Genomic DNA, 57,671 nt, shown 5'->3' on the forward strand with positions numbered 1-57,671 from the left:
GCCATGGCTTGCCCTGATGAAGCCTGCGGCCGCTTCGCGGCCTTGTCTTCATCAGGGCCATAGCGGCTCCCGTTCCAGCGCTTCCCAATGTGCTACGGCACCGAGCTGACCAGTCTGGCGATCCTGAGATGGACGCAGGAACGACCCGTCGAGTGGCACTACATCGCGCCCGGCAAGCCGCAGCAGAACGGCTACGTCGAGAGCTTCAACGGCCGTCTGCGCGACGAGTGCCTTAACGAGACGCTGTTCGTGTCGCTCAGTCATGCCCGCTCGGTGCTGCGGCTCTGGCGCGACGACTACAACCATGTGCGCCCGCATAGCGGTGTTGGCGGGCTCACGCCCGCCGATGCTGCCAGGCGGGTTGTGCAACACCGCCCCGAGGGGCACCATACCAACCCCGGACTCCAGTTATGACTGGTAGAGCTTTGGGGAGCACGTCAAAGGCCGGGGACCATCGCCCGTGGGGTGGGGCTTCTGCACACCATTATCGAGGTAGCGCGACGGGATTGGGGCGTCTCGATGCCGAACAATGTCATCGCCCAGGTCAGGCGCTTACCGGTGCGCAACCCCAGGGACAGACGCTTAAAGCCGGGTGCGTTTCAGCGGCTTGAATCGGCCTCGAAGGCGACGCGGAACGCAAGCGTTAGGCCGGCTTTCTGTTCGCCCTACAGACGGGCTCAAGCCGTGGTAAAGTGCTAGACCTAACATGGCCCCATATCGATCTTAACAGCGCTTAGCGCACATCCCGCGAACCGAGACGGGTCACCCACGAACGGCCCCCGTGACAGATGATGCTGTATCGTTTTAGAGGGCTCACCAGTGACGGACGGTCGTGTGTTTCCTCTAACCGCCATGACTTTACGATTGGCCTGGAACAGAGCCCGATAACGCGCTGGTATGCCCGACCTGCACTTTCATGACTTGAAGCATCAAGTCATCAGCAGATTAGCGAAGATGGGCCTACCCTCTGCCGAACTTGCAATCATCAACGGTCACCGTGATCCGCATATGCCGATGCGCTTCACGCACTCAAAGCCCGCCAATCTAACGAAAAAGCCATCAGGCAGATGCTGGGAGCAAGAGGTCGGCGGCGATGCCTCGTCCTCTGACCCAGACCCTCCGCGATCTCGCAGGGTAGGAGCCGCATCGTCGATACGGCCTGTACAACCATAATCCGCAGTTCTGTCGACCATATCCGGCCGGTCATGACGGGTCGCATTCTGCGGCCTCAGCCCGTGGCTCGTCGTCGGCGAGATCGACGACGCGGATGTTCCCGCGACCGGCATCGATCGCCCCCGCCTTGCTCATGAGCGCCAGTTCCCGATCGAGCATAGCATGTGTCTTGCCGTGCAAACCATCGACATCGCTGCCGATCGTGCTCGGGACCGGAGGTGAGGCCTTGGCATCGACCAAGGCGGCCTGAAACGCCGCCCGTTCGATGACGCGACCCGGCTTGCCGCCATTGCAGGCCGCAAGAAGGGCGACGACGGCTCGGCGGAGGTCGGGCGTGCATGCGCTCGCTCTGCCGCGGGGGGCGGGCGGCGATGGGCGGGACGCGGGGGTGCCGGGGGCACCCATGGAGCGGAAAGAGCCGGCCCGCTTCGCTAAGCGAGCGCCATGATCGCTCAGCCGATAAGGGCTGCCATCCGCGTGGCGTCTCCGGTCGATCCCGGCCATGATGGAGGGCGGATCATCCGCCTCGACGCGGGCCTGGCCGGTCCGCCGGCTGGCCGATCTTGATCACGCGGTCGCTTGGTGGTTTCTACGGACGATGACCCGGCCCTCGCCATCGCCTTCGCATTCCCGGTGGCATCCCCGCCTCGTCGATGCCGCGCTGGCGCTGCACGACAACCGGCTGGGGGAGGCGGAGCCGCTGCTGCGCCAGCATCTGAAGGCAGATCCGTTCGACGCCCGCGCGATCCGCATGCTGGCCGAACTCGCCGGAAGGATCGGGCGCTACAAGGATGCCGAGACGCTGCTGCGGCGCGCGCTTGAATTGTCACCGGCCTTCCACGCGGCCCGCGCCAACCTCGCCATCGTCCTGTACCGCCTCAATCGGCCGATGGAGGCGATCGCCGAGCTCGATCGGCTGCTCGAAGAGGAACCCGACCATGTCGGCCACGCCAATCTGAAGGCGGCGGCTCTCGGGCGGATCGGCGGGTTCGAGGAGGCGATCGTGCTGTACGAGACCGTGCTGCGCGATGCGCCGGAGCAGCCCCGCGTCTGGATGAGCTATGGTCATATGCTCAAGACGGTCGGACGGCAGGCGGAGGGCATCGCGGCCTATCGCCGCGCCGTGGCGATCACGCCATGGCTGGGCGAAGCCTGGTGGAGCCTCGCCAACCTTAAGACCGTCGCGTTCGACGACGCCGACATCGCCGCGATGACCGATGCGCAGGCGCGCGACGATGTCAGCGTGGAGGATCGCTTCCACCTCGATTTCGCGCTTGGCAAGGCGTTCGAGGATCGCCGTCGGGCGGCGGACGCCTTCGCGCATTATGCCGCCGGCAATCGGCTGCGGCGGACGCGCATCGTCTACGACGCCGACGAAACCCGCCGCTTCGTCGACGACAGCATCGCGACCCTGGATACGGACCTGATCGCCGTGCGCGCCGGTCAGGGGTCGCTCGCGCCCGATCCGATCTTCATCCTGGGCATGCCGAGGGCGGGATCGACCCTGATCGAGCAGATCCTGTCCAGCCACCCCTTGGTGGAGGGCACGTCCGAATTGCCCGACGTGCCCGCCCTCGCCCGGAGCGTTGCCGACTATCCGCGCGGGCTCGTCGCACTGGACGGGCCCCGGCTGCGCGCGATGGGCGACGACTATCTTCGGCGTGCTGCGGTGCAGCGCCGGACGGACCGTCCCTTCTTCATCGACAAGCTGCCCAACAACTGGGCGCACCTGCCGCTCATCCTGCTGATGCTGCCCAACGCGCGCGTGATCGATGCGCGTCGCCACCCGCTTGGCTGCTGCTTCTCCAACTACAAACAGCATTTCGCCCGCGGCCAGACCTTCAGCTACGATCTTGCCGACATGGGCCGCTACTATCGTGATTATGTACGGCTGATGGCTCATATCGACCGGGTCGCGCCGGGGCGGGTGCATCGCGTCTTCTACGAGCGGATGGTGGACGACACCGAGGTCGAGGTGCGCCGCCTGCTCGCCGCCTGCGGGCTGGACTGGGACCCGGCATGCCTCGCCTTTCACGAGACGCGGCGAGCGGTGCGGACCGCCAGTTCCGAACAGGTCCGGCGGCCCATCTACCGGGACGGCACGGAGGCCTGGAAACCGTTCGACCCGTGGCTCGGCCCGCTCCGCGCCAGCCTGGGCGACGTGCTGAGCGCCTATCCGATGGTACCCGCGTTCGACTGATCGCACTGGAAAGGCGTGGTAAAACTATCACGCTGCACCTGCGAAACGACCGGCCTCATGGGCGTCATATTGACGGTCCGGAGCGCATAGTTACCCTTTCGCAACATCGTGCTGGTCTGGGGGGATTTCATGCTGCCGAACCGTCATCGCCCACTGCTTACGGCATTGTGTGTCTCGTCGGCGCTGACCGCCGTTCCGGCGATCGCACAGACGACGCCGGATCCAGCCGGCGACGCCACCGCCGCCGCTCCGGCCGAGCCCATGCAGGACGATATCATCGTCACCGCACAGAAGCGCGACGAGAATATCCAGAGCGTGCCGATCAGCATCCAAGCCATCGGCACGCGCCGGCTCGATCAGCTCAATGTCACCAGCTTCGCCGATTACTCGCAATTGCTGCCCTCTGTCGCGTTCCAGAGTTCGCAGCCGGGCGTGACCACCGTCTATATGCGGGGCGTCGCAAGTGGCGGCGACGGCAACCATTCGGGCTCGCTTCCCTCCGTCGGCGTGTATCTCGACGAACAGCCGGTCACGACGATCGGCGGCACCCCCGACATCCATATCTATGACGTCGCCCGCATCGAAAGCCTCGCCGGCCCACAAGGGACGCTGTACGGCGCGTCGTCCGAAGCCGGTACGATCCGCATCATCACCAACAAACCGGACACGAAGGAATTCTACGGCCGGATCGACGGCGAGGCGAATACGGTGAAATCGGGGGGCCAGGGTGGCCGGCTGGAAGGGATGCTCAACATCCCCCTGTCGTCGATGGCAGCCCTGCGCGTCGTCGGTTTCTACCAGCACGACGCCGGCTATATCGACAACGTCCCCGGCACCCGGACCTTCACCGGCGGCATCACCGTCGACAATGCGCCGTTCGTCGAGAAGAACTATAACGACGCCGACATCTGGGGCGGTCGCGCCGCCTTGAAGATCGACCTGGACGACAGCTGGACCGTCACACCGACCGTACTCTACCAGGAACAGCGCAACCACGGCAGCTTCGGTTACGACCCGAGGGTCGGCGACCTCGAGGTCCAGCATTTCTTCCCCGAATATCGGCGCGACCGTTTCGTGCAGGCGGCGCTGACGATCGAGGGCAAGCTCGGCAATTGGGACGTAACCTATGCCGGCGCCTATTTCGACCGGCGCGATACGCAGTCATCCGACTATACCGACTATGCCGAAGCCTATGACTCGCTTTACGCCTCGGTGGGCGGCATCGCCGGTTATTTCTATTTCCAGAACAATGCCGGCCAGCAGATCGACTCGCGCCAGCGCATCATCGGCACCGACCATTTCAAGAAGATGAGCCAGGAACTGCGCGTCGCGTCGCCGCAGGACGAGCGCTTCCGCCTGGTCGCCGGCGCCTTCTACCAGCGGCAGAGCAACCGGATCGGCCAGGACTATCAGGTCGCGGGCCTCGCCGACTCCCTGTCCGTCAACGGCCGCCCCGGCACCCTTTGGCTGACCGAACAATATCGTGTCGACAAGGACTATGCGGTGTTCGGCGAGGCCAGCTACGATCTGCTGCCGACGCTCACCGCGACCGTCGGCGGCCGCGCCTATATCTTCGACAATTCGCTGATCGGCTTTTTCGGCTTCGGCCGCGATCCGAACGGACCACCCTATAATGCGGCGGGCAGTTCCCGCACCGGCGTCGCCGGCTGTTACACGACGACGGGCGCGCTCCTGCGCGACAATCCCGGCGGCACCCTGTTGCCGGCCGCGGTTGGCGGCAGCCCGTGCACCAACCTGGCCCAATATGCCAGCGGCACCTTGTCGCCGCGCAGCGTCGACGGTCAGGGCGCGACCTATCGCTTCAACCTGACCTGGAAACCGACCGACCGCCTGCTGTTCTACGGCACCTGGTCGAAGGGGTTCCGCCCCGGTGGCATCAACCGCCGTGCGACCGTCGCGCCCTATGCGCCCGATTTTCTCGTCAACTACGAAGCGGGCTGGAAAACGACGCTGTTCGACGGCCGGCTGCGCTGGAACGGCGCGCTCTACCAGCAGAATTGGGACGCCTTCCAATTCTCGTTCCTGGGGGCGAACAGCTTCACCGAGATCCACAATGGTCCCGACGCCCGGATCCGCGGCGTGGAAAGCGACATCAGCCTCACTCTCGGCGCGCTCGCCCTAACGGCGGCGGGGTCGTACACCGATGCCAAGATCCGGCGGAACCTCTGCGCGATCGACGATCCCAGCTTCACCTGCAACGGCGCCGGCAATTTCGTCGCCGCGCCGGTGGGCACCCGCCTGCCGATCACGCCGCGGTTCAAGGTCAGCGGCAATGCGCGGTATTCGGTGCCGGTCGGCACCGCGAAGGCCTATCTCCAGGCGCTGGTGACGCATCAGAGTTCGGCCTCGTCCGACCTTCGCACCGCCGTGGTCGAGACGGGCACGGGCGATATCGTCAGTCCGGCCGCGCTGCAGGGACGGCTGGCCGCCTTCACGACCGCCAATTTCGCGATCGGCGCCGACTTCAGCCGGTACACGTTCGAACTCTATCTCCAGAATGCGTTCGACGAACGGGCGCAATTGTCGCGCTTCCAGGAATGCGGCAGCTGTTACCAACGCCCCTATATCGTGACGAACACGCCGCGAACGATCGGCGTCCGCGCCGGCGCCCGCTTCTGACCTCTTCCGAAAGACCGTTCATGCGTATGCTGTCCTCCCTGTCGCTGGCGATCGCCCTGGTGGCCGCACCGGCAGAAGCGAAAACCGTCGTCGTCACCGCGGCGCACATGATCGACGTGCTGTCGGGCAAGCGGGTCGACGATCCGCAGGTGACGATCGTCGACGGGCGCATCACTGCGGTCGGCCGTCGCGGCGATGCCGTGCCGGCGGGGGCGGAACGGATCGATCTGGGCAACCGCACGGTGCTGCCCGGCCTCATCGACATGCACGTCCATCTGACCAGCGACCCGACGATCAGTGGCTACCGGACGCTGGAGTTCACCGACAGCTACTGGACGGTCGTCGGCGTCGCCAACGCGCGCAGGACGCTGAATGCGGGCTTCACCACCGTGCGCAACGTCGGATCGACCGACTATGCCGATGTCGGACTGAAGCAAGGGATCGAGCGCGGCGAGATAGCCGGGCCGCGGATCGTGCCGGCGACCTATGCGCTGGGCGTCACCGGCGGCCATTGCGACGCGACCGAATTCCCGCCCTCGGTCACCGTGCCGCACCCGCAGATCGCGAACTCCCCCGATGGCTTCCGCGCCGCGGTGCGCACCGTCCGCAAATATGGGGCGGAGGTGATCAAGGTGTGCATGACCGGCGGCGTGCTGTCGAAGACCGACTCGGTCGGGGCACAGCAGCTCAGCTATGACGAGATCAAGGCGATCGTGGACGAGGCGCACATGCTCGGCATGCGCGTCGCCATCCATGCGCACGGCGCGGACGGCATCAACACCGGCCTGCGCGCCGGCGTCGATACGATCGAGCATGCCAGCCTCGCCGACGAGACCTCGTTCAAGCTCGCGAAGGAGCATGGCGCCTGGTTCGACATGGACATCTACAATGACGACTACATCCTCGCCGAAGGGGCCAGGAACGGCGTCTTCGCCGAGAGCCTGGAAAAAGAACGCCAGATCGGCCGCAAGCAGCGCGAGACCTTCCGCGCCGCACACGCGGCGGGCGTGAAGATGCTGTTCGGCACCGATGGCGGCGTCTATCCCAATGGCAACAACGCATTGCAGTTCGCCAAGATGGTCGAATGGGGCATGACCCCGATCGAAGCCATCCAGTCCGCCACCAGCAGTGCGGCGCAAGCCCTGGACCGCACCCGCGACGTCGGCGCGATCGCCGTGGGCCGCTATGGCGATCTGATCGCGGTCGATGGCGACCCCCTTGCCGACGTGCGCGTTCTCGAGCACGTCCCCTTCGTCATGAAGGGTGGCGAAGTCGTCGTGCAGCCGACGGACGGCGCGAGGTAGCCGGCAAGCCGAGTAGCCACACCTCGCATCGTACCGCAGAATACCGCGACCACGTCGTCCCATCGCCATTCCACCGCGGCACCTTGCTGCTTGCACCGCATCGGCTTGATCACCCCGATGGGTCGAAGGCGGTCGCTCATTCCCCTGCCCCGCTCGGCTGCGGCGCACCGGATGAACGGCCGGCCTGCAACAGCGGGGCGGCGGCCCGGTCCTTTCACGACCAGCGTGTCCACACCAGCATGTCGCGAAGGTCGAAACAGCGACTGGTGCCTCGCCCCCCTCCCCGCCAGGCTTGGAGGGCGCGGCGCCGCCCGCTCAGCGCGGGGCGCATCCCGATGCCTGGTCGTCGCGCGCGGGATGCGATCCGGACCATGGCAGGGTCATGCGGAACCGCGTCGGCCGGCCCGGCTCCAAGGTCAGCGCGCCGCCATGCGCCAGCGCGATCTGCCGCGCGAGGCTGAGGCCGATGCCCGTCCCCTCCGGCTTGCTGGTGTGGAAGGGGCGGAAGATGCGCGCGGCGGCGCTTGGGGGGACGCCCGGCCCATGGTCCTGCACCTCGATGGCGAGGTCCATTGCGCCGGCCTGCATCCGGATCACCACCCGCGCCGCGCCGGCCGCCGCCTCCGCCGCGTTCTGGAGGAGCGCCCAGAGCGCCTGGCCGATCTGGTCGCGGTCGAGCGGCCAGTCCAGCGCCGGCGCCACCGCGACCGTCAGCGACGCATCCGGCCAGCGGCCGGCGAACAGCCGCGCCAGATCGTCCGCCAGCGCGCGCAGGCGAACCATCCGCCGCGCGGGTTCGGGCAGCCGCGCCAGGGCGCGATAGGCTTCGGTAAAACGCTGCAGCCCTTCGGCGCGGCGCGCCAGCGTGCCGAGGATCTCGTGCAGCAAGGCGGCATCGATTCCGCCCGCCCCCGCGACCACGGCCGCCCCACTTTCCGCCAGCGAGACGATCGGGGCGAGGCCGTTGAGCAGTTCATGGCCGAGCACCTGGATCATGTCCGCGCTCGCGCGCGCCTCGGCGGCGCGTTCCTCCTGTTCGATGTCGATCAACGCCGCGACGCTCCGCCCCTCGGCCACCGCCACCCGGTCGACCCGCCAGCCGCGTCCCTCGTGACGCAGCCGCGTGGCGGCCGGATCGGTCAGGGCGGCGGGCGGCGGCAGGATGCGATCATCGGTCGCGAACAGGCGGCGGGCGGCGCGGTTGAGCGTGCGCGCCGCCTTCCCCTCGATCCCGACCAGCGGCGTCGGCGCGGCGTCGAGCAGCAGCCGCAGCGCCAGCGCATCGGCCTCCGCGCGCGCCGTGGCGGCCGGTGCCGGCGCGGCACGGGGCCGGATCGCCGTCCAGAGGTCGAGCGCCGTGAGCCACAGCGCGGTGATCGCCGCGCCGGTCAGCAGGCCCCACATGCCGCCCTGCCAGGCCAGCGCCCCCGCTACGCCGCACGCCACCAGCCCCAGGCTCGCCGCCACGCGGGGTGACCCGCGCCTAAAGCCCATAGCGTGCCATGCGGCGATAGAGCGCGCCCCGGCTCAGCCCCAGCGCGGTGGCGGCATGGGTGACATTGTGACGATGCTCGCGCAGCGCCGCCTCGATCATCGCGCGTTCGGCGTCGCTCAGGTCGAAGCCGGTTTCGGTGGCGGTGGCGGTCGGCGCGAGCGCGACGCTCGGCGGGGCGAGCGCGGCGGCATCGATCCGGCCATCGGTCGACAGCAGCACCGCCCGTTCGATCGCCAGCGCCAGTCCGCGCACTTCGTCGGGCCACACCGTGGTGGCGAGCAGCGCCTCCGCCGCCATGCTCAAGCGCACCTCCTGTCGGCCGAACCGCGCCGCCGCATCGCGCGCGAAATGGCGGGCGAGCAGCAGCGCATCGTCGCCGCGCCCGTCGAGCGGCGGCACCGCCACCTCCACCGTGGCCAGCCGCCGCCGCAGCGCGGGCGACAGCGCGGCGCTCCCATCGGCGATCGCGATGCAGCGCGCCGTCGCGGGGATGCGGTCGAGCAGCCGCGCCTGCGCGACCGCATCGAGCCGGTCGGGATGGCGAAGGATCAGCGTGCCCCGGGCCTGGTCCAGCCGGTCCCAGGCCGCCGGGTCGCGCAGGTCGACCCGAGTCGGTTCGCCCTGCGCGTGCGGCGAGGCGGCATGGATCGCCTGGGCGGTCAGCATCCGGCCGCTGCCCGGCCGGCCGGTGACGGTGACGCCCGCCGCGGTCGGCCCCACCCGCCGGACCAGGTCGCGCAGCGCCTGCATCGCGGCGCTGTCGCCGAGCAGCCGCACCGGCGGCGCCGCGATCGCGGCCGGCGCGCGGGGAACCGGCCCGGCCGGCATCGACGCGGCGGCCGCGCCGCGGGCGATCGCGGCCTCGACCTTGGCGATCAGTTCGGCGTTGCGCCAGGGCTTCATCACGAAGTCGCACGCGCCCGCCTGCATCGCCGCGACCGCGATGCGGATGCCGCTATGGGCGGTGATGACGAGGACGCGGGCCCCGGCATCCTCGGCGACGATCCGGCGGAGGCAGGCCAGTCCCTCCTCGCCGCTCGCCTCGCCGGCGGTGAAGTTCATGTCGAGCAGGATCGCATCATAGCGACGCAACGCCAGCCGCGAAAACGCCTCCTCCGGCCCCGCCGCCGTATCGAGCGCGTGACCGGCCATGCGGAAGGCGATCGCCAGCGCCTGGGTGACGCTGGGATTGTCGTCGATCAGCAGGATGGCGCGATCACTTGACGCGGCCTGCGGACGTCCATTTGCGGACACTGCGTCCACCGCCGGACGGTCGCTCGCTCGCGCTCCGCTGGTAAATGGCTGTTTCATGGTGACTTAGGCTTTTCGGCTGTTCCGGGCGACACTGTCCGCATGATGACCGAACACCCCGTACACGCAACCACTTCTCCCGGTGCCGCGATGGACCGCCGGATCGAGCGGCCACGGACGCCCTGGTGGCGCCACCGCGCGGTGGTGCTGGCGGTGGCAGCGGCGGCGGCGCTGCTGCTGGTCTGGCGGCTGCTGCCGGCCGCCGGTTCGACCGACATCGCCGCCGCCGATCTCGAGACCGGACAGGTCGAGCGGGCGCCGTTCGCCGATTACCTGCCGGTCCGCGCCACCGTCGCGCCGCGCGTCACCACCCTGGTCGGCGTGCTGTCGGGCGGGCAGGTCGAAAAATTGCTGGTCCAGGACGGCGCGATGGTGCGGGAGGGCCAGCCGCTCGCCACCCTCGCCAATCCCAGCCTCAAGCTCGACGTGCTGACCCGGGAGGCGCAGATCGCCAGCCAGCTCGGCAGCGTCGCGGGCGAGGACCTGGGCATCGAGCGCAACCGCCTCGACCGCGCCGGCCAGATCGCCCAGGCCAATTACGACCTGATCAAGGCGCGGCGCGAACTCGGCATCCGCCAGCAGCTCCACGACAAGGGCTTCGTCTCCGACGCCGGGATCAAGAGCTTCGCCGAGGAGGCCGCCTATCAGGAGAAGCGGCTTGCCCAGCTCCAGGCCGGCGGCGCGGCGGAGGCGCGGATCACCGCGACCCAAGGCGCCCGGCTCGACGACACGCGCGGCCGGCTGGAGAACAATCTGGCGGCGGTGCGCGCGGGGCTGGACGCGCTGGTCATCCGCGCGCCGTCCGGCGGCCGGCTGACCAACTTCACCATCCAACCCGGCCAGACTCTGAAGCCCGGCGACCCGGCCGGCCAGGTCGACAGCGAGGGATCGTGGAAGCTGACCGCCGATGTCGATGAATATTATCTCGGCCGGGTCGCGGTCGGACAGAGCGCGCGCACCGGCGACGGCGCGGCGCTGACCGTGTCCAAGGTGCTGCCGGCGGTGAAGGACGGCCGGTTCCGCGTCGAGCTGACCTTCGACCGCGCCGCCCCCGCCGGGCTCAACCGCGGCCAGACGCTCGACATCCGCATCACGCTGGGCAGCACCGCGCCCGCGCTGGTCGCCCCGGTCGGCGGCTGGCTGGAGGCGGGCGGCGGCGCCGCCGTCTTCGTGCTCGACGGCGACGGCCGCCATGCCCGCCGCCGCCCGGTGAAGACCGGCCGGCGCAACCCCGAGCAGGTCGAGATCCTGGCCGGCCTGAAGCCCGGCGACCGCATCGTCACCTCCAACACCGCGTCCGTGAAGGGCGACATCCTCAACCTCCGATAGACAGGGGCTCCCTATGATCCGTCTGCAAGGCATCCAGCGCCGCTATGTTTCCGACGCGGTGGAGACGACCGCGCTCCACGATATCGACCTGCATGTCGCGGCGGGCGAGTTCGTCGCCATCATGGGGCCGTCGGGCTGCGGCAAGTCGACGCTGCTCAACACGCTGGGCACGGTCGATCGGCCGACCGCCGGCCGCTACCTGTTCGGCGACCGCGACCTGGCGGCGCTGGACGAGACGGAACTGGCCAAGTTCCGGGGGGCGACGCTCGGCTTCGTGTTCCAGAGCTTCAACCTGATCGACGAGCTGACGATCGAGGAGAATGTCGCGCTCGGCCTCGCCTATCGCAAGGAGGCCGGCGGCCAGAACGGGGGGCGTCGGGCGCGGGTCGCGGCGGCGATGGACAAGGTGGGCATCGCCCACCGCGCGCGGCACTATCCCCACCAATTGTCGGGCGGGCAGCAGCAGCGCGCCGCCATCGCCCGCGCCATCGTCGGCGATCCCAAGCTGATCCTGGCCGACGAGCCGACCGGCAATCTCGACACCGCCAATGGCGAGCAGGTGATGAACATCCTGACCGGCCTGAACGACGAGGGCGCGACCATCGTGATGGTCACCCACTCGCCCAGCCATGCCGACCTGGCCAAGCGCCGCATCGACATGCTCGACGGCCGCATCGTCGCCAACGCCATGCGCGCGATCTGAGGATTCCGCATGACTGACCGCTACGCCCTCCTCTCGCTTTACCGCTCGCTGACCCGGCACAAGCTCTACGCCGTACTCAACATCGGCGGGCTGGCGGTGGGCGTGGCGGTGTTCCTGGTGCTCGGCCTGTATGTCCGGTTCGAGACCAGCTTTGAGCGCTGGCTGCCGCATCACGACCAAATCTACCTGATCCAGACCGAACTGCACCTGCCCGGCAGCCCGTTCAACGGCGCCTATCCCGGCAGCATGGCCGGGATGCTGGAGCAGTTGCGCCAGGACTTTCCCAGGCTGACCGGTACGCGCATCCGGGGCGGTGCCGGGGCAGGCAGCGTGATGCGCGATGGCGTCGCGCAGCGCGAGAATGTCGCACAGGTCGATCCCTCCTTGTTCGACGTCTTCGACCTGCCAATGGTGAAGGGCGACGGGCGGCGCGCGCTGGCCGATCCGTCGGCGGCGCTGGTCAGCCGGTCGGCGGCCCGGAAATATTTCGGCAGCGCCGACCCGATCGGCCAGACCATGACGATCGGCTTCGACGGGCCGCAGCTGTTCCGCGTCGCTGGCGTGTTCGAGGACCTGCCCGCCAATAGCGACCTACGCGCGGCGATCCTGACGCCAATCCCGCGCACGCCGCCGCCGATGCGCTGGGACTGGTATCGATGGGGTGCGATCGGAGTGACGACCTTCGTCCGCTTTCCGAGCCGGGCCGCAGCCGATGGCTTCGCCGCGCGACTGCCGGCCTTTCTCAAACGTCATGCCACGCAGGGCCTGGGTCCCGACCCCAACGCCATCTTGTCCCTGCCGCTGCTACCGCTGACCGACCTGCACCTCCAACCGCCCGGCGCGGAGAGCGCCAGCCGCGTCGCGACCCTGGTGACGCTGGCGATCGTGGGCGTGCTCACGCTGCTGATCGCGATCGTCAATTATGTGAACCTGGCCACCGCCCGCGCCGGGCTGCGCGCCCGCGAGGTCGCAATGCGCAAGGTGGTCGGCGCCAGCCGCGCCGCGCTGGTCGCGCACTTCCTGGGCGAAGCGCTGCTGGCCAGTACGCTGGCGACGCTGGGCGGCCTGATCCTCGCCGAACTGGCCCTGCCCTTCGTCAACGCCAATGCCGGCCTGTCGCTCACCATGCCCTATGCGGTTCTGGTGCCGGCGCTGGTCGCGCTGGCGATCGGCATCGGTCTGGTCGCCGGCTTCTATCCCGCGATGCTACTGTCGCGCTTTCCGGCGGCGGCGGTACTGGCCAGCGCGCGGTCACCCGGCGGCGGCCAAGCCGGCGGCCGGCTGCGCGAGATGCTGGTGGTGGTGCAGTTCGGGCTCGCCATCGCGCTCCTCACTGGCACGATCGTGCTGCTCGAACAGACCCGGCATCTGCGTCAGGTCGATCTCGGCTTCCGTCGCGACGGGCTGATCGCGGTGCCATCCTTCGCCGCCGACGATCTCGCCCCGCAACAGCGCCAGGCCTTGCTCGCCGCCGTCCGGGCGCTGCCCGGCGTGGTCGCCGTCGCCACCGCAGATGCCGCGGCGGGCGGCGGCAATCCAGGCAATGGCGACGATGCCGGCGGCGGCGAAGGCGGCGCGGGTATCGACATCGTCGCCATGCCCGGCCACCCGGGTCCGGGCCTGACGATGCTGCGGTTCAATGTCGGGCCGGACTTCTTCCGCGTTTATGGCCCCCGCCTTCTCGCCGGGCGCTTGCTGGACGATGCCCATCGCCGCGACGACGCGACCGACTGGACGAAGGGCAAGGACGGTTTCAACGTCGTGATCGACCGGGCCGCCGCCACGGCGCTCGGCTTCCGCTCGGCGCAGGCGGCGGTGGGCCGGACGATCGGCGGCAACCAACCGCGTACGATCGTGGGCGTGATCGACCCAATGCGCTTCTTCTCGCCGCGCAGCCCGCGCCAGCCGAGCGTTTATTATTACTTTCCGGCCATTCCGCCGCGTGCGACCGCGACGATCCGCTTCCAGGGCGATCCCCGAACCGTGCTGGCGGCGGTCGGCGACGCCTGGCGCCGGATCGCGCCACAGGTGCCGGTGATTGCCGATCCCGTCACAAGGCGGCTGGCCAATTTCTATGCGGCCGACGATCGCACCGCGCGGCTGCTGGGGGTGGCCGCGCTGCTGGCGGTAGCGATCGCCTGTATCGGGCTATGGGGTTTAGCCGCCTTCAACGCGGCGCGCCGAATGCACGAGATCGGCATCCGAAAGGTGCTGGGCGCATCCTCCACCGACATCGCGCGGCTGCTGGTCGGGCAGTTCCTGCGGCCGGTCCTGGTCGCCAACCTGATCGCCTGGCCGCTGGCCTTCACGGGCCTGCGGCTCTGGCTGGCTGGTTTCTCGGACCGGATCGCCCTGTCGCCGCTGCACTTCCTCGCCGCCAGCGCGCTCGCGCTGCTGATCGCGATCGCCACCATCCTGGTCCAGGCGCTGCGCGCCAGCCGCGCGGCGCCCGGTTGGGCGCTTCGCCATGACTGACCGGGCCCTTTCCTTTCCTCTGACGGACGTGATCGCATGAACCGCTTCGCCCTGCTGTCGCTCTATCGCTCGCTCTCCCGCCATAAACTCTATGCCGCGCTCAATATCGGCGGGCTGGCGGTCGGGATCGCCGTGTTCCTGGTGCTCGGCCTCTATGTCCGGTTCGAGACCAGCTTCGAGCGGTGGCTGCCCGATCATGACAAGGTCTATGTCGTGCAGACCGTCTGGAACCTGCCGGGCAGCCCGTTCAACGGGCGCGAACCGCAGACGATGGGTGGCTTGCTGGAACAATTGCGGGAGGATTTCCCCGGCACGGTCGGCACGCGCATCTGGGGCGGGGAGGGCGCCGGCAGCGTCCTGCGGCGCGGCGTCGCCACCAAGGAGGATGTGGCCGAGGTCGATCCGTCGTTCTTCGACGTGTTCGACTTGCCGATGGTCAGCGGCGACGGGCGACGGGCGCTGGCCGATCCGTCCGGCGCGATCATCAGCGAGAGCTTGGCGCGCAAATATTTCGGGACCAGCGATCCCATCGGCCAGACGATCACCGCCTCTTACGAGGAACCTCGAAACTACCGCATCCGCGGCGTATTCCGCGATATTCCCGACAACAGCGACATCAAGGTGTCGTTGCTGCTACCGCTCCGCAAAAACGTTGAGCGGGATAGTTGGTACCATTGGGGCAGCACGCATCTGAGCACCTATCTGCGTTTCGAAAGCCCCTTCACGGCGCGCACCTATGGACAGAAGCTGTCGGCGTTCGTCGATCGTCGTGCACTGAAGGATTCGGGGCCGAACGCGTCGAAGACCGAGACGATTGCGCTACTACCCCTGGCCGAGCAGCATTTCGCTTCGCCCAAGGGGGGCCTATCGAGCAGAAAGCTGACGGTGTTGACGTTGGGGCTGGTCGGCATGCTGACGCTGCTGATCGCGATCGTCAATTACGTGAACCTCGCCACCGCACGCGCCGGTCTGCGGGCCCGAGAAGTCGCAATGCGAAAGGTCTTGGGCGCAGACCGCAAGGCGCTGGTCACGCAGTTCCTCGGCGAGGCGATGCTGACGGTCGGCATCGCCGCACTCGGTGGGCTGATCCTCGCTGAATTGGGGCTACCGCTGATCAATGCAGCAGGCGGCCTGTCGCTGGCTATTCCCTACGCGTTGGTCGTACCCTCGCTGGCAGCTCTGGTAATCATGGTCGGGGTGCTTGCAGGCTTCTACCCCGCCTTGATGTTGTCGCGCTTTCCCGCCGCCGCCGTGCTGGCATCGTCGCGGGCGCCCGGCGGCGGACGCGCAGGGACACGCGTGCGCGAGGCACTGGTCGTGTTCCAGTTCGGGCTTGCGATCGCGTTCATGATCGGGACGGCCATATTGCTGGTGCAGACCCGCCACGTCCGGCAAGCCGATCTCGGCTATCAACGCGACAATCTCATCATCATCCGCTCGATCGCAGACGGAAATGTGCCCCCAGCCCTCCGTCGCGCGATGGTAGAGGCGATCCGCACGCTGCCGGGCGTGCAGAAGATCGCGCTGGGCGGCGATGGCCCAGGTGGCAGCGGTACAACGAACGCCGACAACGTTCCGCTCCCCGGCGTGCCGGGGGATGGGCCGAATCTGCGCTGGGTCGATACGGGTCCGGGTTACTTTCAGGTCTATGGCGCACGATTGGTGGCAGGACGTATGTTCGACCCGGCTCGTCGAGAAGACGATCATCAGTTGATGGACGCTTCAACCAACCATAACATCATCATAAACCGGCTTGGCGTGAAGCAATTGCGCTTCGCTTCGCCCGACGCAGCGATCAACAAAGTCGTGGGAGGTGACCGCCCGCGTACGATCATCGGAGTCGTCGAGAACCTCCGCTTCGACACGCCGCGCAACCCCATCGCCCCGACCTATTATTATTATTCCAGTGATCCCGCGAGAAACTATCCCATGATCGCCAACGTCCGCTTCTCCGGCGATCCACGTGCGATGCTGTCCCAAATCCGCGGGATCTGGCAACGGATGGTGCCGCAGGTGCCGTTCGAGTGCGATACCGCCGACAACCGGCTGGCGCGCTACTACCAGGCCGACGAGCAGACCACCCGGCTGTTCGCGATCGGCGCGGGGCTGGCGGTGCTGATCGGCTGTGTCGGGCTGTGGGGCCTCGCCTCGTTCAACACCCAGCGGCGGGTGAAGGAGATCGGCATCCGCAAGACGCTCGGCGCGTCGGGGCCGGATATCGTGAAGCTGCTGGTCGGGCAGTTCCTGCGCCCGGTGCTGCTCGCCAACCTGATCGCCTGGCCGCTCGCCTTCGTCGCGATGCGGACCTGGCTGGCGGGGTTCGACGACCGGGTGGCGCTGTCGCCGCTGTTCTTCGTCGGGGCCAGCCTGCTGGCGACCGCGATCGCGGTGCTGACCGTCCTGGGACAGTCGCTGCGCGCCAGCCGCGCCGCGCCCGCCTGGGCGCTGCGCCATGACTAGGCGGCGCACCCTCCCGGCCACCTCCCCCGTCGCCGCCCTCGTGGCGCTGCTGCTCGCCAGCCCCGCCCCGGCGGAAACGTTGCGGGAGGCGGTCGCCGCCGCCTATGCCGGCAACCCGCAGCTCGCCGCCGCCCGCGCCCGACAGGATGCGCTGGCCGAAACCCCGGAACAGGCGCGCGCGCTCGGCCGCCCCACCCTCTCCACCGGCGCGACCACCGGATATGACCGGCTGGGCGAGGGGACGGCGGGCGCGGCGACGATCGACGCGGCGCTGCCGATCTGGACGGGCGGACGCGTCCGCTCGGCTCGCCGCGCCGCCGAGCGCGATGTCGCCGCCGGCCTGGAGGGGCTGCGCGACACCGTGGCGACCGTGTTGCAGGCCGTCGTCCTCGCCTATGCCGAGCTGCTTTATGCCCAGCAGGCGGTGGACGTCGCGCGCGTCGGCATCGACCGGCTCGACCGCCAGGTGTCGGAGACCCGCGCACGCTTCGACCTGGGCCAGGCGACCCGCACCGACGTCGCGCAGCTGGAGGCGCAGCGCGCCAGCGTCGTCGCCAATCTGGCCGATGCGGAAGGCGCGCTCGCTACCGCCGAGGCCGCCTATCGCGCGGTCGTGGGGCGCGAGGCCGGCCGCCTGTCGCCCACAATTCCGCCCCCTGCCGCCCTGCCGACCGATCGCGACGCGGCGCGTCGCGCCGCTGAGGCCGCCAATCCCCTCCTCCTCCAGCAGCGCCAGGTGGAAGCGGCGTCGGCCGCCCGGATCGACCAGGCGCGCGCCGACGGCGCGCCCGCGCTGGACCTGGCGGGCGGCTATGGCCGGGGGATGCGGATCGGCCCCGGCGACGGGCGCAGCTATCCGGTGGCGGGGTCGGTCGGGCTGGCGCTGCGCGTGCCGCTGCTGACCGGCGGCCTCGTGCCGTCCCGCATCCGCCAGGCGCAGGCGACCAACCGGGCCGAGCGGTTCCAGGCGGAAGCCGCCCGGCGCGAGGCGGTGCGCGCCGCCGACACGGCCTGGGCCTCGCTGGCGGCGGCGCAGGCCCGATTGCATGCGAATGTCGAAGGCCTCGCCGCCGCCGACCTGGCGCTGCGCGGCGTGCGGGCGGAATATGGCTTCGGCCTGCGCTCCACCATCGACATCCTGGTCGCCGACCAGAGCTTTCGCGCCGCCCAGCTCGCCGTGGCCGCGGCGCGCGCCGACATGCTGGTGGCGCAAGCCGCGCTGCTGCGCGCGACGGGCCGGTTGACCGCCTCGGCCTATGGCTGAACGGAAGCGGGCGGCCGCATCCCCCCTTGCCATGAAAAAACCCGCCGCCCGGCCGTTCCGGGCGGCGGGTCATTCCCGATCGGCGATGCGCGGCGATCAGCCGGTGCGGCGGCCCGACAGGGGGAAGCTGCCGAACGCGCCCGCGCCGACCGAACCGGTCACGGTGTCGCCCTCGATCGTGGCTTCGCAGTCGAGCGTCATCGGCATCGGCACGGTCATGCTCTGCTTCCAGGCGATGGTGTCGCCATCGACCGTGCCATGGACGTCCATCCCGCCCATCGCCCCGGACACGTCGCCGGTGAAGGTCGCGCCGTCGCTGCGCACGGTCAGCGTCATGTTCTGGTCGCCCAGCGGCGACTTGACGGTGCAATCATAGGTGCCGTCGACATTGGCCATGTGCGTCTCTCCTTGAATCCGAAAGCGTGGGTGCGAACGATTCACTTCGCCTTGGGTGCCGCGCCGGCCTCCGGAGACGAAGCGACCGACGCCGCCGGCACCACCTCCACCGGCAGGCCGATGGCGTCAAGCTGCGGCTTCACCGTCGCGGCGTTGCCGACCACCACCCAGATCGCCTTGGCGGGATCGATCGCCTTCTGCATCGCCTGGTTCAGTTCGGGCAGGGTCAGCGCCTGGTAGCGCGCGGTGATCGTGGCGTAGTAATTGTCCGGCCGCTTGAACAGGTCGTTCGCCTGCATCGCCGACAGCACTGCGCCCGAGGTCTCGAAGTTGCCGCTGAGCGAGCGGATCCCGCCTTGGATCGCGCGGTCGAACTCGACCTGGGTCATCGGCTTGGGCCCCAGGAAAGCGGCGATGTCGCCGCGCAGCGCCGCGACCGAGGGGCCGGTCTGGTCGGCCTGGACCGGCGCGGAGATGCTGTAGGGCGCGGCGAACTCCAGCATCCGGAACCCGCCCCGCACACCGTAGGACCAGTGCTTGTCCTCGCGCAGGTCCATGTTCAGGCGCGACAGGAAGCTGCCGCCCAGCGCGTCGTTGGCGGTCTCGACCGGCAGCAGGTTCTCGGTCCCGGTCAGCGCGGTGGGGATGCCGCCGACGATCACCGATTGCGGGCTGTCGGGCCGGTCGACCAGCACGATGCGCGGCGACGCGGCATCGCTGCCGGCCGCGGGGAAGCGCTTGACCCCGCCCGGCGTCGCGGGCGCGCGCCAGTCGCCCAGCGTCCGCTCCAGCGCCGCCTTCACCTCGGCGAGCGGCCGGTCGCTCACCACGAAGATCTTCGCCTTGTCGGGCCGCAGCCAGGCCTGCTGGAAGGCGATCAGATCGGCGCGGGTCAGCGCCGCCACCGCTTGGGGATCGCCGGCCCCCTGCTGACGCGAATAGGGCGATTGCGCGCCGTAGAGCAACGGCGGCATCACCCGCGCCGCCAGGCCCGACGGATTGGTCAGTTCCTGCCCGATCTGCGCCAGCTGCTGGGTGCGCACGCGCGCCACCTCCGCCTCGGCGAAGGCGGGGTTGCGGACGATGTCGGCGAACAGGGTCAGCGCGGGCGCGAGGTTCGCGCTCGGCACGCCCAGCCCGATCTGGGTGCGGTCCCCGTTGAACCCGCTGTCGATGCTCGCGCCCAGCCGCTCACGCGCCTCCGCGATCTGCACCGAGTTGAGCGTCTTCGTCCCCTCGTCCAGCATGTTGAGCGCGAGCTGCTGGGTGCCGAGCCGGCCCGGCACATCGGCGGCGACGCCCGCGTCGAACGACAGCGCCAGCTGCGTGACCGGCACGGCGGTGCGCTGCGCGTAGATCAGCTCGATGCCGTTGCCCAACCGGCTGCGCTCGACCGCGGGGAAGCTGAGCGCGCCGACCGCGCCCATCGCCGGCAGCGCCCCGCGCGTGCCCTTGACCGGGGTCTCTGGCGCGGGCGCGACCTCTGCCTTGGGCGGCACCTTCGCCTCCTCATAGGCGTCGCGCGGGCCGGGCACCACGGTCAGCGTATAGGCGGGCTTGCTCAGCCATTCGTCGGCCGCCGCCTTGACGCTGGCCGGGGTCTGCGCGGCGAGCTGCTGCAGCTCCGTCTTGTAGAAGCCCGGATCGTTGGAGAAGAGCGCGCCCTGCGCCAGCGTCACCGCCTTGCCGCCGAAGCCGCCGACCGATTCCAGGCCGCGGATGCGCCCGGCCGCCTCGGTGGTGGCGACGCGGCGCACCTCGTCGGCGGTGGGGCCGGTGCGCAGGAAGTCGGCGACGATCTGGTCGATCCGCTTGGTCACCAGCGCCGGGTCGACGCCGGGGCGGACCAGCACGCGGATGCCGAACTGCCCGATCTGCGCCGAGCTCCAGTTATAGGCCGAGGCGCTGACCGCCAGCTTCTCCTGCTTGACCAGGATGGTGTTGAGCCGGGAGCTGGACAGGCCGCCCAGTACGCCGGCCGCCACGTCGAGCGCGCGGGTCTGCGGGTCGTTGAGGCCGGGCACCGTCCAGTTGCGGGTGATCATCACCTGCGCGACCCGATCCTTCATCGTCTCGGTCTTGGGCGCGGCGAGCGTCACCACCGGGGCGACTGCCGGCGCGGTCTTCGGCCCAGCGGGGATGCCGCCGAAATACTTCGTCACCAGGCGCTTGGCGGTCGCCAGGTCGATATCGCCGGCCAGCACCAGCACCGCGTTGTTGGGCGCATAATGGCTGCGGAACCAGTCCTTCACCGTGTCCAGCGTCGCCGCGTCCAGATCGGCCATCGAGCCGATCGTGTCATGGCCATAGGGGTGGGTGTCCGGCAGCAGCCCCGCCGTCACCTTATAGTCGACCAGGCCATAGGGCTGGTTGTCGCCCTGCCGCTTCTCGTTCTGGACGACGCCGCGCTGCTCGTCGAGCTTGGCCTGCGTCACCGCGCCAAGCAGATAGCCCATCCGGTCCGATTCCAGGAACAGCGCGCGGTCGAGCGCGGCGGTCGGCACCGTCTCGAAGTAGTTGGTGCGGTCCTGGTTGGTGGTTCCGTTGAAATCGGTCGCGCCAACCTGCTTGAGCGGCTCGAAGAAGTCGTTGGGGGCATTCTCCGACCCGTTGAACATCAGATGCTCGAACAGATGCGCGAAGCCGGTCTTGCCCTTGGGCTCGTGCTTGGCGCCGACATCGTACCAGACGCTCACCGCGACGATCGGCGCCTTGCGATCGGTATGGACGATCACGCGCAAGCCGTTGGGCAAGGTGAAGCTCTGATAGGGGATGTCGACCGCCTTGACGAGCGTTGCGACCGGCGCGGGCGCCTGCTGCTGCGCCGCCACGGGCGCGGCGAGCGCGACGATGGCGACGCCGGCGAGTGCCGCGATGCGAATGGTCATGATGATCGTCCCCCTGAATTTTTCTGGCCTGGAGCATAGCCATGGCCGGGGCCGACGCAACACGTCACGAAAGACGCACGGCCTGCCCTCTTGTGTTGCCGATCGGCAACACCATCTTCGCGGTCAAGACGAACAGGGATCAGCCATGAACCTCGAGAAATTCACCGACCGCGCGAAAGGCTTTCTCCAATCCGCGCAGACCGTTGCCATCCGCCTCAATCACCAGCGGATCGCGCCCGAACATCTGCTCAAGGCGCTGCTCGAGGACGAGCAGGGCATGGCCGCCGGCCTGATCCAGGCGGCGGGCGGCGATGCCAAGCGGGCCGTCGCCGAGACCGACCTGGCCTTGTCCAAGATTCCGGCGGTGTCCGGATCGGGCGCGCAGTCCAGCCCCGGCCTGGACAATGACGCGGTGCGCGTACTCGACCAGGCCGAACAGATCGCGACCAAGGCGGGCGACAGCTTCGTCACGGTCGAGCGACTGCTGGTCGCGCTGGCCCTCTCGCTCAACACCGCCGCCGGCAAGGCGCTGAAGACGGCCGGCGCGACGCCGGAGGGGCTGAACGGCGCGATCAACGACCTGCGCCAGGGCCGCACCGCCGATACGGCGGGTGCGGAGGATCGCTATGACGCGCTCAAGAAGTTCGCGCGCGACCTGACCCAGGCGGCGCGCGACGGCAAGCTCGACCCCGTGATCGGCCGCGACGAGGAGATCCGCCGCACCATCCAGATCCTGGCGCGCCGCACCAAGAACAATCCCGCGCTGATCGGCGAACCTGGCGTCGGCAAGACCGCGATCGCCGAGGGGCTTGCGCTGCGCATCGCCAATGGCGACGTGCCCGACACGCTGAAGGACCGGCGGCTGATGGCGCTCGACATGGGCGCGCTGATCGCCGGCGCGAAATATCGCGGCGAGTTCGAGGAGCGACTGAAGGGCGTGCTCGACGAGGTGAAGGCCGCCGAGGGCGACGTGATCCTGTTCATCGACGAGATGCACACGCTGATCGGCGCGGGCAAGTCGGAAGGGGCGATGGATGCGGGCAATCTGCTCAAGCCCGCCCTGGCGCGCGGCGAGCTGCACTGCGTCGGCGCGACCACGCTCGACGAATATCGCAAATATGTCGAGAAGGACCCGGCGCTCCAGCGGCGCTTCCAGCCGGTATTTGTCGGCGAGCCGACCGTGGAGGACACGATCTCGATCCTGCGCGGGTTGAAGGACGTGTACGAGCTGCATCACGGCGTGCGGATCACCGATGGTGCGATCGTGTCGGCGGCGACGCTGTCCAATCGCTACATCACCGACCGCTTCCTGCCCGACAAGGCGATCGACCTGATGGACGAGGCCGCCAGCCGCATCCGCATGGAGGTGGAGTCGAAGCCCGAGGAGATCGAGAATCTCGACCGCCGCATCATCCAGCTCAAGATCGAGCGCGAGGCGCTGAAGAAGGAGAGCGACGCCGCCAGCCGCGACCGGCTGGCGACGCTGGAGGGCGATCTCGCCAATCTTGAGGAACAGTCGGACGCGCTGACCCAGCGCTGGCAGGCGGAGAAGGACAAGATCGGTGCCGAGGCGAAGCTGAAGGAGCAGCTCGACCAGGCGCGCCTCGCGCTCGACCAGGCGCAGCGCCAGGGCGACCTGGCCCGCGCGGGCGAGCTGTCCTACGGCACCATTCCCCAGCTGACCAAGCAGTTGGAGGAGGCACAGGGCCAGACCCGGGGCGCGATGCTGCGCGAGGAGGTGACCGCCGACGACATCGCCGGCGTGGTCAGCCGCTGGACCGGCGTGCCCGTCGACCGGATGCTGGAGGGCGAGCGCGACAAGCTGCTCCGCATGGAGGAGGTGCTGGGCCAGCGCGTGATCGGCCAGGCCGATGCGGTGCGCGCCGTCTCCACCGCGGTGCGACGCGCCCGCGCCGGCCTGCAGGACCCGAACCGGCCGCTCGGCAGCTTCCTGTTCCTGGGGCCGACCGGCGTCGGCAAGACCGAGCTGACCAAGGCGCTGGCCGAGTTCCTGTTCGACGACCCGAACGCCATGGTCCGCATCGACATGTCGGAGTTCATGGAGAAGCATGCCGTGTCGCGGCTGATCGGCGCGCCTCCCGGCTATGTCGGCTATGAGGAGGGCGGCGTGCTGACCGAGGCGGTGCGGCGGCGGCCCTATCAGGTCGTGCTGTTCGACGAAGTGGAGAAGGCGCATGGGGACGTGTTCAACGTGCTGCTCCAGGTGCTGGATGACGGCCGTCTGACCGACGGCCAGGGCCGCACGGTGGATTTCAGCAACACGCTGATCGTGCTGACCTCGAACCTCGGCAGCCAGTTCCTGGCGACCATGGCCGACGACCAGGATGTGGCGACCGTCGAGCCGCAGGTGATGGACATCGTCCGCGCGCATTTCCGCCCGGAATTCCTCAACCGGCTGGACGAGATCATCCTGTTCCACCGGCTGGGCCAGGCGCATATGGGCCCGATCGTCGACATCCAGGTCGGCCGCGTCCAGCGGCTGCTGGCGGATCGCAAGATCACGCTGGCGCTGACCGACGCCGCGCGGGCGTGGCTGGGCCGGGTCGGCTACGACCCCGTCTACGGCGCGCGCCCCTTGCGCCGCGCGGTGCAGCGCCACCTGCAGGACCCGCTCGCCGAGCTGATCATGCGTGGGCAAGTGAAGGACGGCAGCACCGTCCGGGTCGACGAGGGCGACGGCAAGCTGGTGCTGGCGGTGGAGTGACGAAAAAGGGGAGCGATGGCGATGGCCACCGCTCCCCTCCAATATCGTTCGACAGTTCCGTTTGTTTAGAACGCGATATCGAACCCCAGTCGTACGAAGCGCGGCTGCTGGAAGTAGAGCGGCGTCGCGAACAGCGGGTCCGGCGTATACTCACTGCCGGCCTTCTGCGTCTCGTGTTGATTGTAGATTTGCGTGATGGCTCCGGCGTTGAAGACGTTGAACACGTCCGCTCGCAGGACGAAGCGGTTGAAACCGAGCGATTCCGGCAGGGTATAGCGGATCGACAGGTCGACCTGATTCAGCCAGTCGGTCTTGGGCAGGCCAGTGCCACGCGGGGACGGCTTGGTCTGCGTGTAGTTGCCATCAGCGTTGAGTGCACCATAGGCGCAGTAGAAGCTCGTTGCGCCATAGCCCGCCGCATAGGGATCGGTGGGATGGATGCCCATGCAGGTGCCCCGCAGCGGCGACTGCACCAGCACGTTCGCGCCCACCTGGAGGTTCGGCGTCACATGGTAGCTGCCGAAACTTTTGAATACGAACGTACGGTCGTTGGGCAGCAACCCCGTCGTATAATCCGTCAGGCCGAGATAATCGAAGTCGATGGTGGAGCCAGCATCCGACTGGGTATTGGCACCCACGTCCGATTTCACGGTCCCTTCATAGTTGCCGTAGGACCGGGAGACCGCAATCGACCCCTGAAGCGCCCAGATGCCGTCATCCGCACGTTTCCAGTCCAGTACCAGCGACTTGTAGCTCCGTTTGGGCGTCGGGAAGGCAAGTCCCGTGAGATTCACCGTTCTGGAAGGATCGACCCAGTCGCGAACCGTCAGCGAAGAGCTGCCGGGATTCCAGATATAGTATGAACTGTTGTTCTGGTAAAAGTTGCACTGCGCCGCTGGTGCGTCCGCTGCGGTCCCACACCGGTAGTAATCGGACAGGTAACTTGCGAAGTCCGTGTCTTCCGACACTCGGCCAAGCTTGCGATAGGTTGCGGTCAGGCCGAAGGAAAACAGATCGGTGGCCTGAAAATGAGCACCCAGGATGACTTCATCCTCGTAGGTAGCCTTGGTGTTGACCGCCAGCTTGGCCGCAGCAGGGTCCTGCACGCCACCGCCGAAGATCAGGCAAGTCGCAGATCCGTTGACCGGTCTACCCGGCGCCGACGAAATATCGGTCGGACAAGCTGCCGCGTACCCTGCGCCAGCAAGACTGGTCAGCGCCGCCCCCAAATTGACCTTGGGCAGGCCTGTTACCGGATCAACAGGGAAATTTGCCGCCGAATAGCCGCCCGGATAGGCAAAATATTCGCGGAAATAGAGGTCGCGGCCACGGAAGCCCAAGTTCATCGCCGGCGGAATGAAGTAGCGACCGTAGCTGCCGGTCAGTCGGACGTGGGATTCGCCGCCCGGAACCCAGCTGAAGCCAGCGCGTGCCGCCCAATTCCCGGTCAGCGACAAGTAACGCTGCCCCGACAGGTTAGATTGCTCGAACTCATCATCGCGCACACCGAGATTGATGGTCAGCCCGCGCGCTGGTTCCCATGAATCCTGGAGATAATAGGCACGATCACGCCCGGAAATATAGCCGCCAAGCCGCTCGTATGTCACGCGAACGCCATTATTTCGATAGTCGTAGAGCAACGGCAGCACACCGTTGATCTGCGTGGTCTTGGTTTCACTCAAATCCTCATTGTCGAGGCCGAAGCGGACATGGTGACGCCCGAGCACTTCGAACCGAAGATCACCATCGACACGATAGAACTTGCGCTGTGTTTCCCGAATCGAGCTGGTCGCATAGGGTTGCCCGGAGATAACCTTGGCGACGCCGCCGGTCGTCGCGCTACGTCGATCGATGACATAGTAGGACGTGGGATCTGCGGCCAGAACGTTATAGTCATCGCGACTGATGCCATAGGCGGCAGATATCTGGAAGAAGTCGGTGACACTACCAGTGTAGCGGCCGACCCAGTTCATTCCGCCCTGCCGGGTGTTCTGCCGACCGGAAAACGCTCCCACCGTACCGCCGTCGAATTTGGCATTGGCTGTGAATGCATAGCTGTCGGTACGAATATTCTGCGTCGTATCAAACAACGTAAATTCGAAATGCTGAGTCGGATTGATATAAGCGTCGATCTTGCCGCCGTAGAAGGGATCGGTGCTGATCGTGCGCTGATAATTGCCGGAGTTGGGGTAGGCCCTTTTGGTGACGATGGCATTGGCCTGATACAGACCGTAGAAGAAAAGATGGTCCTTGATGATCGGCAGACCCGCCTCAAAGGTCAGGGAGTTATCATCGTCATGCGTGAGCCTACCAATCGTTGAAGGGCTATCCTTCAACCCGGTATTGGGGCTTGTCGACTGCAACCCGGATGCCTGGAAGTTACCGTGGATCGCCATCATCGGGGTGTTGGTGCCCGACTTGGTCGTCGCATTGATGACGCCGCCCGTCGCACGGCCGAACTCAGCGGCATAGCCGCCGGTCTGGATGTCCGCCGTCTGGTAGAAGTCGAACGGAACGCGTGCCGACCCGACATAGGTGTCCGGATTGGTGATATTCAAACCATTGATGTAATAAGCGTTTTCGGCAACCGATGACCCGCCAAGCGACGGAACATCAGTGCCGTTCGAACTGAATCCCTTCGCTCCGGTGACAGCCCCGGGCGCGAGCAAGGCCAATGCAGTGATCGAGCGACCGACCGGCAGCTTCTCGGCAGTGGACACCACGTCGAGGTTGACGCCTGTCGTGGTTTTGGTGAAGTCCTGCCGGACGCGTCGACCGATCACGACCAGTTCAGTAGCGGGGGCCGTCTTGTCTACGACCGTCAGCGTGACGCGACTTTCCTGGGCCGCCGTGATGGTGATCGTGTCGGTCTGCGGTGCGTAGGCCGCGCCTTCTGTGGTGACCTCATATTGGCCCGGCGTCAAGCCGACGGCCGAAAAGCCGCCATTCGCAGACGACAGGAACGTACGGACCTGGTTCTGCGCCAGCGATCGAAGCGTTACCTTCACACCCGCGACGGGCTTCCCCGTGGCATCAACGATCGTACCGGATATGGCGCCGGTCGTGTAATCCTGTGCCGTAGCCGGAGCGGCAAGCGTCAGCGCGCTGGCCACACCGAGTCCAGCAACAACCGAGAGCGCTACGCTCTGCATCAGCGTCCGTTGAACCCTTTTCGACCCCTGAATCATTGCATTCCCCCAAAAAATTTCAAAGCCCCGCCCTGTTTGGGATTGCGGCCGGACAATGGTTTGAAGGCATGGATGCTTTCGCAAGCAGGCCCCGCCTTCACCGGGAGGGATCATGAGAAATCGCTAGAGGGTCTGTAAATAAACTATCCCATATTAGTTTTATCAAATCCTGTAGTGTAACCTCAAAGACACATTACCCGTTTTCATAATGCGTATCGCCGCCATCAAACAGCAAATCACTGAAATCAGCCTTTTACAGATGCTTGGCCTACCGTGACACCCTTCACCCCTACCTCTTCGCTTACAATTTCCAATATAAAGAAGATGTCATGTCTCAATAATGTGGACGCGTCTCTTCCTGGGACTTGCCAGCCAGTCGCGATGACGGAACAATGGCGAATTTTGCCCGCTGTTCGTACCGACAAAAAAAGCGCGCCCGGTTGCCCGGACGCGCCCATGATCGGCGTGGTTCGCCGACTTAGAAGTTGCCGCGCACGATGAAGGAGAAGCGGCGGTCGTTCATGAAATAGCTGCGCGGCGCCAGCTGGCTGGGATCGCCGGTATAGGCCTGCAGCGTCTTCGTCGTGGTGTTGGTCAGGTTCACGCCCTGCACGCCGATCTTGACGTACTTGTTGAGGTTGAGGAACGCCGAGGCGTCGAGCGTGCCCGTGCTGGCCTGGAAGATCGACGTGTAGGGGAAGATCACGTCGGCCGCGGTCAGCAGGTACTTGGAGCGCCAGTTATAGGCCGCGCGCAGCGAGACCGGCCCCTTCTCGTAGAAGATAGTCGCGTTGACATTGTGCTTCGACAGACCTTCGAACGGCAGGTTGCCCGGCCTGATCGTCGAGACGTTGGACGGCGCGCCGGTGTTCAGGAAGCTGTTGGGCAACCCTGAGCTTTCGATGAACGAATAGTTGGCGTTGACGCCCAGGCCGTCGAGCGGCTGGGGCAGGAAGTCGAAGGTATGCTGATAGGCAACCTCGACACCCTTGATCTTGCCCTTGCCGGTGAAGTTCTCCGGATAGCGGAACTGCACCGATTCGGTCACGCCGTTGCTGGTGACGTTGCGCGGCAGGATCGACTGATAGAAGAAGTTCGACACTTCCTTGTAGAAGGCGTCGACCGTGAACGAGCCGACCCGGGCAAAATACCATTCCAGCGTCGCGTCGAACTGCCAGGCGGTGGCGGGCTTGAGGTACGGATTGCCCGCGGTCGCCGTCGGCTGGCCGCTCGCGGCGTCGGTGCCATAGGTCTGGTAGTTGCGGATGTTCGCCGAATCCGGCCGGGTCAGCACCTTCGAGGCGGCCAGACGCAGGATCAGGTCGCGCGACAAGCCCAGCTTCAGGTTCGCGCTCGGCAACCAATAGGTATAGCCGGTGCGCGCCACGTCCGGCGTGGTCGCGCCGGTCGCGAATTGCTGGAGCGCGGCATAGGCGGTCGGCCCCAGGCGACAGATGCCGCCGGGCGTCTGCGCGGGCGTGCCCGCCGGCGCGCCGGCCGGCACCGTGGCGACGCAGCGCACCGCATAGTCCTGGGTGATGCCGAACGCATCACGGGTCGGGATGGTGAACGCACCGGCCGAGGCGATATCGGTATGGACGTAGCGCACGCCGACATTGCCGTCGACGCGGATGCCGGCGAACAGCGGATCGTTCGACCCGAAGTTCAGCATCACATAAGCGTTGGTGTCCTGCTGGTTCACGTCTTGGATTTCACCCGGCAGGTAATAGCTGCCCGGAATCGCGCCGGGCCGCTGCGCCGCGCCGACGAAGCGGTTGGTGGCGGTCGCGCCGTTCGCTCCGCGCCAGATATCGTTCAGCGACTGGAAATAGGCCACCGACTGGTCGTAGTTCTTCAGCAGGTCGCCATTATAGTAATAGCCACCGACCGGCCCCGGCGTCTGCCCGCGGAAGAAGTTGGGGAAGGTGTAGAAGTCGGTGTTCTGGACACCGCCCTGTTCGATCGTCACCGGCTTGCCCGACCAGACTTCGCTGATCGCACCCCAGTTATAGGCCGAGTAGCGCACGGTCTGCTGGCGCTCGGCATAGCGGGCGCCGAACTTGATGCGCTTCAGGAAGTTCGCATCGTCGTTGAAATTATAGGCGAAGTCCGCCTTCAGCGCATATTCCGAGCCCTTGCTCTGCTCGAAATGGTCCATTGCCGCGCGCCAGAAGGTGGCGCGGGGGTCCTTGAAATAGGTCGCGTCGTCCTGGCCCTGATAGATGCTGGGCTGACCCCAGGTCGGCGCCAGCGTCATCGGACGATGCGGGATGACCACCGGCAGGCCGCCGGTCAGGTCGAGTTCCTGGTCGGCGAAGGTCGAGCCGAAGACCGCGAAGTCCTTCTGCGTCCGCTTCGCCATGGTGTAGTCGGCGTCGAGGTTGACCGCCCAATGCTCGTCCGGGTTGAACTTCAGGTTGAAGCCGATGTCCTGGACGATGTTCGATTCGTAGACCTGACGGCGCGACAGCGACTGCTGGATGCCGCCAGTCGGCACGGTCGTGGTCGCCGTGCCGCTGTCGGCCGAGCGCCAGCCCGCGCCGGGCAGCGTGATGACGCCCTTCTGGAACAGGCCGCTATCGTCATATTCGTAATTCTGGAACTGGCCGACCGGGCATTCGGCGCGGGTTCCGGGATTGCTGGTCGTCGGCGGCGTCGTGCTGGCATCGTCGATGCGCGGCGAACCGTTCTGGTTCTGGAGACAGCCGGCCGGATAGGTGTTGTATTCCGACAGGTCGGGCGCGGTCTCGAACGTATGCTCGCCCCAGCTCTGGGTCGAGTGCGAGCGCAGGAACTGGAGGGTGGCGACGGTCTGCTTGTCGGTGCTCTCCCACTGTGCGGCGAGCGCGACGCCGCGCCGCTTGCGGTCGAAATCCTGGCTGCGGAACTGGCCGCCGATCGGCGCATAGGCATTGGGCCGGAAGTCGGCGAAGCCGTCCGCCCCCGGCGTCCCCGTCGCGCCGCACAGCGCGTTGGCGGCCGGCAACGTCACCGTGTCGCTGTTGCTGGGCAGCGGGTTGCGGCAAAGCAGCGCCTGCGCGTTGCCGGCGGTCAGGTTGCCCGACGGCGCGAACGTGTTGTCGCGCGTCTGGAAGTTGGTGATCTGGATGCCGTCCGCCCGGCTCTTCAGCCGCGAATAGGAGGCGCTGCCGAGCAGGCCGAACCGGCCGATGCCCGTATCCCAGGTGTCGCTGAGCAGCAGCGAGCCGGTCGGCGTCCACTTCTTGCGGAAGTCGCCGTAATTGGCCTCGGCGTTGAGGCTGGCATGCAGGCCGGGATTGTCGAACGGCTTGCGGGTGTTGAGGTTGACCGTGCCGGCCAGGCCGCCCTCGATCAGCTCGGCGGTGGCGTTCTTGTAGACCTCGACCGAGCCGAGCAGTTCGGCCGGCACGTCGGCGAAGTTGAGCGCCTGGCCGCCCACACCGGCGGCGAAGGCGTCACGCCCGTTGAACTCGGAGCGGACGAAGTTCAGGCCGCGCACCACGACGCCCGAGCCCTCGACCGAGAAGTGGTCGGGGTCGTTGGAGCCGGCGAAGCGGTTGATCGACACGCCGGGCACGCGCTGCAGCGCCTCGGTCACCGAACGGTCGGGCAGCGCGCCGATGTCCGACGCGGTGATCGCATCGACGACGGTGTCGGAGTTGCGCTTGATGTTCTGGGCATTGGCCAGGCTCTGGCGGATGCCGGTGACGACGATCTCGCCCTCGTTCGATTCGCTGGGCGGGGTGGTGCCGTCCTGCGGGGGCAGCGTGTCGCCGCGCGCGACCTCCGGCGAGGGCGCGGTGCTGGTGTTGTTGGTCGCGGCCGGATCGGTCGCCGTGCTCGCCGGGCTGGCGGTGCCGGCCGTCCCCTGGCCCGCGACCGCGCCGGTCTGCGCCTGGGCCGGCGCCGCGAGCGCGACGACGCACAGAGCTGTTGCCGATACGCCGCAGTGCAGCAGCCTGGCGATGTTGAATGCAGTGGCGCCGACCGTCGGCGCGGCAGAACGATACCCCATGACCCTCTTCCCTGGTTAGCGCTGCCATTACAGCCGCCGCTTCTAGATACCCTCGGTTATACCGGAAAATCACTGGAGCAAGGGCCTTTGTTTGCGGTATCATTGATCTGCCACATATGGCGTGACGATGACGGAGGAACGTTGCAAAAAGGCAACGAGACTAATCCAGACTGCGTCTATTAATCTTATCATTGAAACCGGTTTCAGCCGGTCGGGTCGAAATGGAGCGGATGACATCATGACCGAGACACCCCCGATCCGGGTCGTGATCGTCGGCGGCGGCACGTCGGGCTGGATGGCGGCGGCGGCGCTCGCCAAGCTGCTGCCGCGCCGCTGCGCCGTGCATCTGGTCGAGTCGGAGGCGATCGGCATCGTCGGCGTCGGCGAGGCGACGTTGCCGCATATCCGCGCCTTCAACGAGCGGCTGGGCATCGCAGAGGCCGATTTCATGGCCTGGACGCGCGCCACCTTCAAACTGGGCATCGAGTTCCGCGACTGGGGGCGGATCGGCGACAGCTACATCCACCCCTTCGGCACCTTCGGGCGCGGGCAGAGCGAGGTCGACTTCCACCATTATTGGGCGCGGCTAGTGCAGGCCGGCGTCGACATGCCGCCGATCGAGCGATTCTCCATGGCCTGCACCATGGCGCGCGAAGGCCGGTTCGCGCTGCCGACCACCGACCCGCGCCAGATCACCACGACGTTCGGCTATGCCTATCAATTCGATGCGGTGCTGTTCGCCCCCTATCTGCGCGCGCTGGCCGAGCGGATGGGCGCGGTGCGCAGCGAGGGGATCGTCGTCGATGTCGAGCACGACGGGGAAAGCGGCGACCTGACCGCGATCCGCCTGGCGGACGGGCGGCGGATCGAGGGCGACCTGTTCGTCGACTGTTCGGGCTTCCGCTCGCTGCTGCTGGGTGGCGCGATGGGCGAGCCGTTCCAGGACTGGTCGCGCTGGCTGCCGGCCGACCGCGCGGTGGCGATGCCGTGCCGGACCGAGACGGCGCTGACCCCCTATACCAGCGCGATCGCGATGCCGGCGGGGTGGCGCTGGCGGATCCCGCTCCAGCATCGCACCGGCAATGGCTATGTCTATGCCAGCGGCTTCATCTCCGACGACCAGGCCCGCGACGCGCTGGTGGCGGCGGTGGAGGGCGAGCCGATCGCCGACCCGCGCCTGCTCCGCTTCACCGCCGGGCGGCGCGAGCGGAGCTGGGTCGGCAATTGCGTCGCCATCGGCCTGGCGAGCGGGTTCCTGGAGCCGCTGGAATCGACCAGCATCTATCTGGTGCAGCAGGCGATCACCGCGCTGATCGAGCTGTTTCCGCAAGGCCGCGTCCGCGGCGTCGACCGTGACGAGTTCAACCGCGTCATCGACCTGGAATATGAACGCATCCGCGATTTCCTGATCCTGCATTATCACGCGACCGAGCGCGACGATTCCGAATTCTGGCGCTATGTCCGCACCATGACCATTCCGGACAGTCTGGCGGAGAAGATGGAGCTGTTCCGGCGGCGCGGCCGGATCGTGAAATATCGCGAGGGCGTGTTCCTGGATGCGAGCTGGGTCGCGGTCTATCTCGGTCAGCGCATCCGGCCCGAGGGCCGCGACCCGCGCGCCGACCTGCCGGCGCTGGACGTGCTGATGCGCGGCATGACGGCCCTGCGTGACGAGGTCGCCGCCACCGCCGCCGCCATGCCCGGCCATCTCGCCTTTATCGACCGATATTGCCCGATGAGCCCGGCCGCATGAGCGATCGCGAGGGACCGATCCGCCGGGTGCTGGTGGCGGGCGGCGGGCTGGTCGGCTGGTCGGCGGCGGCGGCGCTCAGGCGGCGGCTGCCCTGGCTGGAGGTGGTGATCCTGCCGATCGCGCCGCCGGCCGACGCGATCGCCGACCGGATGCGCGCCACCCTGCCCTCGATCCTGGGATTCCACGAGGATCTGGGCCTGTCGAATGCCGACGCGGTGGTGCGCACCGGCAGCGGCGTCCGGCTGGGCACGCTGTTCGAAGGCTGGACCGCCGGCGGCGCCGATCCGGTCGCCGATTATGTCCATGCCTATGGCCGGCACGGACGGCCGATGGAGGGCGGCTCCTTCCACCTCCACTGGGCGCGGGCGGCGCGGCACCAGCGGCCGGCGCCGTTCGATCGCTTCTCCGTGGCGGCGGCGATGGCGCGCGCCGGCCGGTTCGCGGTGCCCGCCGATGATCCGGAGGCGCTGGTCGGCGGCTTCGAACATGGGCTGCATCTCGATCCCGAACGCTACACGGCGATGCTACGCGCCTTCGCGCTGCATTGCGGGGTGCGCGAGCAGCCGGGCGACCTCGCCGGCGTGGCGATCGGCGCGGACGGTTTCGTCACGGCGGCGGTGCTCGCAGAGGGCGGCCGGATCGAGGCGGATCTGTTCGTCGACGCCACCGGTCCGGCCGCCCGGCTGCGCGGCGCGCTGGACGATCGGCGCACCTCCTGGGCCAAATGGCTGCCCTGCGACCGGCTGATCCTGGCGGAGGATGCCGCGATGCCCGCCGACCCGCTCGACCGGGTGACGGCGCGGGACTGTGGCTGGGACTGGACGGGCGGAGGTTCACGCGGCCTGGTCTATGCCAGCGCCTTTGCCGGCGAGGCCGCGTTCGCGGGCGAGGGCGTCGCGATCGATGCCGGCACCCGCCCCCAGCCGTGGCTGCGCAACTGCGTCGCGATCGGCGACGCGGCGACCGCGGTGGAGCCGCTGGAATGGACCAACCTCCATCTGGCGCACAGCGCGATCGACCGGATCGTCGCGATGCTGCCGGCGCGCGACTGCGCGCCCGTCGAGCTCGCCGAATATAACCGTCAGTGCGCCGCCGAGGCGGATCGGGTGCGCGACTTCCTGGCGCTGCATTATACGGCGTCCGACCGGCCCGAGCCGTTCTGGCGCGCGGTGGCCGAGGTCGCGCCGCCCCCCTCGCTGGCGCACAGCCTGGCGCAGTTCCGCGCGCGCGGCCGCCTGCCCTTCTACGAGGAGGAGACCTTCGCCAAGGATAGCTGGCTCGCCGTGCTGATCGGCCAGAATGTGCGGCCCGAGCGCGACGATCCGCTGATCGCGCTGGTGCCGCCCGACCGCGCCGCCGCCGCCATGACCCATTATGCCCAGGCGCTCGCCGCCGCCGTCGCCGCGCTGCCCCCCGCCAGCGCCGCGTCCCACTTCCTGCTGAGGTCCTGATCCCGATGAACGAACATGCGATCCGCGACGTGGTGATCGTCGGCGGCGGCACCGCCGGCTGGATGGCCGCCGCCGCCTTCTCGCGCTTCCTCAACAACGGCCATACCCGCATCACCCTGGTCGAGTCCGAGGAGATCGGCACGATCGGCGTCGGCGAGGCGACGATCCCGCCACTGGTCAGCTTCAACCAGATGCTGGGCATCAACGAGAACGATTTCCTGCGCGAGACGGCGGGCACGTTCAAGCTGGGGATCGAGTTCGTCGACTGGGGGAAACTGGGCGACCGCTATTTCCACCCCTTCGGCAGCCACGGCCATGACCTGCAGGGCGTGCACTTCCACCAGCTCTACCTGCGCGAGCGCCAGCGCCAGGCCTTGCCGCCGATCGCCGACTGGTCGATGAGCGCGGTGGCGGCGGCGGCGGGCAAGTTCGGTCGCCCCTCGCCCGAGGCGCAATCGCCGATCCGCGAGCTGCTCTATGCCTTCCACTTCGATGCCGGCCTCTATGCCCGCTTCCTGCGCCGCTATGCGGAAGGGAACGGCGTCACCCGGATCGAGGGCAAGGTGCAGGACGTCACGCTGCGGCCGGCGGACGGCCATGTCGCCGCGGTGACGCTCGCCGATGGGCGGCAGGTCGCGGGCGACCTGTTCATCGACTGCTCGGGCTTTCGCGGCCTGTTGATCGAGGAGGCGCTGGAGACGGGATATGAGCCCTGGGGCCAGTGGCTGCCCTGCGACCGTGCGGTCGCGGTGCCGAGCGCGCTGACCGGCGAACCCGATCCCTTCACCCGCGCCACCGCGCACGCGGCCGGCTGGCAATGGCGCATCCCGCTCCAGCACCGGATGGGCAACGGCCTGGTCTATGCCAGCGCGTTCCTGGACGACGATGCGGCGGAGCGCGCGCTGCTCGGCCGGCTGGAGGGCGCAGCCCTTGCCGAACCGCGCCGCCTGTCCTTCACCACCGGCCGGCGGCGCGAATGCTGGAGCCGCAACGTCGTGGCGCTCGGCCTGTCGAGCGGCTTCATCGAGCCGCTGGAATCCACCAGCATCCACTTCATCCAGTCGGGCATCGCGCGGCTGATCGCACTGTTCCCCGACAAACGCTTCAACCCGGTCGAGCGCACTGAATATAACCGCCAGATGCGCGAGCTGTACGAGGATGTCCGCGACTTCGTGATCCTCCATTACAAGGCGACGGAGCGCAGCGACTCGCCGTTCTGGGACCGGTGCCGGACGATGGCGGTGCCGGAGTCGCTCCAGCGCAAGATGGACCTGTTCCGCGCCAAGGGCCGCGTGTTCCGCGATTCGATGGAGCTGTTCGCGACGACGAGCTGGGTCGCGGTCGCGTTCGGCCAGCATCTCTGGCCCGACAGCCACGAGCCGGCCGTGGATGCGCTGGACGAGGACCGCGTCGCCGCCGCCATGGCGCAGATGCACCAGGGCTATGCGCAGGTCGCGCAGCAACTGCCCAGCCATGGCGCGTTCCTGCGCCAGACCGCGCTATCACCGCTGGCGGCTGCGCCAGCACCGGTCCCCGCTCCGGCTTCGAACGAATTGCCGCGCTTCTCGTTCGAGTCGGACGTGCCCTTCGCCGGCTCGATGGGCTCGCCGGTATGAGCGAGGCGGCGATCCGCGAAATCGTCATCGTCGGCGGCGGCACCGCCGGCTGGATGGCGGCGGCGGGCATCGCACGTCTGGCCGGCGCGCTGCCCGGCGTCTCGATCACCCTGGTCGAATCGGACGCGATCGGCACGGTCGGCGTCGGCGAGGCGACCATCCCGCAGATCACGTTGTTCAACACCCTGCTCGGCATCGACGAGGCGGAGTTCGTCCGCGCCACGCGCGCGACCTACAAGCTGGGCATCGAATTCGTCGACTGGACGCGGATCGGCCATCGCTATGTCCACCCGTTCGGCCTGTACGGCATCGACATGGCGGGGGTGGAATTCCATCACCACTGGCTGCGCGGGGTGGCGCTGGGCGACGCGGCGCCGCTCGATGCCTATTCGCTGGCGGTGGTCGGCGGGCTGGACGGACGCTTCGCCCATCCCCGGCCGGACCAGCCCAATTCGCCGCTGGCGAAACTCGCCTATGCCTTCCAGTTCGATGCCGGCCTCTACGCCGGCTTCCTGCGCACCCGCGCCGAAGGCTGGGGCGTGGTGCGGCGCGAGGGGCGGATCACGCAGGTCCATCGCGACGGCGGCAGTGGCCATGTCGCCTCGGTCGAACTGGCGGACGGCACGGTGATCGCGGGCGACCTGTTCGTCGATTGCTCGGGCTTTCGCGGCCTGCTGATCGAGGAGACGATGGGCGCGGGGTTCGAGGACTGGACCGACTGGCTGCCCTGCGACCGCGCCTGGGCGGTGCCGTGCGAGCTGGGCGGCGACCGCCAGCCGCTGACTCGCTCGACCGCGCGGCCCGCCGGCTGGCAATGGCGCATCCCGCTTCAGCACCGGATCGGCAATGGCTATGTCTACAGCAGCGCCCATGTCTCGGACGACGAGGCCGCCGCCTTGCTGCTGGCCCATCTCGACGGGCGGCCGATCGCCGATCCCAAGCCCTTGCGCTTCACCGCCGGGCATCGCCGCCGCGCCTGGGTCGGCAATGTCGTGGCGCTGGGTCTGGCGGGCGGCTTCCTGGAGCCGCTGGAATCGACCAGCATCCATCTGGTCCAGTCGGGCATCGCGCGGCTGATGGCGCTGTTCCCCGATCGCGGCTTCGATCCCCTGCTGGCGGACCGGTTCAACGCCGAGACGGAGCGGGAATATCGCGACATCCGCGATTTCCTGGTGCTGCACTACAAGGCGACCGAGCGCGACGATTCGCCCTTTTGGGATTATTGCCGCACGCTGCCGCCGCCGCCGGGGCTGGCGGAGAAGCTGGCGATGTTCGCGGCGAATGGCCGCATCCACCGCGAGCATAACGAGCTGTTCACCGAGACGAGCTGGCTGTCGGTGATGATCGGCCAGGGGGTGATGCCACGGCGACACCACCCGATCGCCGACACGCTGCCGCCCGCCGAACTGCTCCACCGGCTGGGCCATATCCGCAGCGTCGTCGCCGACACCGCGCGCGCGATGCCGCGCCAGGACGATTACCTCCGCCAGATCGGCTGCGATCTCGGCGCATAAGGCCAACCGCCATGTCCCTTCCCGCCCCCGCTCCCCTGCCCGAATATCACGGCATCGACCGCGCCCGGTTCGAGGCGGAGATCCGTCCCGCCGGTCGGCCCGCCATCCTGCGCGGGGTCGGCGCGGACTGGCCGGCGGTACAGGCGGCCGAGCGGTCCGACGAGGCGATCATCGCGTACCTCAAGCGGTTCAGCCATGCGCAGCCGGTCGGCGCGGTGGTCGGGCCGCCGGACATCGCGGGGCGGTTCTTCTACACGCCCGACCTGTCCGCCTTGAACTTCACCCGCGGACAGTCGCCGCTCGGGCCATTTCTCGATCGGCTGCTGCGCGACCGGGGGGCGGAGCGGCCCTATGCCATGGCGGTCCAGTCGGTGCCGCTGCCCGAGCTCCTGCCGGGCTTCACCGCCGAACAGTCGACCGACCTGGTCGATGCCGACGTCGTGCCGCGCCTGTGGCTGGGCAATGCGATCCGGGTCGCGACCCACTACGACCTGGCGGAGAATATCGGTGTGGTGATCGCCGGCCGCCGCCGCTTCACCCTGTTCCCGCCCGACCAGCTCGCCAATCTCTATATGGGGCCGCTGGAGCTGACCCCGGCGGGCACGCCGGTCAGCATGGTCGATCCCGCCGCGCCCGACCTCGATCGCTATCCCCGCTTCGCCGCGGCGATGGCGGTGGCGCAGGACGGGGTGCTGGCGCCGGGCGATGCGATCTACATCCCCTTCCACTGGTGGCATGCGGTCGACTCGCTCGACCCGGTCAGCATCTTCATGAATTACTGGTGGAACCCGGCGCCCAAGGAAATGGGCAGCCCGTATGACGCGCTGCTCCTCTCGCTGTTCAGCCTCCGCACCCTGCCCGACGAGCAGCGCGCGGCGTGGCGGCTGATGTTCGACCATCTGGTGTTCCGCCCCGATGGCGACCCGGTCGCGCACCTGCCGCGATCGGCGCAAGGGGTGCTGGGGCCGGTCGATGCCGCGATGGCGGAACGGATGCGCGCGACGCTGCTCCAGCATCTGGGGCGTTGAATTCCGGCACCGCAAGACGGCCGCTTATGGCTGCCGACCGCGATTTGCCGTGAGGACCAAGACGCCTCCCCCGCAAGGGGAGGGGGACCGCCGCGTCAGCGGTGGTGGAGGGGTATTGCCGGTCATCGGACATTCGATCCTCACCACCGGCGACACCCCTCCGCCAGGCCCCGTGGCCTGCCACCACCCCTGATAGGCGAGGAATGAACGCGGGATCAGTCGCGCAGCAGGTCGTTGACGCTGGTCTTGGCGCGGGTCTGCGCATCGACGCGCTTGACGATCACCGCACAGTAGAGCGCCGGCTTGCCGTCGCCGCCACCCAGCGACCCCGGCACCACGACGCTGTAGGGCGGCACATGGCCGCGGAACACCTCGCCCGTCGCGCGGTCGACGATCTTGGTCGACGCGCCCAGATAGACGCCCATCGACAAGACCGCGCCCTCGCCGACGCGCACGCCCTCCGCCACCTCGGCGCGCGCACCGATGAACGCGCCGTCCTCGATGATGACCGGATCGGCCTGAAGCGGCTCCAGCACGCCGCCGATGCCCGCGCCGCCCGACAGATGGACGTTGCGGCCGATCTGCGCGCAGCTGCCGACGGTCGCCCAGGTGTCGACCATCGTGCCCTCGCCGACATGCGCGCCGATATTGACGAAGCTCGGCATCAGGATCGCGCTTTTGCCGATGAACGCGCCGCGCCGCACGATCGAACCGGGCACCGCGCGGAACCCGGCGGCGCGGAACGCCGCCTCGTCCCAGCCGCTGAACTTGGACGGCACCTTGTCGAACCAGTGGCCGGCGCCCGGCCCATTGTCGATCAGGCTGTTGTCGTTCAGGCGGAAGGACAGCAGCACCGCCTTCTTCAGCCACTGGTTGACGCGCCAGCCGCCATCGCCGTCCGGCTCGGCGACGCGGGCGGTCCCGGCATCGAGCATCGCCAGCGCCTGCTCCACCGCCTCGCGCACCGCGCCGCCCGTGGTGAAGCCCAGCTCGGCCCGGTTCTCCCAGGCGGCGTCGATGGTCGCGGGAAGATCAGTCATTGCGTCTCCAGGATCTGCTCTAGCCACGGCGCGAGCGCGTGGATGTGGAAATCGATATAGCTGCGATCGGCGTCGGGCGCCTGTTCGGACCCATTGTCGACCCAGACGGTGGTCATGCCGATCGCCTTGGCCGGCTTCAGGTTGCGCGCCATGTCCTCCACGAACAGGCTCTCGGCGGGATCGAGGGCGAAGGCGGCGCACAGGCCCGCATAGGCGTCCGGATGCGGCTTGGGCCGCAGGTCCATCGCATGGATGTCGTGCACCGCCTCGAAACTGCCGCCCAGGCCCAGCCGCTCCAGCACCTTGAGCGCATAGGGACGATCGCCATTGGTGAAGACCAGCTTGCGCCCCGGCAGGCGGGCCAGCGCGGCGACCAGCGGCGCATCCGCCTGCAGCACGTCCATCTCGATATCGTGGACATAGGCGAGGAAGGCGTGGGGATCGACCTGATGCTCGGCCATCAGCCCGGCCAGCGTCGTGCCGTGGCCGATGAAATAGGCCTTCTGGATGCGATGCGCCTCGACCAGATCGACCGACAGCAGCTCGGCGATGAAGGCGGTCATCCGCCGGTCGATATGCGCGAACAGGTCGGCGCTCGCCGGATAGAGCGTGTTGTCGAGGTCGAAGATCCAGTTGCGGACATGGGAAAGCCGGTCGATCATCGCGGCGGGTCTGTAGGCAAGCCGCGCGCGTCCGGCAAGCGCCGGGGCCGCCCCGCCCTGCTTGGATCGGGCGCGCAAATGCTGTAGCGGCGGCGATGTGACGCGAAGGCGCGGGGGCGGTCGGCGTATGAGATTCCATCTGACAGGATCACGCCGCTCGGCCCGCATCGCGGGGACCGGCCTGTCACCCGTCCTGTTCCTGATGCTGGCCGCCTGTGGCGGCGGCGGTGGTGGTCCGCTGGTGACGCCCCCCCCGATCGTCACGCCTGCGCCCAGTCCCACGCCAAGCCCGACGCCCGGCCCGACGCCCTCGCCGACCCCCAGCAGCTCCGACACCGGCGAATATCGCGCGACCGTCGGCGCGGTGTCGATGGACGCGCTCGCCGCCTATAACAGGGGCGCGACGGGCGCGGGGATCGGCGTCGCAGTCATCGACAGCGGCATCGACACGCGCAGCGACCAGTTCGCCGGGCGAATCGCCGCCAGCTCGACCTCGGTCGCCGGCAATGACGGCATCGCCGACCAGAACGGCCATGGCACCGCCGTCGCCTTCACCATCGCCGGCCGTCGCGACGGCGTCGGCACCCAGGGGGTGGCGTTCGATTCGACGCTGATCGTGCTGCGCGCCGACCGGCCGGGCAGCTGTTCCAGCGGCGATGGCGGCGGCAGCGACAGCGGATGCAAATTCTCGACCGATGCGATCGCGCGCGGCGTCGACACCGCGCGCATGGCGGGGGCGCGGGTCATCAACATCTCCTTGGGCGGATCGGACATGCCGGCCAGCCTGCAAGGTGCGATCGCCCGCGCCACCGCCGCCGGGATCGTGCTGGTGGTGGCGGCGGGCAATGACGGCGCCGCCAACCCCGACGCGTTCAGCGCCATCGCCAACAACAGCGCGGTGGCACGCAACCAGGTCATCATCGCCGGCTGGGTCGATTCGCGCGACCAGATCGCCGAGCGCAGCAACCGGGCCGGCACCAGCGCGGCGCATTATCTGGGCGCGGTCGGCACGAGCGTGCGCGCGCCCGACCAGAATGGCGTCGACTATCTATGGTCCGGCACCTCCTTCGCCGCGCCGCAGATCGCCGGCGCGGTGGCGCTCCTCGCCCAGGCCTTTCCCAATCTCAGCGGCGCGCAGATCGTCGAACTGCTCTTCCGCACCGCGCGCGATGCCGGCGCGGCCGGGGTCGATGGCATCTATGGCCAGGGGGTGCTGGACCTGACCCGCGCCTTCCAGCCGGTCGGCGCCAGTTCGGTGGCGGGCAGCAGCGCCGCCGTATCGCTGACCGCCAACGGCACGCTGTCCGCGGTGATGGGCGACGCCGCCCAAGCCGGCCTGGGGGCGGTGATCCTGGACGGCTACGGCCGCGCCTTCGCGATCGACCTGTCACGGACGTTGGCCCAGGCCCGGCCCCAGCCGGCGCTGGCGAGCGCCCTGGGCCTGGGCAGCAGCTCGGTGGCGCTGGCGCGTGGGGAGACCAGCCTGTCGATGACGCTGTCGGCCGTCGGCCGGGGCGATGCGATCCTGCAACGCAGCGCGCTGACGGCCACCGACGCGTCGCGCGCCCGCGTGCTCGCCGGGCTGGTGACGCAGCGCATGGGGTCCGGGCTGAGCGTTGCCCTGGGCTTCGCGCAAGGCGCGCAGGCGGTCGCCACCCGACTGACCGGAATGGGCGAGCCGGGCTTCCTGGTCGCGGGCGCGACGCTGCCGGGGATCGATGGCGGCGCGCGCCAGAGCGCGGCGGTGCGCCAGCGTCTGGGGTCCTGGGGGCTGACCGGCGCGATCGAGTCCGGCCGGATGCTGGCGCCGGGCGCGGCGCTGTGGGCGGCGGACGCGCGGGCGGGCCTGGGCGCGTACGACCGCGCGCTGTTCGCGCTCGACCGCCGCTTCGGCGCGCTGGCGACGATGGTGTCGGCGACCCGGCTGGACGAGGCCGACACGATCCTGGGCGCGCGCCTGGGCCCCGGCCTGGGCGCGACGCGGGCGACGAGCTGGTTCGGCGAGGCGAGCGCGCGGGTCGAGGCGGGCGGCGGCTGGTCGTTCGGGGGGCGCTGGCGTCACGGCTGGACGACGGCCGCGGTGCGCGACGGCCTGCGCGGCGGCGGTCGCATCCGCACCACCGCCTTCGCCGCCGACCTGGGCAAGGACGGCGTGTTCGGCGGCGATTCGATCGGCCTTCGCATCGCGCAGCCGTTGCGCGTGGCCGGGGGCGGCGTCGATCTCGCGCTACCCACCGGCTATGACTATGCGAGCGGGGCGGTGACCGACTGGACGGTGCAGCGGCTCAACATGGCGCCGCGCGGGCGCGAGCTGGACGTCGAGGCGCGCTATGCCATCGGCCTGGGCGCGGGATGGCTGGAGGCCAATGCCTTCCACCGCCGCGACCCCGGCCATATCGCCGCGCTGCCCGCCGATCGCGGCGTGGCGCTACGCTACGGCTTCGGCTTCTGATCCGGGTGACGGCGAGCCAGAGCGGCGACGGCGGTGCGGGTCGGCGTGGTCAGCGATGACGGCAGCGCGTCGAGCGCGAACCAGCCAATCGCGGCATGTTTACCCGGCTCGCGATTGACCGGCTCGCCCTGGAAGCGATCGACGAGGTAGACGGGCGAGAGCCAGTGGACGCCCCCCGCGCGGTCGATCTGGTCGACGACGCAGAGCAGCTCGACCGGATCGATCGCGATCCCCACTTCCTCGGCGATCTCGCGGCGCACGGCGTCGGCGGCGCGCTCGAACAGGTCGACCTTGCCGCCGGGCAGCCCCCAGCATCCCGCCTCCGGCTGGGTCCGGCGTTGCACCAGCAGCAGCCGGCCATTGACGACGATCGCGGCGCCGCAACCCAGGCGAGGTTCGCTTTGCATCACCCATCCCTGCCGCCGGGGTTGCCGGGGAGCAAGGCGGAACAGGGACTTATCGCATCATCGCCTTTTTCAGTCGCGTATGCGCCGAGGCCTTGATCTGGCAGATGCGCGCCGCACCGACGCCCAACACCTGCCCGATCTCCTCCAGGTTCAGTTCCTCGACATAGTAAAGCTGGATCACCTGCGCCTCGCGCTCGGGCAGGGCGGAAATCGCGGCGATCAGGCGGTTGCGCGTCTCGCCATCGGCCAGTTGCGCGAAAGCGTCGGGCGAATCGTCCGCGAACCAGGGCAGATCGTCGGCATAGACCTCGTCGATCGAGTCGAACCGCACCGCGTCCGCCGTCGCATAGTCGGCGCGCAGCCGTTCGACCGAGACGCCGATCCGCGCCGCCACCGCCGCCTCCTCGGGTGCGCGGCCGGTCGGATCAGTCAGCGCCGCCACGGCCTGCGCATATTGCCGCCGCCGCTTCATCGCGCCGCGCGTCGTCGTCGCCTGGCGGCGGAGCTCGTCGATCATCGCGCCGCGCAGCCGCGTCGTGCAATAGTGACGGAAACTGACCAGCCCGCGATCCTCGAAGGTCGCCGCCGCCTCGACCAGCGCGATCAGGCCGACTTGGACCAGATCCTCGACATCCACGATCGTCGACATCGACCCGTGGACATGCCAGGCGATGCGGCGGACCAGCGGCAGATGCTCGCGCACCAGCCGGTCGCGATCGTCGCCCGGCCGCCGCTTGGGCTTGTAGGTCAGCGGCTGGCCGTCAAGCAGCTGGGCGTTGGCGAAGGCCTGGCGCATCGGTTCCGCGCTCATGCCGCGAGCGCCTGCGGCTGGGGCGCGCCGATGATCGCGACGACCTCGACCGCCTTGTCCTCGGGCACCTCGAAGAAGGACAGGACCGGCGTGTCGGGCAGGCAGCCGCGGATCAGCTTGCGGATGGCGACGCGGATGGTCGGCTGGACCACCAGCGCAAAGGGCTTGGCCTCGGCGATCAGCGGCTGTGCGGCCTGGGTCAGCGCGTCGACGATGCGGCGGCCGAGATCGGGTTCGATGACATGGCGGCGGGATGCGTCGGCGCGCATCGCCTGGCCCAGCAAAGCTTCCAAATGTCCCTCCAGCGTCATGACGCGCAGCGGCTCGCGCACGCCGCAGAGTTTCTGGATGATCAGCGGTCCCAGCGCCGGGCGGATCAACTCGACCAGCTCCTCGGGATCCGCGCTGCGCTGCGCCGCGCTGGCGATCGCCGAGGCGATGCGGCGGAATTCGCGCAGCGAGATGTTCTCGGCGAGCAGGCCCTTCAGCACCTGGGTCAGCGCGGTCAGCGACACCGGCTGCGGGCAGAGCGCGGCGACGAGCTGGCCGGCGCGGTCCTTCAGCCCATCGAGCAGCGCCTGCACCTCGTCCGGTCCCAGCAGGTCGGCGGCATGGCTGCCCAGCACATGGTTCAGGTGCGTCGCCATCACCGTGCCAGGATCGACCACCAGATAACCCGCGCCGGTCGCCGCATCGGCATCGCCCGGGGCGATCCAGGTGGCGTCCAGCCCGAAGGTCGGGTCCTTGGCCGGCTTGCCCTGAAGGAAGCCCACGGCCTGGCCGGTGTCGAGCGCCAGCATCTCGTCCGGCGACACCTGGTCCTCGCCGACGACCACGCCGTTGACCAGGATGCGGTAATGATAGGGCGACAGGTTGATGTCGTCGCGCACCCGGCATTGCGGCACGACGAAACCCAGTTCCTTCGACAACTGGCGCCGCACACCGGTGATCCGACCCATCAGCGGCGCGCCGCGCCGTTCGTCGACCAGCGGCACCAGGCCGTAGCCGATGTCGATATGGACCTGCATCCCGTCGGTCACCTCGTCCCAGCCGATCCGCGACGGGTCGACCGGGGCGGCGGCGACCGGCATCGGCGCAGCCACTGGACGACGCTCGATCTGGCGCAGCTTCCACGCGGCGAAGCCGGCGATGGCGGCGGCAGGCAGCAGCACCAGATGCGGCATCCCCGGCAGCACGCCGAGCAGCGCCAGGATAGCCGCCACCGGCGTCCAGGTCCGCGCGCTGCCGAATTGCGAGCCGATCTGGCCAGCAAGGTCCTTTTCCGAGGCGACGCGGGTGACGATCGCGGCGGCGGCGATCGACAGCATCAGCGACGGCAGCTGCGCGACCAGCGCATCGCCGATCGCCAGCAGGATGTAATTATGCGCGGCATCGCCGATCGACATGCCGTGGCTGACCGGCCCCAGGATCAGGCCGCCGACAACGTTCGCCGCCAGGATCATCAGCGCGGCGATCGCGTCGCCCTTCACGAACTTGGACGAACCGTCCATCGATCCGTAGAAATCGGCCTCGGTCGCGACCTCGACGCGGCGGGTCTTGGCTTCGTCGGGGGTGATCAGGCCGGCATTGAGATCGGCGTCGATCGCCATCTGCTTGCCCGGCAGCGCGTCGAGCGTGAAGCGCGCCGACACTTCCGACACGCGGCCCGCGCCCTTGGTCACGACGATCAGGTTGATGATCATCAGGATCGCGAAGACGAACAGGCCGACGACATAGTCGCCGCCGATCAGGAAGGTGCCGAACGCCTCGATGACGTGGCCGGCCGCGCCCTCGCCCTCATGGCCATGGACCAGCACGATCCGGGTTGAGGCGACGTTGAGGCCGAGCCGGAACAGCGTCGCGAACAGCAGCACGGTCGGGAAGGCGCTGAAATCGAGCGGCTTCTGCGCGTTGAGCGCGACCATCAGCACCGCCAGGCTGATCGCGATGTTGGCGACGAAGAAGATGTCGAGCAGCGCTGCCGGGATCGGCACCACCATGACCAGGACGAGCAGCAGGATGGCGAGCGGCAAGGCGCTGCCGCGTGCGGTGGCGAGCAGCTTCATGTCAGCCTCCCATCCGGGCGAGCATCATATAGGCGAGGCGGGCATGATCGGGTCGGGGCCGAAGCAGGCTGTCGCCGGCCGCAGCCCCCTTGCCCGTCATCTGCCCCAGCGTCGACCGCGCCCAGGACAGGGCGCTGTCGGCGGTTTCGTTGGCGCCGGTGACGACAGTGGCGTCGTCGCCCATCGCCAGCGCCTGCGCGGCGAAGGACAGGTTGGCGTTGCGGGTCTCGCCGACGGTGTCTCGGCGCAGCCACTGGACGACGCTCGATCTGGCGCAGCTTCCACGCGGCGAAGCCGGCGATGGCGGCGGCAGGCAGCAGCACCAGATGCGGCATCCCCGGCAGCACGCCGAGCAGCGCCAGGATAGCCGCCACCGGCGTCCAGGTCCGCGCGCTGCCGAATTGCGAGCCGATCTGGCCAGCAAGGTCCTTTTCCGAGGCGACGCGGGTGACGATCGCGGCGGCGGCGATCGACAGCATCAGCGACGGCAGCTGCGCGACCAGCGCATCGCCGATCGCCAGCAGGATGTAATTATGCGCGGCATCGCCGATCGACATGCCGTGGCTGACCGGCCCCAGGATCAGGCCGCCGACAACGTTCGCCGCCAGGATCATCAGCGCGGCGATCGCGTCGCCCTTCACGAACTTGGACGAACCGTCCATCGATCCGTAGAAATCGGCCTCGGTCGCGACCTCGACGCGGCGGGTCTTGGCTTCGTCGGGGGTGATCAGGCCGGCATTGAGATCGGCGTCGATCGCCATCTGCTTGCCCGGCAGCGCGTCGAGCGTGAAGCGCGCCGACACTTCCGACACGCGGCCCGCGCCCTTGGTCACGACGATCAGGTTGATGATCATCAGGATCGCGAAGACGAACAGGCCGACGACATAGTCGCCGCCGATCAGGAAGGTGCCGAACGCCTCGATGACGTGGCCGGCCGCGCCCTCGCCCTCATGGCCATGGACCAGCACGATCCGGGTTGAGGCGACGTTGAGGCCGAGCCGGAACAGCGTCGCGAACAGCAGCACGGTCGGGAAGGCGCTGAAATCGAGCGGCTTCTGCGCGTTGAGCGCGACCATCAGCACCGCCAGGCTGATCGCGATGTTGGCGACGAAGAAGATGTCGAGCAGCGCTGCCGGGATCGGCACCACCATGACCAGGACGAGCAGCAGGATGGCGAGCGGCAAGGCGCTGCCGCGTGCGGTGGCGAGCAGCTTCATGTCAGCCTCCCATCCGGGCGAGCATCATATAGGCGAGGCGGGCATGATCGGGTCGGGGCCGAAGCAGGCTGTCGCCGGCCGCAGCCCCCTTGCCCGTCATCTGCCCCAGCGTCGACCGCGCCCAGGACAGGGCGCTGTCGGCGGTTTCGTTGGCGCCGGTGACGACAGTGGCGTCGTCGCCCATCGCCAGCGCCTGCGCGGCGAAGGACAGGTTGGCGTTGCGGGTCTCGCCGACGGTGTCACTGCCGGCGCCGAGCTTGTCGGCGAAACGCTGGTAGATGGCCGACAGCGAACGCGGCCGGCCGCCGTCGTCATAGAAGACGCCGCGATTGGCGCGCGCCGCGCCGGGGAACAGGCTGGCGGCGCTGGCCTGCGGATCGGCCTGCATCGCCGACAGGAACTTGTTCGCGCCGCCCAGCCCCAGGAAATGCGCCATGTACAGGTCGGTGCCGTTGGCGGCGCGGCCCAGGCTGTCCTCCAGCGCCGCCTTGTTGTCGGAGGCATGTTCGGCGGCCATCAGGCTGGCGGCGGCGGGGTCGTTGCGCAGCGCCAGGATCGCCTGCCGCGTGGCGCCATCGGCGACGCTGTAGCGGCCGCCCGAACGGCCGATCGCATCGGCGGCCCAGCCCAGGCCGTGCTCCGCGCCATGCTTCTTCACGACGGCCAGCCAGCTCGACTCGATGAACTGGTAGAGGCCGGAGGCGGAGGAGGAGCCGGCACGCGCGGAGGCGTTCAGGCCGCTCTCGACCTTGGCCTGGCCGAGCAGATAGTCGAAATCGATGCCGGTCGCGTTCGAGGCATAGGCGATCGCCTGCTGGATACGGCCGGACTGGACTGGATGGACGCTCACGTCGAATCGATACCCCTGTTCGGGGTTCGATCAGCAAGAGCCGTGCCAGATCGCCGCGTCGCCTCGGGCGTGACGGGCTGGCGGGTCGCTCCGCGATGGCGCGGCGGCAAGGGCGGCAACGCTTTGCCGGCCCTTGCCGGTCAGGCGGGGTGTGGATCGTCCTGCCGGCGCAAGAGAAGCCTCTGACCACCGGCCGGGGAAAGGCGAGGCCTTTCGGAATTCGACGCTCGAATCCCATCAGCCTCCACTCCGGCGGAGGCCGGGGTCCAATCACGGAACGTTCCTAAGGATCCACCACCGTCCCCCGGCTGGACCCCGGCCTTCGCCGGGGTGGTATGGTGGGTGCGGCGAAGGTCCCGTTTTTACAGCGATGAGCAGGCCGGAGGCGTTCTACACCCGCCCATCAGGGTACGCGCCGGTTCTCCGCCGCATTGGCTTCGTTCACCGCCCGCGTCTCGCGCACGCGCTGCGCGAAGCATCCCGAGCCGCCGCCGGGGCCGACCGCCGAGCAGCTGCCGATGCTGTTGACGCCGACGCCGTCGCTCAGCACGCCCTGCGCCTTCGCCGCCCAGCTACGATTTTCCGGCGTGACCTCGAAGTTGCGCACTTCCTTGGGGATGCGGAACTGCTCCTCGGCGCTGCGGCGCTCGCACACCACGATCTCGTCGCCGGCGGCGTTGGTCGGGCATTGCTCGTTGCCATAAAGGATCAGCACGCCGTTGACCGGCGCGCCGCGACCGACACCCGCCTGGGTCGTCACCTTGCGCGGCCGCTCCAGGCCGGGCAGCGCCGCCCGGGGTTCGGCATCCAGCTCGGTCGGGCGGTTGACCGGCGCGCTCGGCGTCGATGCCTGGGGCGTCGTCTGCGCGACCGACGGCCCCGCCAGCATCAGTCCGGGCGCGAGCAGCGCCAGCATCATGGTCCTCATCGCATCCACTCCTAAATGCGCTTGGCGGTCGCGATCGCGACCTTGCACCCCAATCGGATCAGTCCCGACAGGACCGGATAACCGAAGGTGTTCTCCGCCCCCGCCGCCAGGGCATGGTCGCGATGCTCCAACTCCTCCGCCTGGAACTCGACGATCGCGTCGGACAGCTCGGGGTCGCTGTCGCCCAGTTCGGCGAGCTGCTGCGAATAATGTTTGTCGATCTCGGTCTCGACCGCCGCGGTGCAGGCCATCGCCGCGTCCGGCCCCAGCGCCGCCGTCGCCGCGCCGAGCGCGAAGCCCGCCACCTTCCAGATCGGCTGGAGCAGGGTCGGGCGCACGCCGCGCTCGGCGATCATCCGGTCGAAAAAGGCGCGGTGCCGCTCTTCCTGTGCCGCCATGTGGTGGATGGCGCGCGCAGCGGGATGCCGGTCGCCCAGCACCGCCAGCTGTCCGGCATAGATGCGGATCGCGCCGAACTCCCCGGCCTGATCCACCCGGATCATCGCTTCCGTCGCCTCGCGGCGGTCACCCGGTTTCCAGCTCATCGCGCTCTCCTCACCAGGGCCAAGATGGTGATCGCCCCCGCCAACGAGAAGATGGCGTTGAACCCGGCCAGCGAAATGCCCAAGAACGTCCACTGCGCCTGGTCGCAGCGCACCATCGGCGCCTTCATGATCGCGGCCAGCCGGTCCGCCGCGCTGCCGCCGCTGGCGGCAACGGTCGAGGTGCAGGCGGTGAAGCCCTGCCACCAATGATATTCGACGCCGGCATGAGCGACGCCGATCAGGCCCGAGAGCGCGATCGCCAGCGCCGCCAGCACCACCATCGATCGCCGCAGGCCCGGGCGCAGCAGCCCGATCGCCGCCAGCACCACCGCCGCATAATGCGGCCAGCGTTGCCAGTGGCACATCTCGCACGGGTACAGCCCGCCGATCAGTTGCGATCCCCAGGCGCCGGCCAGCAGCGCCGCCGGCAGCAGCAGCGCCAGCCAGTTCGCCCGGTACCAGCGATGCGCGCTATGCCCGATCACTTGATGCCGGTCTTCGCGTCGGCCGGCTTCGCATCGGCGGTGGGCGGGGTGACGCGGGTGGCGGCGGCGACCTGCGCCGGTCCGCCCAGCCGCGCGATCGTCTTCAGCGCATATTGCAGCTGGAAGTCCTTCACGCCCTCCTTCTTCAACTGTTCGGCCGTGGCGGTGAAGCGCGGATCGTCCTTGGTGTCTTCCTCCAGCACCGCATTGTCCGCTTTGACCTCGTTGATCAGGTGGCGGCGCAGATCGGCCTCGCGGAACACCGGGCGCACCTTGTAGTCGGGATCGCTGAGCTGCGGCACCCTGATATCGGGCTCGATCCCGCCCTCCTGCACCGACCGGCCGGACGGCGTGTAATAGCGCGCGGTGGTCAATCGCAGCGCCGTTTCCGGCCCCAGCGGCAGCAGCGTCTGCACCGATCCCTTGCCGAACGACCGCTCGCCCATCACCAGCGCGCGGTGGTGGTCCTGAAGCGCGCCGGCGACGATCTCGGAAGCGGAGGCGGTGCCCGGATTGATCAGCACCACCACCGGCAGGCCGTGCGCGTCGTCGCCCGGCTTGGCGAAGTAGCGTTCGATGTCGGCCTTCTCGCGCCCGCGCTGTGACACGATCTCGCCATGATCCAGGAACGCGTCGGACACCGCGATCGCCTGGGTCAGCAGGCCGCCGCCATTGTCGCGCAGGTCGACGACATAGCCCAGCGGGCGATGGCCCAGCGCCTTGTCGATCGCCATGATCGCGGCGCGGGTATCCGCGCCGGTCGCCTCGGAGAAGGTGTTGATGTTGATGTAGCCGACATCGCCGCGCACTTCCCACTTCACCGGCTTCTGCGTGATGACCTCGCGCATCATCGACACTTCGATCGGCTTGGTCGTGCCGGGACGGACCAGCGTCAGCGCGATCTTGGTGCCGGGCTTGCCGCGCATCAGGCCGATCGCCTCGTCCAGCGAGTCGCCATAGATCAGCTTGCCGTCGATATGGGTGATGTAATCGCCCGACTTGACCCCGGCGCGCGCGGCGGGCGTATCCTCCTGCGGCGCGATCACCTTGACCGCGCCATCCTCCATCGACACCGTCAGGCCCAGACCGCCATAATTGCCGTCGGTCATGATCTTCAGGTTCTGGAAATCGAGCGCGTCGACATAGCTGCTGTGCGGATCGAGCGAGGTCAGCATGCCCTGGATCGCGCCGTTGATCAGCGTCTTGTCGTCGACCTTGTCGACATAGTCCGCCTTGACGCGGTTGAAGACGTCGATGAACCGCTCGAATTCGCCATAATTGCCGGAATCCGCCGCCGCCATCGCCGCCGTCGCCAGCGGGATGGCCGAGAGCGCGGCCACGATCGAGGTGGCAGTCAGAAGCGAACGACGCATGGAAAACCCCGGCCCGGTAACTAGCCCGCCTGTCTAGCGGATAACGCGCGCGGGAGCAAAGCCAACCGCCGCTGAACAGAGGATGAGCGGCGTGGCGGCCGGCTCAGCCGGTCAGCGCGGTCATGTCGACCGGTCGCCCGCGACGGCGCAGTTCGACCGTGACCCTGGCCGCATCGCCCGCCGCACCGTCGGTCCGCCCCGCCCGGCCGACCGGCTGGCCCGCCACCACCGTCGCGCCGGGCCGGACGAGCAGACTCGCCATGCCGGTCAACAGGCTGGTCCAGCCATCGCCATGGTCCAGGATCAGGATGCGACCATAGTCCCGGAAGACACGCGCATAGCGCACCGTGCCGCCCGCCGGCGCCCGCACCTCCGCGCCCGGCGTCACCGCGAAGGTCAAACCCCGCGCCCGCACGCCGGACTCGGACATCTCGCCAAAGCCGATCACCAGCCGCCCCCGGACCGGCAAGCGATAGACCGGCGCCGGCGGCGGCGGCACCACGCTGCCGCTCGCCAGCGGACGCGGCAGGGGACCGGGCAGGATCGCCAGTTGCGCAGCGGTCGCCTCGCCCTGATCGGCCTCGGCCATCCGATCGATCGCGTCGCGGGCGCGTTCGCCCATCGCCAGCGCCCGGTCCTCCTCGCTCATCGCGCCGCGCCCCAGCACCGCCGCGCGGCGCCGGTGAAGCGACTCGAGCGCGGCCAGCGCCACCCGGTCACGTTGCAGTTTCGCCCGCCCGTCCCGCAGCGCCACCGCGGCGGCGGCGGCCTCGCGACGGAGTCCCCGCACCCGTGCCAGCTCGGCGCGCACCCCCATCGTGCGCGCCCGGACCACGGGCAGGGTGCTGCCCAGCACCGCGCGCAGATGGACCAGATCGTCGACCGATCCCGGCTGCGCCACCGCTGCGATCGCCGGCCGGCTCGCCAGTGCCTGCAAGCCCGCCAGCAATCGCGCCACCGGCGCCTGCGCCGCCGCCAGCCGACCGCGCTGCACCGCCAGCAACCGTTCGATGATCGCCGCGCGCGCACCCGCCGCCGCCAGCGCCGCCTCCGCGCCGCGCACCCGCTCCGCCAGCGCCTGTTCCTCGATCGCGGCGCGGGCGGCGGCATCGCGTTCGCGCGCCGCCGCGATGGTCAGTCGCGCCGCCCGCGCGCTGGCCGCCGCCGCCGCCGCCCGCGCGTCCACCAGGATGCGCTGCTGGTCCGGCAATGGCGCCTGCGCCGCCACCCCGCCAGCCAGCAGCCAGGATGCGAGCAGGCCGAGCGCGATCGACCGCCGCCGCTCAGCCTTCACGATGATAGGGATGGTTGGCCAGGATGCTGGTCGCGCGGAACAGCTGTTCGGCCAGCATCGCGCGCGCCATCAAATGCGGCCAGGTCGCACGGCCGAACGACAGCAGCAGGTCGGCCTCCTGCCGGGCGGCATCGTCGAAGCCGTCGGCGGCCCCGATCAGGAAGCGCGCCTCGCGCACGCCGTCGTCGCGCCACCGGCCCAGCTTCTCGGCGAAGGCCATCGAGCCGAGCATCTCGCCCTTCTCGTCCAGCAGGATGCGCCGGCCATGCGCGGGCGATGCCGGCTCGCGTCCGCCCGTGTCGGGCAGTTCGGTCACCCGCATTGGCCAGGCGATTCGCTTGGCATAGCGGTCGACCAGTTCGGCTTCGGGCGACCGCCCGATCCGGCCGCGCGCCACGATATGGAGCAGCACGGCCGCGATCCGTCAGTTGGCGGTGGGCGAACCCGTGCCCGCGGTCGGTGCGGGCGCATCCCCGAACGACCACATCCGCTCCAGATTGTAGAAGGAGCGCACCTCGGGCCGGAACAGGTGCACGATCACGTCGCCCGCATCGATCAGCACCCAGTCGGCGGTCGGAAGCCCCTCGATCCGGGGGCTGCGGCCCATCTCCGCCTTGATCTTCTCCGCCAGCTTGGCGGCCATGGACGCCACCTGGCGCGTCGAGCGGCCGCTGGCGATCACCATGTGGTCGGCGATGGTCGACTTGCCGGCGAGCGGGATGGTGACGGTTTCGACCGCCTGATCGTCATCGAGCGACTCGAGGATCAGACGATGCAGCGCTTCCACCTCCTGGGCGTCGGTGGAACGGGGCACGGAAGGGGTAGTGGCCAAGGGAGCTCCTAGGAGGACTGTCCGCGCGCGAAGCGCCGGTACCAGTCGGGATCGCCGGCGCGAATGCCGGTGGCGGACGTCGGATCAGGGCGGAACCGCAACAGCACCAGCGCCGGCACGGTCCACACAGTCCATCGTTTCGCGGCCGACTGCGATCGCCGGAAACGTCGCAGCCAGGCCATCGCGGGGGCCGCGAGGGCGCGACCATCATATCCCGGACGCGCGACAACCGCAATCGGGATCGCACGGGCGATGCCGCGCCAGTCCCGCCAGGCATGGAACTGCGCCAGATTGTCCGCGCCCATGATCCAGATGAACCGCCGTTTGGGATAGCGCCGCTGTAGCGCGCGGATCGTGTCGGCCGTGTAGCGGGTGCCCAGCCGCGCCTCGATCGCCGTCGCCCGGATCGGGGCGCGACGCGCCTGCTGCCGCGCCGAGGCCAGCCGCGCCGCCAGCGGGGCCATGCCCTTCGCCGGCTTCAGCGGGTTGCCCGGCGACACCAGCCACCACGCCTCGTCGAGGTCGAGCGCGTGGATCGCCGCCAGCGTGATCGCCCGGTGGCCGCGATGCGCCGGATTGAAGCTGCCGCCAAGCAGGCCGGTGGTGATCACCCGCGCACCTGGCCGGTGCCGCGCCCCAGCCATTTATAGGTCGTCAGCCCTTCCAGCGCGACCGGTCCGCGCGCATGCAGCCGCCCGGTGGCGATGCCGATCTCCGCCCCCAGCCCGAACTCGCCGCCATCGGCGAACTGGGTCGAGGCATTCCACAGCACGATCGCCGAATCGACCTCCGCCAGGAACCGCTCGGCCCGGTCCTCATCCCCGGTCACGATCGCATCGGTGTGATGCGAGCCATGCCGCGCGATATGCGCCAGCGCGCCGTCCAGCCCGTCGACCACCGCGACCGCGGCGACGGCGTCGAGATATTCGGTGTCCCAATCCGTCGCATCCGCCGCCTCCGCGACGCCTAGCGCCTGCGCCGCCGCATCGCCGCGCAAGGTGCAGCCGGTCGCCGCCAGCGCCGCCACCAACGCCGCGCCCGCCGGATAGGCGCGATCGATCAACAGGGTTTCCATCGCGCCACAGATGCCGGTGCGGCGCATCTTGGCGTCGCGCACCACCGCCTCCGCCATCGCCGGGTCGGCCGCGCCATCGACATAGACGTGGTTGATGCCGTCCAGATGCGCCAGCACCGGCACGCGGGCCTCGGCCTGCACCCGCGCGACCAAGCTCTTGCCGCCACGCGGGATGATCAGGTCGATCATGCCCGCCGCCATCAGCATCGCGCCGACCACCGCCCGGTCGGTGGTCGGCACCAGTTGCACCGTCTCCGCCGGCAGGTCCGCCGCCGCCAGCCCGTCCGTGAAGGCGGCATGGAGCGCTCGGTTGCTCGCCGCCGCCTCGCTGCCGCCGCGCAGGATCGTGGCGTTGCCGCTCATCACGCACAGCGCGGCGGCATCGACCGTCACATTGGGCCGGCTTTCATAGATGATGCCGATCACCCCGATCGGCACCCGCACCCGCGACAGCGCCAGCCCGTTGGGCCGCACCGCGCGGTCGATCTCCCGCCCGACCGGATCGTCGAGCGCCGCGACCTGATCCACCGCGGCCGCGATCGCCGAAACCCGGTCTTCGTCCAACCGCAAGCGGTCGAGCATCGCCGCGCTCAGCCCGGCCGCTTCGCCCGCCGCCACGTCGCGCGCATTGGCCGCCAGGATCGCCGGCCGCGCCGCGCGGATCGCCGCCGCCGCGCCGTGCAAACCCGCCCGGCGCCGCTCGGATGGCAGCCGCGCCAGCACGCCGGCCGCTGCACGGGCGCGGGTTCCCATGGCATCGATCAACTCGGCGGGCGACAGAACGGGAGCGGTCATGCCGCCCTGCTATCACCGCTCACCGGAAATGCCGAGAGCGCGATCGCCCGTCAAAGGGCAACCGGCCGTGCCCGTCCGGCATCCCAGACATGGGTGGCCAGCTGCGCCTGCGGCGTGTCGTGCGGCTCCAGCGCCGCCACCGTCACCCAGCCTTCCGCCCGCAGGACCGCCGATTCGGCCTCGGGCGTGCCATGCGGCAGGAAGAGCCGGCGCCGCTCGACCGTGCCCGGCATCACCAGCGCATCGGCATAGATGGAGAAACCGGTCGCCGCCTCCTCACGCCCGTCCGGATGCACGACGACATAGGTGCCGCCCCGCCCCAATTCGCGCGACGCGCCGCTCGCGAACAGCGAAAAGCCCAGCCAGGACTGATATTCGAAGCCATGCCGCTCGGTCGGGTCCAGCGTCATCGTCGCGCGCCCCGCCAGACCCTGCGCAATCGCCGCCAGGCCCTCGATCCGCGACGCCAGCACGCCATCCGCGTCGAACGCCCGCAACCGGTCGAGCGCCGCCTCGAAGGGCCCTGTCGCCTCGATCAGCGGCAGATAAGCCGGAGCGATCGCGGCGACACCACCTGCATCCTTGGCGTCCAGCCGCTCGCGCAGCGCCTCGATATCCTCCGCCGCGACCGGCAGGGGCCCGGCCGCCAGCGTGTCGACCAGATCGGGCAAGGTGAAATCGATCGACACATCGGCGATCCCCGCGGCCGCCAGCCCCTCGACCGCCACGGCCACCACTTCGCGCGCCGCCGCGATCGAATCGAGACCGATCAGTTCCACCCCCACCTGCCGCCGCTCGCGCGCGGGGGCCAGCGCCGGCCCGCGCAGCCGCAGCACCGATCCCGCATAGGACAGGCGCACCGGCCGGGGATGATGGCCCATGCGCGTCGCCGCGATCCGCGCCACCTGCGCAGTCAGGTCGGGACGGACCGCCATGGTCGCCTGGCTGACCGGGTCGACGAAGCGCACCGCGTCGCGCAGCCCGCCCGCCTTCAACCGCGCCGCCAGTTCCTCCGCGAACTCCGCCAGCGGCGGATCGACCCGCTCATATCCGTACAGACGCGCCGCCTCCAGCACGCGCGCCTCCACCGCCGCGGCGGCATCGGCAAAGGGAGGAAGGCGATCGTGGAACCCCTCGGGGAGCAGGCCGGGCTTGGTCATGTCCGCGCGGATAGCGCCCCCCGGCGTCGAGCGCCACTCCGCAACACAGCCGCCGCGATCATCCGCGCGGCCGCCGCATCCGCTTGCGCAGCGCCCCCGGCATCCAGCGCGCGGCGAAGCGCATCCGATCCGCCGTCCGCCCGACATAGGTGTGGACGGCATCGCCATGCACCGCCTTCCACGCCGCCTCGGCCACCGCCTCGACCGGCGTCAGTTCCATGCCCGCTGCGACCACCGTCTCGCGGATCGTCCGATTGCTCGCTCCGGCGATGCCGTCAAGCAGCGGTGTCTCGATGAAGCTCGGCACGATCGAGCGCACCTTGACTCCGGTCACCGCCCATTCGCCGTCCAGCGCCTCGGTCAGCGCGCGCACCCCGAACTTGGTGGCGGAATAGGTCGCCAGTCCCGCCGATCCATAGATGGCCGAGGCGGACGCGGTGTTGAGCAGGCACGAACCGCGCGTGCGCGCCAGATAGGCATGGCCGATCTTCGCGCCGTTGATCACGCCCATCAGGTTGATCGCCACCGTCCGGTCGAGGTCCTCGAACCGCGCCTCGGCGAGCGGTCCGCCGGTCCCGATCCCGGCATTGTTGTGCAGAACATCCAGCCGTCCACCGGTCGTGGCGGTAAAGGCATCCAACACCGCGACCCAGGCCTCGCGGTCGCGCACGTCCATCTCATAGGTTTCGACCATGCCCGCCGGCAGCAGTGCGGCCGTACTGGCCAGACCGGCGGCATCCACGTCCGCCAGCCCCACGCGCCATCCGCG

Annotated in this window: 39 protein-coding genes and 2 pseudogenes (1 of these 41 running past the window's edge); 16 read left to right on the plus strand and 25 right to left on the minus strand. The window is 68.9% G+C overall.

From position 1 onward, the window contains the following. Positions 1 to 96: 96 nt before the first annotated feature. Positions 97 to 414, plus strand: a pseudogene (locus tag GGQ96_RS16935) (integrase core domain-containing protein); the annotation flags it as partial. Between the two features lie 789 nt (positions 415 to 1,203). Here GGQ96_RS16935 and GGQ96_RS16940 read toward each other — a convergent pair. Beyond that, positions 1,204 to 1,677 carry a hypothetical protein gene (locus GGQ96_RS16940; RefSeq protein ID WP_184116622.1) on the minus strand — a complete coding sequence of 158 codons (474 nt, stop codon included), beginning with the start codon at positions 1,675 to 1,677 and terminating at the stop codon, positions 1,204 to 1,206. Between the two features lie 94 nt (positions 1,678 to 1,771). Between GGQ96_RS16940 and GGQ96_RS16945 the strand changes: the two genes are divergently transcribed. From GGQ96_RS16945 to GGQ96_RS16955, 3 genes are all read left to right on the plus strand, one after another. After that, on the plus strand, positions 1,772 to 3,373 hold the full coding sequence (locus tag GGQ96_RS16945; protein ID WP_184116623.1) for a tetratricopeptide repeat-containing sulfotransferase family protein: 1,602 nt from the start codon (positions 1,772 to 1,774) through the stop codon (positions 3,371 to 3,373). Between the two features lie 129 nt (positions 3,374 to 3,502). Beyond that, on the plus strand, positions 3,503 to 6,013 hold the full coding sequence (locus GGQ96_RS16950) for a TonB-dependent receptor (protein WP_184116624.1): 2,511 nt from the start codon (positions 3,503 to 3,505) through the stop codon (positions 6,011 to 6,013). A gap of 20 nt (positions 6,014 to 6,033) precedes the next feature. Continuing rightward, positions 6,034 to 7,317, plus strand: coding sequence for a Xaa-Pro dipeptidase (locus tag GGQ96_RS16955; RefSeq protein ID WP_184116625.1), 1,284 nt, complete (start codon positions 6,034 to 6,036; stop codon positions 7,315 to 7,317). Between the two features lie 315 nt (positions 7,318 to 7,632). Here GGQ96_RS16955 and GGQ96_RS16960 read toward each other — a convergent pair whose 3' ends face one another. Further along, entirely contained in the window at positions 7,633 to 8,784 is a 1,152-nt protein-coding gene (locus GGQ96_RS16960) for a sensor histidine kinase (protein WP_343059098.1), read from the minus strand. A 16-nt stretch (positions 8,785 to 8,800) separates the two neighbouring features. Then, positions 8,801 to 10,123 carry a sigma-54-dependent transcriptional regulator gene (locus GGQ96_RS16965; RefSeq protein WP_184116627.1) on the minus strand — a complete coding sequence of 441 codons (1,323 nt, stop codon included), beginning with the start codon at positions 10,121 to 10,123 and terminating at the stop codon, positions 8,801 to 8,803. Positions 10,124 to 10,213: 90 nt separating this feature from the next. On the opposite strand from GGQ96_RS16965, the gene GGQ96_RS16970 reads away from it, so the two are divergent. From GGQ96_RS16970 to GGQ96_RS16990, 5 genes are read left to right on the plus strand one after another with little or no spacing between them, the layout of a single operon-like run. Next, positions 10,214 to 11,452, plus strand: a complete 1,239-nt coding sequence (locus GGQ96_RS16970; RefSeq protein ID WP_184116628.1) for an efflux RND transporter periplasmic adaptor subunit — start codon at positions 10,214 to 10,216, stop codon at positions 11,450 to 11,452. Positions 11,453 to 11,465: 13 nt separating this feature from the next. Next, entirely contained in the window at positions 11,466 to 12,155 is a 690-nt protein-coding gene (locus GGQ96_RS16975) for an ABC transporter ATP-binding protein (RefSeq protein WP_184116629.1), read from the plus strand. 9 nt (positions 12,156 to 12,164) lie between these two features. Further along, positions 12,165 to 14,630 (plus strand): ABC transporter permease, encoded by a 2,466-nt coding sequence (locus GGQ96_RS16980; RefSeq protein ID WP_184116630.1) that lies wholly within the window; start codon positions 12,165 to 12,167, stop codon positions 14,628 to 14,630. Between the two features lie 36 nt (positions 14,631 to 14,666). Beyond that, positions 14,667 to 17,090, plus strand: a complete 2,424-nt coding sequence (locus GGQ96_RS16985) for an ABC transporter permease (protein WP_184116631.1) — start codon at positions 14,667 to 14,669, stop codon at positions 17,088 to 17,090. Further along, positions 17,083 to 18,354 carry a TolC family outer membrane protein gene (locus tag GGQ96_RS16990; protein ID WP_184116632.1) on the plus strand — a complete coding sequence of 424 codons (1,272 nt, stop codon included), beginning with the start codon at positions 17,083 to 17,085 and terminating at the stop codon, positions 18,352 to 18,354. The genes GGQ96_RS16985 and GGQ96_RS16990 overlap by 8 nt, the downstream gene beginning before the upstream one ends. Before the next feature lie 96 nt (positions 18,355 to 18,450). Here the strand turns inward: GGQ96_RS16990 and GGQ96_RS16995 are convergent, their stop codons facing one another. Next, positions 18,451 to 18,750 carry a hypothetical protein gene (locus GGQ96_RS16995; RefSeq protein ID WP_184116633.1) on the minus strand — a complete coding sequence of 100 codons (300 nt, stop codon included), beginning with the start codon at positions 18,748 to 18,750 and terminating at the stop codon, positions 18,451 to 18,453. A 41-nt stretch (positions 18,751 to 18,791) separates the two neighbouring features. Beyond that, positions 18,792 to 21,638 carry a M16 family metallopeptidase gene (locus GGQ96_RS17000; protein WP_184116634.1) on the minus strand — a complete coding sequence of 949 codons (2,847 nt, stop codon included), beginning with the start codon at positions 21,636 to 21,638 and terminating at the stop codon, positions 18,792 to 18,794. A gap of 145 nt (positions 21,639 to 21,783) precedes the next feature. On the opposite strand from GGQ96_RS17000, the gene clpB reads away from it, so the two are divergent. Beyond that, positions 21,784 to 24,363: an ATP-dependent chaperone ClpB gene (gene clpB / locus GGQ96_RS17005; RefSeq protein ID WP_184116635.1), complete on the plus strand. Its 2,580-nt coding sequence runs from the start codon at positions 21,784 to 21,786 to the stop codon at positions 24,361 to 24,363. Positions 24,364 to 24,428: 65 nt separating this feature from the next. On the opposite strand, the gene GGQ96_RS17010 is transcribed toward clpB, so the two are convergent. Continuing rightward, on the minus strand, positions 24,429 to 27,515 hold the full coding sequence (locus tag GGQ96_RS17010) for a TonB-dependent receptor (protein ID WP_184116636.1): 3,087 nt from the start codon (positions 27,513 to 27,515) through the stop codon (positions 24,429 to 24,431). Between the two features lie 514 nt (positions 27,516 to 28,029). After that, entirely contained in the window at positions 28,030 to 31,548 is a 3,519-nt protein-coding gene (locus tag GGQ96_RS17015; protein ID WP_184116637.1) for a TonB-dependent receptor, read from the minus strand. Positions 31,549 to 31,786: 238 nt separating this feature from the next. Here GGQ96_RS17015 and GGQ96_RS17020 point away from each other — a divergent pair, with 238 nt between their 5' ends. The 5 genes from GGQ96_RS17020 to GGQ96_RS17040 are packed head-to-tail and all read left to right on the plus strand — an operon-like array spanning position 31,787 to position 38,910. Continuing rightward, entirely contained in the window at positions 31,787 to 33,301 is a 1,515-nt protein-coding gene (locus GGQ96_RS17020) for a tryptophan halogenase family protein (RefSeq protein WP_184116638.1), read from the plus strand. Then, positions 33,298 to 34,752, plus strand: a complete 1,455-nt coding sequence (locus tag GGQ96_RS17025) for a tryptophan halogenase family protein (protein ID WP_184116639.1) — start codon at positions 33,298 to 33,300, stop codon at positions 34,750 to 34,752. Before GGQ96_RS17020 ends, GGQ96_RS17025 begins: the two co-directional genes overlap by 4 nt. A 5-nt stretch (positions 34,753 to 34,757) precedes the next feature. Next, positions 34,758 to 36,368: a tryptophan halogenase family protein gene (locus GGQ96_RS17030; protein ID WP_184116640.1), complete on the plus strand. Its 1,611-nt coding sequence runs from the start codon at positions 34,758 to 34,760 to the stop codon at positions 36,366 to 36,368. Further along, positions 36,365 to 37,882 carry a tryptophan halogenase family protein gene (locus GGQ96_RS17035; protein ID WP_184116641.1) on the plus strand — a complete coding sequence of 506 codons (1,518 nt, stop codon included), beginning with the start codon at positions 36,365 to 36,367 and terminating at the stop codon, positions 37,880 to 37,882. The genes GGQ96_RS17030 and GGQ96_RS17035 overlap by 4 nt, the downstream gene beginning before the upstream one ends. An 11-nt stretch (positions 37,883 to 37,893) precedes the next feature. After that, positions 37,894 to 38,910, plus strand: coding sequence for a cupin-like domain-containing protein (locus GGQ96_RS17040; RefSeq protein WP_184116642.1), 1,017 nt, complete (start codon positions 37,894 to 37,896; stop codon positions 38,908 to 38,910). A gap of 215 nt (positions 38,911 to 39,125) precedes the next feature. Here GGQ96_RS17040 and dapD read toward each other — a convergent pair whose 3' ends face one another. After that, positions 39,126 to 39,950: a 2,3,4,5-tetrahydropyridine-2,6-dicarboxylate N-succinyltransferase gene (dapD, locus tag GGQ96_RS17045; RefSeq protein ID WP_184116643.1), complete on the minus strand. Its 825-nt coding sequence runs from the start codon at positions 39,948 to 39,950 to the stop codon at positions 39,126 to 39,128. Beyond that, positions 39,947 to 40,612, minus strand: coding sequence for a pyrimidine 5'-nucleotidase (locus GGQ96_RS17050; RefSeq protein WP_184116644.1), 666 nt, complete (start codon positions 40,610 to 40,612; stop codon positions 39,947 to 39,949). The genes dapD and GGQ96_RS17050 overlap by 4 nt, the downstream gene beginning before the upstream one ends. 127 nt (positions 40,613 to 40,739) lie before the next feature. On the opposite strand from GGQ96_RS17050, the gene GGQ96_RS17055 reads away from it, so the two are divergent. Further along, the gene (locus GGQ96_RS17055; protein ID WP_246360688.1) at positions 40,740 to 43,064 is read left to right on the plus strand and encodes a S8 family peptidase; all 2,325 of its coding nucleotides are present in this window, start codon (positions 40,740 to 40,742) and stop codon (positions 43,062 to 43,064) included. On the opposite strand, the gene GGQ96_RS17060 is transcribed toward GGQ96_RS17055, so the two are convergent. The 16 genes and pseudogenes from GGQ96_RS17060 to GGQ96_RS17135 form a co-directional block, all read right to left on the minus strand. After that, entirely contained in the window at positions 43,046 to 43,471 is a 426-nt protein-coding gene (locus GGQ96_RS17060) for an NUDIX hydrolase (protein ID WP_184116645.1), read from the minus strand. The two genes, GGQ96_RS17055 and GGQ96_RS17060, sit on opposite strands and share 19 nt — an antisense overlap. Before the next feature lie 49 nt (positions 43,472 to 43,520). Beyond that, positions 43,521 to 44,282 carry a sigma-70 family RNA polymerase sigma factor gene (locus tag GGQ96_RS17065; RefSeq protein WP_184116646.1) on the minus strand — a complete coding sequence of 254 codons (762 nt, stop codon included), beginning with the start codon at positions 44,280 to 44,282 and terminating at the stop codon, positions 43,521 to 43,523. Further along, on the minus strand, positions 44,279 to 46,348 hold the full coding sequence (gene flhA / locus GGQ96_RS17070; protein ID WP_184116647.1) for a flagellar biosynthesis protein FlhA: 2,070 nt from the start codon (positions 46,346 to 46,348) through the stop codon (positions 44,279 to 44,281). Before flhA ends, GGQ96_RS17065 begins: the two co-directional genes overlap by 4 nt. Before the next feature lie 242 nt (positions 46,349 to 46,590). Further along, positions 46,591 to 47,565, minus strand: a pseudogene (locus GGQ96_RS17075) (FHIPEP family type III secretion protein); the annotation flags it as partial. Position 47,566: 1 nt separating this feature from the next. Then, positions 47,567 to 48,415, minus strand: a complete 849-nt coding sequence (locus GGQ96_RS17080; RefSeq protein ID WP_184116648.1) for a lytic transglycosylase domain-containing protein — start codon at positions 48,413 to 48,415, stop codon at positions 47,567 to 47,569. 403 nt (positions 48,416 to 48,818) lie between these two features. Then, positions 48,819 to 49,343, minus strand: a complete 525-nt coding sequence (locus tag GGQ96_RS17085; protein WP_246360689.1) for a hypothetical protein — start codon at positions 49,341 to 49,343, stop codon at positions 48,819 to 48,821. An 11-nt stretch (positions 49,344 to 49,354) separates the two neighbouring features. Beyond that, positions 49,355 to 49,888, minus strand: coding sequence for a demethoxyubiquinone hydroxylase family protein (locus GGQ96_RS17090; RefSeq protein ID WP_184116649.1), 534 nt, complete (start codon positions 49,886 to 49,888; stop codon positions 49,355 to 49,357). Continuing rightward, positions 49,885 to 50,373, minus strand: coding sequence for a disulfide bond formation protein B (locus GGQ96_RS17095; protein ID WP_184116650.1), 489 nt, complete (start codon positions 50,371 to 50,373; stop codon positions 49,885 to 49,887). Before GGQ96_RS17095 ends, GGQ96_RS17090 begins: the two co-directional genes overlap by 4 nt. Next, on the minus strand, positions 50,370 to 51,746 hold the full coding sequence (locus GGQ96_RS17100) for a S41 family peptidase (RefSeq protein WP_184116651.1): 1,377 nt from the start codon (positions 51,744 to 51,746) through the stop codon (positions 50,370 to 50,372). The genes GGQ96_RS17095 and GGQ96_RS17100 overlap by 4 nt, the downstream gene beginning before the upstream one ends. Positions 51,747 to 51,849: 103 nt before the next feature. Then, positions 51,850 to 53,040 carry a murein hydrolase activator EnvC family protein gene (locus tag GGQ96_RS17105; protein ID WP_343059099.1) on the minus strand — a complete coding sequence of 397 codons (1,191 nt, stop codon included), beginning with the start codon at positions 53,038 to 53,040 and terminating at the stop codon, positions 51,850 to 51,852. Further along, positions 53,030 to 53,452: a 23S rRNA (pseudouridine(1915)-N(3))-methyltransferase RlmH gene (locus tag GGQ96_RS17110; RefSeq protein ID WP_184116652.1), complete on the minus strand. Its 423-nt coding sequence runs from the start codon at positions 53,450 to 53,452 to the stop codon at positions 53,030 to 53,032. The genes GGQ96_RS17105 and GGQ96_RS17110 overlap by 11 nt, the downstream gene beginning before the upstream one ends. Positions 53,453 to 53,464: 12 nt before the next feature. Beyond that, positions 53,465 to 53,872, minus strand: coding sequence for a ribosome silencing factor (rsfS, locus tag GGQ96_RS17115; protein WP_221240032.1), 408 nt, complete (start codon positions 53,870 to 53,872; stop codon positions 53,465 to 53,467). An 8-nt stretch (positions 53,873 to 53,880) separates the two neighbouring features. Continuing rightward, entirely contained in the window at positions 53,881 to 54,516 is a 636-nt protein-coding gene (locus GGQ96_RS17120) for a nicotinate-nucleotide adenylyltransferase (RefSeq protein WP_184116653.1), read from the minus strand. Beyond that, on the minus strand, positions 54,480 to 55,742 hold the full coding sequence (locus tag GGQ96_RS17125; protein WP_184116654.1) for a glutamate-5-semialdehyde dehydrogenase: 1,263 nt from the start codon (positions 55,740 to 55,742) through the stop codon (positions 54,480 to 54,482). The genes GGQ96_RS17120 and GGQ96_RS17125 overlap by 37 nt, the downstream gene beginning before the upstream one ends. A gap of 50 nt (positions 55,743 to 55,792) precedes the next feature. Continuing rightward, entirely contained in the window at positions 55,793 to 56,902 is a 1,110-nt protein-coding gene (locus tag GGQ96_RS17130) for an ATP phosphoribosyltransferase regulatory subunit (RefSeq protein WP_184116655.1), read from the minus strand. A gap of 58 nt (positions 56,903 to 56,960) precedes the next feature. Beyond that, a protein-coding gene (locus GGQ96_RS17135) for an SDR family oxidoreductase (protein ID WP_184116656.1) crosses the window boundary here: on the minus strand, positions 56,961 to 57,671 show its 3' portion. It continues 69 nt past the right edge of the window; only the last 711 of its 780 coding nucleotides appear in the window; the start codon falls outside the window, past its right edge; its stop codon occupies positions 56,961 to 56,963.

The organism is Sphingomonas abaci, assembly GCF_014199625.1.
Lineage (GTDB): Bacteria > Pseudomonadota > Alphaproteobacteria > Sphingomonadales > Sphingomonadaceae > Sphingomonas > Sphingomonas abaci.

Coding starts and splice junctions, on each gene's coding strand:
- GGQ96_RS16985 (WP_184116631.1), top strand. CDS start 14,667: ATGAACCGCTTCGCCCTGCTGTCGCTCTATCGCTCGCTCTCCCGCCAT.
- GGQ96_RS16990 (WP_184116632.1), top strand. CDS start 17,083: ATGACTAGGCGGCGCACCCTCCCGGCCACCTCCCCCGTCGCCGCCCTC.
- GGQ96_RS16955 (WP_184116625.1), top strand. CDS start 6,034: ATGCGTATGCTGTCCTCCCTGTCGCTGGCGATCGCCCTGGTGGCCGCA.
- dapD (WP_184116643.1), bottom strand. CDS start 39,950: ATGACTGATCTTCCCGCGACCATCGACGCCGCCTGGGAGAACCGGGCC.
- GGQ96_RS17125 (WP_184116654.1), bottom strand. CDS start 55,742: ATGACCGCTCCCGTTCTGTCGCCCGCCGAGTTGATCGATGCCATGGGA.
- GGQ96_RS16965 (WP_184116627.1), bottom strand. CDS start 10,123: ATGAAACAGCCATTTACCAGCGGAGCGCGAGCGAGCGACCGTCCGGCG.
- GGQ96_RS17020 (WP_184116638.1), top strand. CDS start 31,787: ATGACCGAGACACCCCCGATCCGGGTCGTGATCGTCGGCGGCGGCACG.
- GGQ96_RS16980 (WP_184116630.1), top strand. CDS start 12,165: ATGACTGACCGCTACGCCCTCCTCTCGCTTTACCGCTCGCTGACCCGG.
- GGQ96_RS17060 (WP_184116645.1), bottom strand. CDS start 43,471: ATGCAAAGCGAACCTCGCCTGGGTTGCGGCGCCGCGATCGTCGTCAAT.
- GGQ96_RS17130 (WP_184116655.1), bottom strand. CDS start 56,902: ATGACCAAGCCCGGCCTGCTCCCCGAGGGGTTCCACGATCGCCTTCCT.
- GGQ96_RS17035 (WP_184116641.1), top strand. CDS start 36,365: ATGAGCGAGGCGGCGATCCGCGAAATCGTCATCGTCGGCGGCGGCACC.
- GGQ96_RS16995 (WP_184116633.1), bottom strand. CDS start 18,750: ATGGCCAATGTCGACGGCACCTATGATTGCACCGTCAAGTCGCCGCTG.
- GGQ96_RS17050 (WP_184116644.1), bottom strand. CDS start 40,612: ATGATCGACCGGCTTTCCCATGTCCGCAACTGGATCTTCGACCTCGAC.
- GGQ96_RS17100 (WP_184116651.1), bottom strand. CDS start 51,746: ATGCGTCGTTCGCTTCTGACTGCCACCTCGATCGTGGCCGCGCTCTCG.
- GGQ96_RS17120 (WP_184116653.1), bottom strand. CDS start 54,516: ATGGCTGGGGCGCGGCACCGGCCAGGTGCGCGGGTGATCACCACCGGC.
- GGQ96_RS16975 (WP_184116629.1), top strand. CDS start 11,466: ATGATCCGTCTGCAAGGCATCCAGCGCCGCTATGTTTCCGACGCGGTG.
- GGQ96_RS16945 (WP_184116623.1), top strand. CDS start 1,772: ATGACCCGGCCCTCGCCATCGCCTTCGCATTCCCGGTGGCATCCCCGC.
- GGQ96_RS17010 (WP_184116636.1), bottom strand. CDS start 27,515: ATGCAGAGCGTAGCGCTCTCGGTTGTTGCTGGACTCGGTGTGGCCAGC.
- GGQ96_RS17040 (WP_184116642.1), top strand. CDS start 37,894: ATGTCCCTTCCCGCCCCCGCTCCCCTGCCCGAATATCACGGCATCGAC.
- GGQ96_RS17025 (WP_184116639.1), top strand. CDS start 33,298: ATGAGCGATCGCGAGGGACCGATCCGCCGGGTGCTGGTGGCGGGCGGC.
- GGQ96_RS17065 (WP_184116646.1), bottom strand. CDS start 44,282: ATGAGCGCGGAACCGATGCGCCAGGCCTTCGCCAACGCCCAGCTGCTT.
- GGQ96_RS17055 (WP_246360688.1), top strand. CDS start 40,740: ATGAGATTCCATCTGACAGGATCACGCCGCTCGGCCCGCATCGCGGGG.
- GGQ96_RS17000 (WP_184116634.1), bottom strand. CDS start 21,638: ATGACCATTCGCATCGCGGCACTCGCCGGCGTCGCCATCGTCGCGCTC.
- GGQ96_RS16940 (WP_184116622.1), bottom strand. CDS start 1,677: ATGGCCGGGATCGACCGGAGACGCCACGCGGATGGCAGCCCTTATCGG.
- GGQ96_RS16970 (WP_184116628.1), top strand. CDS start 10,214: ATGGACCGCCGGATCGAGCGGCCACGGACGCCCTGGTGGCGCCACCGC.
- GGQ96_RS17090 (WP_184116649.1), bottom strand. CDS start 49,888: ATGAGCTGGAAACCGGGTGACCGCCGCGAGGCGACGGAAGCGATGATC.
- GGQ96_RS17085 (WP_246360689.1), bottom strand. CDS start 49,343: ATGAGGACCATGATGCTGGCGCTGCTCGCGCCCGGACTGATGCTGGCG.
- GGQ96_RS16950 (WP_184116624.1), top strand. CDS start 3,503: ATGCTGCCGAACCGTCATCGCCCACTGCTTACGGCATTGTGTGTCTCG.
- GGQ96_RS17015 (WP_184116637.1), bottom strand. CDS start 31,548: ATGGGGTATCGTTCTGCCGCGCCGACGGTCGGCGCCACTGCATTCAAC.
- flhA (WP_184116647.1), bottom strand. CDS start 46,348: ATGAAGCTGCTCGCCACCGCACGCGGCAGCGCCTTGCCGCTCGCCATC.
- clpB (WP_184116635.1), top strand. CDS start 21,784: ATGAACCTCGAGAAATTCACCGACCGCGCGAAAGGCTTTCTCCAATCC.
- GGQ96_RS17030 (WP_184116640.1), top strand. CDS start 34,758: ATGAACGAACATGCGATCCGCGACGTGGTGATCGTCGGCGGCGGCACC.